62 protein-coding genes, 2 tRNA genes, 1 riboswitch and 1 other annotated feature (1 of these 66 running past the window's edge) are annotated in these 57,671 nt (G+C 37.2%); of the genes, 1 reads left to right on the top strand and 63 read right to left on the bottom strand.

Going from position 1 to position 57,671, the window contains the following annotated elements; all coding sequences use genetic code 11:
• From QKW49_RS00320 to hemA, 43 genes are all read right to left on the bottom strand, one after another.
• On the bottom strand, positions 1–156 hold the 5' portion of the coding sequence (locus QKW49_RS00320) for an ABC transporter permease (RefSeq protein WP_282868021.1). It extends 648 nt beyond the left edge of the window; the window shows 156 of its 804 coding nt (coding positions 1–156); the start codon lies at positions 154–156; its stop codon lies off the left edge, out of view.
• 46 nt (positions 157–202) lie between these two features.
• Positions 203–1,192, bottom strand: a complete 990-nt coding sequence (locus tag QKW49_RS00315) for an ABC transporter permease (protein WP_282865603.1) — start codon at positions 1,190–1,192, stop codon at positions 203–205.
• Between the two features lie 44 nt (positions 1,193–1,236).
• Positions 1,237–2,856, bottom strand: a complete 1,620-nt coding sequence (locus tag QKW49_RS00310) for an ABC transporter substrate-binding protein (RefSeq protein WP_282865602.1) — start codon at positions 2,854–2,856, stop codon at positions 1,237–1,239.
• A gap of 266 nt (positions 2,857–3,122) precedes the next feature.
• Positions 3,123–3,512 (bottom strand): [Fe-Fe] hydrogenase large subunit C-terminal domain-containing protein, encoded by a 390-nt coding sequence (locus QKW49_RS00305; protein ID WP_282865601.1) that lies wholly within the window; start codon positions 3,510–3,512, stop codon positions 3,123–3,125.
• Positions 3,513–3,736: 224 nt separating this feature from the next.
• Complete coding sequence (locus QKW49_RS00300; RefSeq protein WP_282865600.1) at positions 3,737–4,099, bottom strand: hypothetical protein; 363 nt, start codon at positions 4,097–4,099, stop codon at positions 3,737–3,739.
• Positions 4,092–4,601, bottom strand: a complete 510-nt coding sequence (locus QKW49_RS00295; protein ID WP_282865598.1) for a DUF6036 family nucleotidyltransferase — start codon at positions 4,599–4,601, stop codon at positions 4,092–4,094. Before QKW49_RS00295 ends, QKW49_RS00300 begins: the two co-directional genes overlap by 8 nt.
• Before the next feature lie 204 nt (positions 4,602–4,805).
• A tRNA-Arg gene (locus tag QKW49_RS00290) sits at positions 4,806–4,880 on the bottom strand.
• Positions 4,881–4,955: 75 nt separating this feature from the next.
• Entirely contained in the window at positions 4,956–5,162 is a 207-nt protein-coding gene (locus QKW49_RS00285) for a hypothetical protein (protein WP_282865596.1), read from the bottom strand.
• Between the two features lie 13 nt (positions 5,163–5,175).
• Positions 5,176–5,358 carry a hypothetical protein gene (locus QKW49_RS00280; RefSeq protein ID WP_282865595.1) on the bottom strand — a complete coding sequence of 61 codons (183 nt, stop codon included), beginning with the start codon at positions 5,356–5,358 and terminating at the stop codon, positions 5,176–5,178.
• A 67-nt stretch (positions 5,359–5,425) separates the two neighbouring features.
• On the bottom strand, positions 5,426–6,019 hold the full coding sequence (locus QKW49_RS00275; protein ID WP_282865594.1) for a thymidine kinase: 594 nt from the start codon (positions 6,017–6,019) through the stop codon (positions 5,426–5,428).
• 66 nt (positions 6,020–6,085) lie between these two features.
• Positions 6,086–6,973: a YegS/Rv2252/BmrU family lipid kinase gene (locus tag QKW49_RS00270; RefSeq protein ID WP_282865593.1), complete on the bottom strand. Its 888-nt coding sequence runs from the start codon at positions 6,971–6,973 to the stop codon at positions 6,086–6,088.
• 194 nt (positions 6,974–7,167) lie between these two features.
• On the bottom strand, positions 7,168–7,857 hold the full coding sequence (locus QKW49_RS00265) for a GGDEF domain-containing protein (protein ID WP_282865592.1): 690 nt from the start codon (positions 7,855–7,857) through the stop codon (positions 7,168–7,170).
• A gap of 88 nt (positions 7,858–7,945) precedes the next feature.
• A riboswitch (cyclic di-GMP riboswitch) is annotated at positions 7,946–8,034 on the bottom strand.
• Between the two features lie 395 nt (positions 8,035–8,429).
• The gene (locus QKW49_RS00260; RefSeq protein ID WP_282865591.1) at positions 8,430–8,618 is read right to left on the bottom strand and encodes a hypothetical protein; all 189 of its coding nucleotides are present in this window, start codon (positions 8,616–8,618) and stop codon (positions 8,430–8,432) included.
• A gap of 288 nt (positions 8,619–8,906) precedes the next feature.
• On the bottom strand, positions 8,907–9,647 hold the full coding sequence (locus QKW49_RS00255) for a YebC/PmpR family DNA-binding transcriptional regulator (protein ID WP_282865590.1): 741 nt from the start codon (positions 9,645–9,647) through the stop codon (positions 8,907–8,909).
• A gap of 134 nt (positions 9,648–9,781) precedes the next feature.
• Positions 9,782–10,807: a S8 family peptidase gene (locus QKW49_RS00250; protein ID WP_282865588.1), complete on the bottom strand. Its 1,026-nt coding sequence runs from the start codon at positions 10,805–10,807 to the stop codon at positions 9,782–9,784.
• A gap of 248 nt (positions 10,808–11,055) precedes the next feature.
• Positions 11,056–12,423, bottom strand: a complete 1,368-nt coding sequence (locus QKW49_RS00245) for an RsmF rRNA methyltransferase first C-terminal domain-containing protein (protein ID WP_282865586.1) — start codon at positions 12,421–12,423, stop codon at positions 11,056–11,058.
• A 44-nt stretch (positions 12,424–12,467) separates the two neighbouring features.
• A complete protein-coding gene (locus QKW49_RS00240; RefSeq protein WP_282865585.1) occupies positions 12,468–12,764 on the bottom strand; it encodes a hypothetical protein in 297 nt (98 codons plus the stop codon).
• Between the two features lie 87 nt (positions 12,765–12,851).
• Positions 12,852–12,927 (bottom strand) — tRNA-Lys (locus QKW49_RS00235).
• Between the two features lie 200 nt (positions 12,928–13,127).
• On the bottom strand, positions 13,128–13,892 hold the full coding sequence (locus QKW49_RS00230) for an aldolase/citrate lyase family protein (RefSeq protein WP_282865584.1): 765 nt from the start codon (positions 13,890–13,892) through the stop codon (positions 13,128–13,130).
• 31 nt (positions 13,893–13,923) lie between these two features.
• Entirely contained in the window at positions 13,924–14,877 is a 954-nt protein-coding gene (locus QKW49_RS00225; protein ID WP_282865583.1) for a sugar kinase, read from the bottom strand.
• Between the two features lie 24 nt (positions 14,878–14,901).
• Complete coding sequence (locus tag QKW49_RS00220) at positions 14,902–15,180, bottom strand: cupin domain-containing protein (RefSeq protein WP_282865582.1); 279 nt, start codon at positions 15,178–15,180, stop codon at positions 14,902–14,904.
• Between the two features lie 84 nt (positions 15,181–15,264).
• Positions 15,265–16,554, bottom strand: a complete 1,290-nt coding sequence (locus QKW49_RS00215; protein ID WP_282865581.1) for a TRAP transporter large permease — start codon at positions 16,552–16,554, stop codon at positions 15,265–15,267.
• Between the two features lie 3 nt (positions 16,555–16,557).
• Positions 16,558–17,031, bottom strand: a complete 474-nt coding sequence (locus QKW49_RS00210) for a TRAP transporter small permease (protein ID WP_282865580.1) — start codon at positions 17,029–17,031, stop codon at positions 16,558–16,560.
• A gap of 77 nt (positions 17,032–17,108) precedes the next feature.
• The gene (locus QKW49_RS00205; RefSeq protein WP_282865579.1) at positions 17,109–18,146 is read right to left on the bottom strand and encodes a TRAP transporter substrate-binding protein; all 1,038 of its coding nucleotides are present in this window, start codon (positions 18,144–18,146) and stop codon (positions 17,109–17,111) included.
• A 188-nt stretch (positions 18,147–18,334) separates the two neighbouring features.
• Positions 18,335–19,351 carry a substrate-binding domain-containing protein gene (locus tag QKW49_RS00200; RefSeq protein WP_282865578.1) on the bottom strand — a complete coding sequence of 339 codons (1,017 nt, stop codon included), beginning with the start codon at positions 19,349–19,351 and terminating at the stop codon, positions 18,335–18,337.
• 535 nt (positions 19,352–19,886) lie between these two features.
• Positions 19,887–20,561, bottom strand: a complete 675-nt coding sequence (gene sleB / locus QKW49_RS00195) for a spore cortex-lytic enzyme (protein WP_282865577.1) — start codon at positions 20,559–20,561, stop codon at positions 19,887–19,889.
• Between the two features lie 132 nt (positions 20,562–20,693).
• Positions 20,694–22,604: a threonine--tRNA ligase gene (thrS, locus tag QKW49_RS00190; RefSeq protein WP_282865576.1), complete on the bottom strand. Its 1,911-nt coding sequence runs from the start codon at positions 22,602–22,604 to the stop codon at positions 20,694–20,696.
• A 1,250-nt stretch (positions 22,605–23,854) separates the two neighbouring features.
• A complete protein-coding gene (locus tag QKW49_RS00185; RefSeq protein ID WP_282865575.1) occupies positions 23,855–25,594 on the bottom strand; it encodes an NADH-dependent [FeFe] hydrogenase, group A6 in 1,740 nt (579 codons plus the stop codon).
• 19 nt (positions 25,595–25,613) lie between these two features.
• The gene (nuoF, locus tag QKW49_RS00180) at positions 25,614–27,413 is read right to left on the bottom strand and encodes an NADH-quinone oxidoreductase subunit NuoF (protein WP_282865574.1); all 1,800 of its coding nucleotides are present in this window, start codon (positions 27,411–27,413) and stop codon (positions 25,614–25,616) included.
• 22 nt (positions 27,414–27,435) lie between these two features.
• Positions 27,436–27,807, bottom strand: a complete 372-nt coding sequence (locus QKW49_RS00175) for a (2Fe-2S) ferredoxin domain-containing protein (protein WP_282865573.1) — start codon at positions 27,805–27,807, stop codon at positions 27,436–27,438.
• The gene (locus QKW49_RS00170; protein ID WP_282865572.1) at positions 27,807–28,358 is read right to left on the bottom strand and encodes an ATP-binding protein; all 552 of its coding nucleotides are present in this window, start codon (positions 28,356–28,358) and stop codon (positions 27,807–27,809) included. The genes QKW49_RS00175 and QKW49_RS00170 overlap by 1 nt, the downstream gene beginning before the upstream one ends.
• Positions 28,359–28,373: 15 nt before the next feature.
• Positions 28,374–28,868, bottom strand: a complete 495-nt coding sequence (locus QKW49_RS00165) for an NAD(P)H-dependent oxidoreductase subunit E (RefSeq protein WP_282865571.1) — start codon at positions 28,866–28,868, stop codon at positions 28,374–28,376.
• Between the two features lie 132 nt (positions 28,869–29,000).
• Positions 29,001–29,729 carry a PHP domain-containing protein gene (locus tag QKW49_RS00160; RefSeq protein ID WP_282865570.1) on the bottom strand — a complete coding sequence of 243 codons (729 nt, stop codon included), beginning with the start codon at positions 29,727–29,729 and terminating at the stop codon, positions 29,001–29,003.
• 36 nt (positions 29,730–29,765) lie between these two features.
• Positions 29,766–30,110 carry a DRTGG domain-containing protein gene (locus tag QKW49_RS00155; RefSeq protein ID WP_282865569.1) on the bottom strand — a complete coding sequence of 115 codons (345 nt, stop codon included), beginning with the start codon at positions 30,108–30,110 and terminating at the stop codon, positions 29,766–29,768.
• Between the two features lie 103 nt (positions 30,111–30,213).
• Positions 30,214–31,527, bottom strand: coding sequence for a [Fe-Fe] hydrogenase large subunit C-terminal domain-containing protein (locus QKW49_RS00150; protein ID WP_282865568.1), 1,314 nt, complete (start codon positions 31,525–31,527; stop codon positions 30,214–30,216).
• A gap of 235 nt (positions 31,528–31,762) precedes the next feature.
• Positions 31,763–32,197: an ATP-binding protein gene (locus QKW49_RS00145; RefSeq protein ID WP_282865567.1), complete on the bottom strand. Its 435-nt coding sequence runs from the start codon at positions 32,195–32,197 to the stop codon at positions 31,763–31,765.
• A gap of 9 nt (positions 32,198–32,206) precedes the next feature.
• Positions 32,207–32,545 carry a hypothetical protein gene (locus tag QKW49_RS00140; protein WP_282865566.1) on the bottom strand — a complete coding sequence of 113 codons (339 nt, stop codon included), beginning with the start codon at positions 32,543–32,545 and terminating at the stop codon, positions 32,207–32,209.
• Positions 32,546–32,822: 277 nt separating this feature from the next.
• Positions 32,823–34,109 (bottom strand): glutamate-1-semialdehyde 2,1-aminomutase, encoded by a 1,287-nt coding sequence (hemL, locus tag QKW49_RS00135; protein WP_282865565.1) that lies wholly within the window; start codon positions 34,107–34,109, stop codon positions 32,823–32,825.
• On the bottom strand, positions 34,099–35,082 hold the full coding sequence (gene hemB / locus QKW49_RS00130) for a porphobilinogen synthase (protein ID WP_282868020.1): 984 nt from the start codon (positions 35,080–35,082) through the stop codon (positions 34,099–34,101). The genes hemL and hemB overlap by 11 nt, the downstream gene beginning before the upstream one ends.
• A gap of 2 nt (positions 35,083–35,084) precedes the next feature.
• On the bottom strand, positions 35,085–36,590 hold the full coding sequence (gene cobA, locus QKW49_RS00125; protein ID WP_282865564.1) for a uroporphyrinogen-III C-methyltransferase: 1,506 nt from the start codon (positions 36,588–36,590) through the stop codon (positions 35,085–35,087).
• Between the two features lie 20 nt (positions 36,591–36,610).
• Positions 36,611–37,498: a hydroxymethylbilane synthase gene (gene hemC / locus QKW49_RS00120; protein WP_282865563.1), complete on the bottom strand. Its 888-nt coding sequence runs from the start codon at positions 37,496–37,498 to the stop codon at positions 36,611–36,613.
• Positions 37,461–38,138 (bottom strand): bifunctional precorrin-2 dehydrogenase/sirohydrochlorin ferrochelatase, encoded by a 678-nt coding sequence (locus QKW49_RS00115; protein WP_282865562.1) that lies wholly within the window; start codon positions 38,136–38,138, stop codon positions 37,461–37,463. The genes hemC and QKW49_RS00115 overlap by 38 nt, the downstream gene beginning before the upstream one ends.
• 8 nt (positions 38,139–38,146) lie before the next feature.
• Entirely contained in the window at positions 38,147–39,394 is a 1,248-nt protein-coding gene (hemA, locus tag QKW49_RS00110; RefSeq protein WP_282865561.1) for a glutamyl-tRNA reductase, read from the bottom strand.
• 233 nt (positions 39,395–39,627) lie between these two features.
• On the opposite strand from hemA, the gene QKW49_RS00105 reads away from it, so the two are divergent.
• Positions 39,628–40,242, top strand: coding sequence for a hypothetical protein (locus QKW49_RS00105; protein ID WP_282865560.1), 615 nt, complete (start codon positions 39,628–39,630; stop codon positions 40,240–40,242).
• Positions 40,243–40,271: 29 nt separating this feature from the next.
• Here QKW49_RS00105 and QKW49_RS00100 read toward each other — a convergent pair whose 3' ends face one another.
• The 20 genes from QKW49_RS00100 to QKW49_RS00005 all read right to left on the bottom strand — a co-directional run bounded on the left by QKW49_RS00100 (position 40,272) and on the right by QKW49_RS00005 (position 57,671).
• A complete protein-coding gene (locus QKW49_RS00100) occupies positions 40,272–41,030 on the bottom strand; it encodes a hypothetical protein (RefSeq protein ID WP_282865559.1) in 759 nt (252 codons plus the stop codon).
• Between the two features lies 1 nt (position 41,031).
• On the bottom strand, positions 41,032–41,919 hold the full coding sequence (locus QKW49_RS00095; protein WP_282865558.1) for a 4Fe-4S binding protein: 888 nt from the start codon (positions 41,917–41,919) through the stop codon (positions 41,032–41,034).
• Between the two features lie 202 nt (positions 41,920–42,121).
• Positions 42,122–43,348 carry a tyrosine--tRNA ligase gene (gene tyrS / locus QKW49_RS00090; RefSeq protein ID WP_282865557.1) on the bottom strand — a complete coding sequence of 409 codons (1,227 nt, stop codon included), beginning with the start codon at positions 43,346–43,348 and terminating at the stop codon, positions 42,122–42,124.
• A gap of 64 nt (positions 43,349–43,412) precedes the next feature.
• Positions 43,413–43,645: a binding site (T-box leader), on the bottom strand.
• 109 nt (positions 43,646–43,754) lie between these two features.
• Positions 43,755–44,966: an MFS transporter gene (locus QKW49_RS00085; protein WP_282865556.1), complete on the bottom strand. Its 1,212-nt coding sequence runs from the start codon at positions 44,964–44,966 to the stop codon at positions 43,755–43,757.
• Positions 44,967–44,994: 28 nt separating this feature from the next.
• Positions 44,995–46,068, bottom strand: a complete 1,074-nt coding sequence (locus QKW49_RS00080; protein WP_282865555.1) for a sialidase family protein — start codon at positions 46,066–46,068, stop codon at positions 44,995–44,997.
• Between the two features lie 467 nt (positions 46,069–46,535).
• Positions 46,536–47,111: a flavodoxin family protein gene (locus QKW49_RS00075; RefSeq protein WP_282865554.1), complete on the bottom strand. Its 576-nt coding sequence runs from the start codon at positions 47,109–47,111 to the stop codon at positions 46,536–46,538.
• A gap of 250 nt (positions 47,112–47,361) precedes the next feature.
• Complete coding sequence (locus QKW49_RS00070) at positions 47,362–48,300, bottom strand: transketolase family protein (RefSeq protein ID WP_282865553.1); 939 nt, start codon at positions 48,298–48,300, stop codon at positions 47,362–47,364.
• Between the two features lie 14 nt (positions 48,301–48,314).
• Entirely contained in the window at positions 48,315–49,130 is an 816-nt protein-coding gene (locus QKW49_RS00065; protein WP_282865552.1) for a transketolase, read from the bottom strand.
• 349 nt (positions 49,131–49,479) lie between these two features.
• Positions 49,480–50,439 carry an ATPase gene (locus QKW49_RS00060; protein ID WP_282865551.1) on the bottom strand — a complete coding sequence of 320 codons (960 nt, stop codon included), beginning with the start codon at positions 50,437–50,439 and terminating at the stop codon, positions 49,480–49,482.
• Between the two features lie 152 nt (positions 50,440–50,591).
• Positions 50,592–50,759, bottom strand: coding sequence for a hypothetical protein (locus tag QKW49_RS00055; RefSeq protein ID WP_282865550.1), 168 nt, complete (start codon positions 50,757–50,759; stop codon positions 50,592–50,594).
• 315 nt (positions 50,760–51,074) lie between these two features.
• Positions 51,075–51,317, bottom strand: a complete 243-nt coding sequence (locus QKW49_RS00050; RefSeq protein ID WP_282865549.1) for a hypothetical protein — start codon at positions 51,315–51,317, stop codon at positions 51,075–51,077.
• A complete protein-coding gene (locus tag QKW49_RS00045) occupies positions 51,310–51,954 on the bottom strand; it encodes an accessory gene regulator B family protein (RefSeq protein WP_282865548.1) in 645 nt (214 codons plus the stop codon). The genes QKW49_RS00050 and QKW49_RS00045 overlap by 8 nt, the downstream gene beginning before the upstream one ends.
• Positions 51,955–51,970: 16 nt before the next feature.
• Entirely contained in the window at positions 51,971–52,279 is a 309-nt protein-coding gene (locus QKW49_RS00040) for a hypothetical protein (protein WP_282865547.1), read from the bottom strand.
• A gap of 57 nt (positions 52,280–52,336) precedes the next feature.
• Complete coding sequence (locus QKW49_RS00035; RefSeq protein ID WP_282865546.1) at positions 52,337–52,465, bottom strand: cyclic lactone autoinducer peptide; 129 nt, start codon at positions 52,463–52,465, stop codon at positions 52,337–52,339.
• A gap of 38 nt (positions 52,466–52,503) precedes the next feature.
• The gene (locus QKW49_RS00030) at positions 52,504–53,340 is read right to left on the bottom strand and encodes a hypothetical protein (protein ID WP_282865545.1); all 837 of its coding nucleotides are present in this window, start codon (positions 53,338–53,340) and stop codon (positions 52,504–52,506) included.
• Positions 53,341–53,474: 134 nt separating this feature from the next.
• Positions 53,475–54,218, bottom strand: coding sequence for a sporulation transcription factor Spo0A (spo0A, locus tag QKW49_RS00025; RefSeq protein WP_282865544.1), 744 nt, complete (start codon positions 54,216–54,218; stop codon positions 53,475–53,477).
• Positions 54,219–54,348: 130 nt separating this feature from the next.
• Entirely contained in the window at positions 54,349–55,242 is an 894-nt protein-coding gene (locus QKW49_RS00020; protein WP_282865543.1) for a tyrosine-type recombinase/integrase, read from the bottom strand.
• Positions 55,243–55,513: 271 nt separating this feature from the next.
• Positions 55,514–56,680, bottom strand: coding sequence for an XRE family transcriptional regulator (locus QKW49_RS00015; RefSeq protein WP_282865541.1), 1,167 nt, complete (start codon positions 56,678–56,680; stop codon positions 55,514–55,516).
• A complete protein-coding gene (locus QKW49_RS00010) occupies positions 56,667–57,332 on the bottom strand; it encodes a hypothetical protein (protein ID WP_282865540.1) in 666 nt (221 codons plus the stop codon). Before QKW49_RS00010 ends, QKW49_RS00015 begins: the two co-directional genes overlap by 14 nt.
• Before the next feature lie 132 nt (positions 57,333–57,464).
• Positions 57,465–57,671, bottom strand: coding sequence for a hypothetical protein (locus QKW49_RS00005; protein WP_282865539.1), 207 nt, complete (start codon positions 57,669–57,671; stop codon positions 57,465–57,467).

Genomic DNA, 57,671 nt, shown 5'->3' with positions numbered 1-57,671 from the left:
TCCCAGATAATCGGTACCAAACAGATGTATAAAAGAAGGGTCAAGCTTTTTTGCCGAATAATCAGGTGCATATGCCTGTGGATCCATCGCCATCCCTGCAATAGTAATTGCGGTTAGAACCAGCAGCGCCAAACTAAGGATTATCACCATTTGCATTCTCTTATTAATGATTGGAATTTTTTTTAAAACCACTGCAGTTACGTTATCCATGATATCTCCCTTCCCTCGTCTGCGGATCCACTATGCCATAGATTACATTGGCAAGAAAATTACCTGTAAAAACAAATACTGCGCTAAAAAGCGCAATCCCAAGCAGCAATGGAACATCACCTTTAAGCCCCGCTGTCGTTGCAGCATTCCCCAAACCCGGATAAGAAAATACCTGCTCCGCCAGTACCGATCCGCCGAATAATTCGCTGAACGAAGCAAACTGAAGGGTAATGGCCGGCAGCATAATATTGCGTATGCCATGACGCCAAACTATCATCCATATCTTTTCTCCACGAGCCCGCGCAAACAGTACATAGTCACTCTGCAGCACGTCAATCATCTTTTGGCGGGTATGCAAAGCGATACTTGCGACACCGGTAATACTGAGTGTGAAAGCCGGCAGGATCAAATGATATATGCGTTCGCCCAGCGTCACCTCGCTTGCGAGCTTTCCAATAGGCGCTGCCAAAGCCATAGGAAACCACTGCAGCTGAACAGCAAACACCATTAATAATAAAAGCCCGAACCAAAAAGTCGGTGTGGACGAAAGAATCAGACAAAATGTTTTAATGATCTTATCCGCAATACTTCCCTTGTAAATCCCCGCAAAAACTCCCATCGCAAAGCCAAGTATCCCGGACATCGCCCATGCTGCTCCCATTAAAGCGATAGAGGTTCTAAATCGTTCTTCGATAACCTGCGTAACCGGAAGACGATAAGTGATGGATGTTCCCATGTCACCATGAATCATATTTTTTGCCCATATGAAATAACGCTCCACCGGCGGCTTATTCAGCCCCCAATACTCCGCAACATTTTCGCGCTGCTCCTGCGAAACACCCGACTCTGAACCAACATAGGCATCCACAGGATCGATAGGAGATGCCATCATCAGTGCAAATGCAACGATACTAATGGCGATCAGAAGGCCCATCATTCTCAATAATGTTGAACCAATATGCAAAAGCATGTTTCTATACATATTTCCCCTCCCGGACAGGAATATCCAATCATCTTTTCTAAAAACTATTCCATTCTCCATTCATTCATGTTGGCAATCACAGGCTGTCCGTGACCATGAGGATGTATCATCTGATTTCCAAGATTCAGACCATCCCGGACAAAATAAGTATGATCAATATTAACAATCCAGAGGAACGGATAATCCGCATTGATGCCGGTTTGCCCATCCCATTGCGCCAGCTTCCAATATTCAATGGCTTCTTCCATATTTGTTGCAGCAAGAGCTTGGTCCATATAAGCATCTACTTTGGGATTGGAATACAATGACGTATTGTTTATTCCTGCTCCAATCATTTTTGAATAGTATCCGTTATACAAATCAATAGGACTGTAGTTTCCGCTGCCCCAGCAGGTAGGAATATTTAATGCCTGCGCTTTGCAGTCCGCCCATGCAACAGCCCGGGCCTTCAGGTTAATACCCAGCTTTTTTGCATCTTCACTCAGGGCAACAGCAAGATTATAGCGCTGCAAGTCATCGGTACGCCCTGTGATGGTGAACTCGGCTTTCACACCATTCTTTTCACGGATCCCGTCACCGTCACTATCCTTCCAGCCTGCCTCTTCCAGTATTTTGCATGCTCCTTCTACCTGGTTATCTTTGAAAGGAGTTTCAGGGTGAAACCATGGAAGTGCATCTACCCGGCCATAAGCCGGAACACCGACACCGTTTAATGCATTTTGAATAATCTTAACACGATCAATGCCGATATTTAAAGCCTTTCTAATGGCAAAATCACTTGTAACATTATTGCCTATCGTCTTTCCATCGACACTAACCGTCTCCGGTATGCACGGCAGGTTAAACCCTCTATTATCAACGGTAGCCAAAGATACAAGGTGCATTCCCTTAACCGCTTCTTCCGAATATTCCGGGTTAACCATTACGACATCCAAACTGCCGGATTTTGCACTGGCCAGTGCCGCCTCTTCGTCAAGATTAAGAATAGTAACCTTTTTAAAAGAAGGTTTTGTTCCATAATAATACTCGTTGGGAATAACAATCAACTGCTGCTCCTTATCAAGCTGTGCCAATTTCCATGGCCCGCTGCCGACAGGATTGTCTCCAAAATCTTTACCATAAACATGCTCAGGCACAATACCCAGCAGCGCGGTGGTTGAAGCAAACGCAGACCACGGCTTATGAAGGGTAAAAACTACTGTTCTGTCATCGCTGGCTTTTGCATCGGCAAGCATTGTCAAATCCACACTAGAGCCGCTATTTTTCGCTGTTAGATATGTAAAAACAACATCGTTAGCCGTAAGAACAACACCATCGGAAAATTTAACATCTTCCCTCAAATGATAGGTATAGGTCAATCCGTCCTCACTGACGGTATAATCGGTAGCTAAATCCGGCTCAACTTCAATTTTATCATTGAATTTTAACAGTGAGCTGAAAAAAAGTCCATATCCGTAGATCCCATAACCGGTACAAGGATTATATCCTCCACCGGCCGTTCCTTTCCCAACAGAGATAATTAGTTCATCTTTGGTTTCAACCGCGGCATTGGAAACATTTTCGGAATTTTCCCGGTTTACATCATTTGAACATCCTCCAAACACAAAGGAAAGTGCCATTATTCCTGCAAGAATTAGTGAAATGTATTTTATTTTTGCATTCATCTTATTCCTCCCGATATCATCTTATTGATTTGTTTTAGAAATAGCACCGCGGTCTTTCTACATACAAAAAGAAGACTAATCAAAGATTAGCCTTCTTGGCATATAATACGGCTTCACACCATATACAATTCGTAACAAATAAAATTCAATCAACCTTAATCAAGCTTCTGCCTGATATCACGCACTTCAAATGCTTAAAAAGAATTATACCAAAATAACATAATACTGTCAATAAATTCGACAAACATATCGCAGAAAATACAATATTATGATTCCTTGGTTAATAAGTTAAAGACTTCTTCATTCTTAATAATCTGTTCAATAGAGTCAATGCCTAATTGTTTTAGAATTTTCATAACATTGAAATTATCAAAGGGAGTCATGATTAAAGAATCTTCACCAAACTCGTTAACGAGTTTGGTGGCTTTACCTACCTCAATATTGGTTCTCGGTCCGCCGACACAGCCGCCATTACACCCCATACCCTCAATAAAGTTATAATCTATACTCTTTTTGGTCGATATTTCATCCAATATCATATAAGATAATTGGTTCAAATCCTCAATGTCGTTTAGTTCCCCGTTCCAGTACCGCTTTACAAGCTCGCCAAATATATGCATACGCTTTTCTTGAAAATTTGTAAATTTACTGTCCATAATGCAACTTCCTCTCGTGCTGACTTGTTTGATGATCGTATATTCGAATCATTTATTATGATACTTTTCATTATTTATATTACTCACCTGATGCTTTAAAATCCTGTTTTTCACATTAAGTAATTTCATATTTTCAACTTTATTCTCACGAAGGCAAGAATAACCTTCTATAGTCTGTCCTCAGCAGGGATATCTCTATTCAGAGCCTTACTGAACATATGCCTTTAATGACAATTATGGTTATCCCAATACAATAAGCTCAAAAACATATTTACAAGTTTTACTTGCTCCATTAAGTCTTTCTCATATACAACTCCAAAATAATGCCCTTTTATATCTCTAGATTCCAAGGTCCACAAAAATGCTTTTAATTTAGGAAATCTTTCAATCTGCTGCTCCATAAAAAAAAGCAGATCGCTTATTTGCTTATATTCCAAAGTATTATCCTTTCTAGCTATTTCATATTCATCTAAATCTTTTAATAATTTAAGGGGTTGAGCAATTTTAAATCGATATTCATTTTGAAATGCTACATCTTTATACTGTGAAATGTAATTATCATAACTCTCACAAAAAATCCTAAACATTGTATCTCTCCTTAAAGACAGATAGCTTTTCAATGAAAGTATTCCGCTTAGATTCATAAAGATCTTTGCGTTGCAACACCTCATCAATAATTTGCAAAATTAATTTTGTATCACTTTTTTTAATGAGCAAATTTATATCTTCAAGATCTTTTTGCTCCATTCTTATAATTTTGCTGACTATTATATCTTCCTTAGATAAAATAAATATTTGTAAGTATTCGAATTGCTCCAACCTAATTGCCCTATCTCTAAAAAAAGGTGAAAGAATAGTACTTTCATATTCCAGTATATCAAAATCTCCTAAATATCTAAACACTTTTCCTAGTTTTGCTGAATAATCAAGATCAATAAAATCAAAATCCCTAGTTGCTCTCTCTGTATATTTTCCGAGAATACATGCAGAACCACCTAAAAAATACATTGGGAAAGGTTCTGTTCCTAACACAATCGCTATCTTCTCCATATTTTTCAGTTCTTCTATCATCAGGTCATAGCTATGCATCTTCATCAGCCTCATCATTAGTAATATTTAAAACATCAATTACTCATTTTCTATACTTATAAGGTGATTATAGCATAAAGAATAATACTTAAAAAGGTTAGTACACAAAAATCGGAAATGACAATCTGTTATATATCATTAAAATATGGCACTAATAAAAAAAGCCACTCCCATTTTATTTCGTGGAGGAGCCGCTTATTTTACTGGCGTCCCTAGCAGGAATCGAACCCGCACCAACAGAACCGGAATCTGCCGCACTATCCATTATGCTATAGAGACATCTGTATTCATACCTATAACATTATACACACTTTTATCTAAAAAGTAAACAGCCTATCCAAAATAATTTATGTACTAGGCTTCTAAAATATCCAAAAACTCTTTAAGCTCTTCTTCCGTCAGATATTCAAGATATAACATCTCACCGCAGGATTCTGCACAATTTTCTTCACAATTCCACCCCATGACGATATTTCCGTTTTGGACTTTATAGGAGTAAGAATGCGCAACAAACACTTCACCTTCATGCTTCCTGATTCTATTAATTAGTTCTTCCTTCACAGACTCATCTCCTTTATTTCTTTAACAAACGCCTAAATAACAGTATAAGTATCGCATATATTATTATAACCACCGCAAGAGTCAACATTCTTTCTGCATTGCTGCCATCAGCTAAAAATACCGGACCTAATCCAAAAAAAGTGACAAGTACAAAGCTTGTAATCAGTACTATATATAAAACAGTTTTCAACATCATCTCACCTTACAATCTTTATGATAACAGCTTTTTAATATATACCGCTATCAGTATAAGCATACTATGATTACTCTTTGTAAATATCCCCTTCTTTATTCTTAATAGGGCTATAATAATGCTTCCGACACACCGGCCTATATCTGTCATTCCCTCCAATTTCTATCTGCTTCCCTTCATAAACCCCGTTACCATTTTCATCTATCCTCAAATTCATAATCGCTTTTCTATTGCAGTACCAGCATACTGTTTTTATTTCTTCAATTTTATCAGCATAAATCAGCAAATATTGGCTGCCTTCAAACAAATTGTTTCTAAAATCATTCTTAAGCCCATAAACAATCACGGGAATATCATATTCATCCACTAGCACGGTCAGACACATCACTTCATCTTTGGTTAAAAACTGCCCTTCATCGATCAAAATGCAGTATGGTCTTTCTTTCATCAATAATTCATTAATGTTAAACAACTTCTCCGTCGGCATTGCCTCTCTTTGCAGCCCTAACCTTGTAGTGATCTTCCCAACACCATATCTATCATCAATGCTTGGAGTAAATAACCACACTCTCTTACCTTGTTCTTCATAGTTATGCGCCACTTTCAGCAATTCCAGAGACTTTCCCGAATTCATCGCTGAATACCTAAAGAATAATTGTGCCATATTTCACCTCCAAAATACTTTATGCTATATATAATATATCACTTTTTCTTCTATTTAAAAACTTTCTTATTCATTAGGCACAAAAACTTTTAAAGCCTTATTTATAAACCTGATTTTGCTTGGCATAGCGTTCGCTTTTTCCCCATCAATACTTACGTTAATATCCGTATTACACTCAAATATGCATTCTGCTGCCCTCAGCTTCTCAACATGCGGATCATTTAACGACTTATTGCTTAATACATTAAAAAACAAACTTGCAAGATCCACATGGGAACAATGCTTAATTAATATCATATCCATCATGCCATCGGTAATATCAGCTTCTTGTAGAAGATTTGAAAATCCCGCCGCATGCTTGCCGTTTAAAATAAGAAATAGTAAAATATCTTTCTGCAGTACGCAATCTTCGGTTCTAATCTTTATTGAAAAAGGCTTTAAGTTTGCAGCTTCGCTAATCGCTTTTAAGTAATAGGCAATTCGTCCGAAATTCTTCTTTAGCTCACTATCCGTATTGAACGATACATCAACAAATAATCCTCCTGCACATGTACTTAAAAAGTAGGTTTCTTCATTGATTAGTCCAACATCAACAGCCGTTACTTTTTGAGATAAGATAACGTCAATACATTCCGCTGTGCTGTCAGGCAGATTTAAACACCTCGCAAAATCATTACATGTTCCTGATGGAATAATACCAACCGGAACATCCGCAGCTGCTTTAAATAAAATATTCACAACAGAATTTACGGTGCCATCACCACCCGATATGATTATTAAATCATAATTACCTTGTTTTAGAACATCATTGAGCTTGTCTGCTGAACTATACTCAAATCGAAATGGCTGAACCAATATATCTTTTTGCTGGAAGCGCCCAATAACCAAGTCTAACTCTTCAGCCATACTGGAACTTCCCGACAATGGATTGTATATTAACAATGCGTGTTTCACATTTATCACCTCAAAAAAAAATTTGACTCATAAATTTATTATCCCTATAAGTACCCTATATTTTCATTATTCCACATATATTAATAAATTCCTGCAAATCTTTCAGATTTGTTTTAAACGTGCTAAATCATCAATTAAGAATGTATGTCAACAATTAGTATAAACCTAACCCATCAATATTTTGAGATAACCGCTTACAAAGCTGCTTGTCCAAGTCTTTCAACAAAATTTTTCTTTTCTTTAGCTTTATATAGTGCACTATCCGCAACTTTGATGAACTGGCCTATATCCATGACTTCGTTTATAGAAGCTACACCAATACTAATAGTAAGTTTTATAGTAATATCTTCATATTTAAATCTATGTTCCCATATATTGCTTCTAATTTTATCAGCAAATTTCATCGCATCCTCAACATTTGTGTCCGGCAGCAGGATTGTAAATTCTTCTCCTCCCCATCTGGAAAGTGTCTCTGTATTCTTAACATTCTCTTTTAATACTGCCGCTATTTGTTTAAGTACTTCATCTCCTGCATCATGACCATATGTGTCGTTTATCGGTTTAAAGTTATCTATATCAATCATAAGAAGAGAGAGCGGAGTGTTTCTTGTTCTGACCTTTTCCATTTCATCAATTATTCTCATATAGAAACACCGTCTATTTTGTATTCCGGTAAGCGCATCTTTATATGAGTTATTATATAGTTCCTGGATAATACTACCGTATTTTGAAGCAAAAGCTGCATCAATCAATGCCATACTGAGCCATATAGGTATTACATACTGGTCTTTAACCCATAGGGTTATGATGCACCCAAAAGCATGTAGACTAAAAACCTTAAATGGCAAAATGAGCGGAGAAAATCTAATAAAAAAATTATCCATAAACAGAACCTCCTTTTTATGCATATATATAAACAAAAAAGGCATATGTGATTACATACACCTCCAAATAGCTAGATATTGATTACATTTCGGCAACCTGGCAATCGTAGAAATAGATATTCCCTTAGACCCATAGCTTTGCGGCCTTATCTTTCGATAAGTGTGCTATTATCGATGTACACGAACATCCTATATTCACTTATATCCAAAGCCCGCATCAGGACTATGGCCTTGATATAATCAGAACCGTGGCACTATTATATCTATCTTTTTATAAAAATAAAAACTTCATATTATACCATATTTATCCAAATTTTCGGAATATCAATGTGTATTGTAATATTTATCCATATTTCTTTTATTTATATTATAATGATCCAATTAAATACCAAAATATAGGTACTGCTTAATATTCTCGTTATTATACTAAATAATCTCATAAATACTATAGAGACAATCCTTATGTCCTTAATGACTAATACAAAAATATAAAGGTATACGCGTAATAAAAAAGACAGGAGAAATTACTGATCCTGTCCATCGGTTATTTATCAATATTCGTTTATATAGAACTAACATGATATTCTATTACTCTGTACATCAATTGGAATAGTAATTTTAATGATGTCTTCTTGACGTTCTATATTAATATACCCATCCTTTGGAGTAGAAACTCCCATATCATTTATAGCATTTAATAAATCTTTTATAAGGTTTTCCCTTTGATTTTCATTTGTAATAATATTACTTAGCTTATTCATCAATGCTCCCCCTTACGATGTTATCGACATCACTCCAGTACTTTAGTCTTATAATCAATAGTTCCGCAGACCTATTCAAATATTATTATATATCTACCAACAAATATTGTCAATAAAACGGATATCTTGTCGAATTTTGGTGTTTTTGTTATAATAGCTGATTTTTATTAAAAAAGGTTCAACACTAAATTTTGCGAATCAATAAAAATTCCACAAATTTTAATGTTGAACCTTTTTAATTATGCAATTGGTCTTTATTTCTACTGGAACGACTGGGTTTACACTCTACTATTCCCTATCTTCAGGCATATCCCAGTTATGGTAGACGTTTTGCACGTCATCAAAATCCTCAAGCAATTCGATAAGTTTATTCATCTTCTTGATGTCATCTTCAATTTCCAAAACTGTCGTCGTTTGCGGTACCATCTCCACACCGGCAGATGCGAAGGTATATCCTTTTTCTTCAAGCACGCTGTAAACTTTATGAAAATCATCGGGAGCCGTATTAATCTCATAAAAATCTTCTTCGACAGCCATATCTTCCGCTCCGGCCTCAAGCGCTTCCATCATTAATTCGTCTTCATCAATATCATCGGCTTTTTCAACAATGATAACACCTTTTTTATCAAACATAAAGGATACACACCCGGATGTACCCAGATTTCCACCGTACTTATCAAAAAAGTGTCTCATTTCTCCGGCAGTTCTGTTTTTATTATCTGTCGCTGTCTCAACAATCACGGCGACACCGGAAGGGCCATATCCTTCATAAACAATCTCTTCATAATTTGCTCCGCCCAATTCTCCCGAAGCTTTTTTTATACTTCTTTCAATGGTATCATTAGGCATATTGTTGGCTTTAGCCTTGGCAATAACATCTTTAAGTTTTGAATTTACCGCTGGGTCCGGGCCACCTTGTCTTACGGTAATAGCAATTTCTCTCCCCATTTTTGTAAATATTTTGCCTTTTTGTGCGTCTGATTTTTCTTTTCTATGTTTTATATTAGACCATTTCGAATGTCCTGACATGGCACATCCTCCTCCTTCACAATTCGGATATATTTTAACACATCTACCGATCAATGCGCAAGAAAAAAGCGCTGAATATTTACGTTCAACGCTTTGTATTCTTTACCAATGCCAACACATGGTAAATTAATGCGTCACAATAATAATATTGCTGCAATCACTGCATTTAGTGCCATATTATTATTCATGCCTCTCATATTTCTGATACCTCTGGTTCTTATTGCTGCATTATTATATACATAGTCGGTTTTATTGATTCTTCCGAAAGAAAATAAGCCAAATCCATATTGTGAGTCTCTTCCGACATCTCCCAGGTCCTCAGAATATATATGAAGAAGTAATCGAATCTCTTCCGGGGTCAGCCTTCTTTTATATCTTCTGTATCCTTTGGATTGAAGTAATGTAACCGCACCGGTAATCATCGGCGTAGCCATGGATGTTCCGCTCAATGTAGCATAACTGTTATCCATATAGCATGAATAAATGTCCTTACCGGCAGCTGCTATCTCTGCTTCGGAACCAACAGAACTGAAATCGGTTCTCTTTTTATTGGTATCTACTGCTGTAACAGCCACTGTCTCATCGAACCGGGCAGGATACCCGATGGTATCTCGATCTCCTTCTTCACTGATCCCTTCATTGCCTGCAGCACATATTAAGCTGATGCCGCTGCGGCTGACCTCTGAAATGAGCTGCTGATATTCTTTGGTGAAAGACTGTGATGAAAAAGACATATTTATGACGTCCACATTTCTTTCTGCCATCCATTGGATACTGTCACGAATCGCGTTGAATTCAGCGGAACCATCCTTATCAAAAGCTTTTGCGATATAAAGATCTGCTTCCGGCGCCACGCCTACAATACCTATATTATTGCGTTCTGCTGCAATAATACCGGCTACATGCGTACCGTGCCCATTATCATCCGTCGCATTCTTTCTATCGGATGTTGTAAAGTTTACATATTCTTTTATTCTTCCCTGCAGGTCTTCATGATTTAAATCAATACCCGTATCTATGATCCCTACTTTAATGTCTTTCCCTCTGGTTTCTCCCCATTCAAGCGGAGCCCCCAGCATTTCTACCCCGTAGTCGATGACTTCCTTTTTTTGAGAATCACGTATATCCAATACTTTGTAATCACTTATTTTAAAATTCACGATCAACCCTCCTTTTACTAACTGCATACTATGTTTACAAAAATATTTGTGCTTCTTGACTACTCAACTATATTAAAAATAGTTGAAGCACTACCGAAAATTAATGCTGACGTCTTATCATATAAGTAATGGCACATGATGAAAGCAGCAACATATTTCAACAAAACAAAAGAACCTGCTATATAATATGCATCTTATGTCAAGATTGACAATGCATATTACATAACAGGTTAAAATAACAGGGTTGATCAATAATTAATTCTCAATCCTTTAGGATAATGATTTTTTAGTGTACCACCGACTACTTTCCCCCATCCAAGAGGATAGCCATCTACCAGGACTGCTGTCCATCCGTTTTCTATATCTGCTTCCAATGTTTCTCCCCTCAAATATTTTAGAATCTCCTTACTATCGGATGTATATGAGACACTCCGTATAAAGTCTTTCTTACGAAGTGCCATCGCTAATGAATGGGACGGCTCAAAGCGGTTCTTTTTAAAAATACCGAGATGTAAACCGGGCCTGATGAGCTTGACTCCTTTTAAATGAGATACTTTATTTGAAACCAAATAGAGGTGATCACCAAACAGAGACAAATTCCCATCGAGACTGCAAAGAAGATTTTCTTGTTGAAAACCAAGATATAATTCAAGGTTCTTTTTATCCACAACAGACATGCTTTTATAATTACTATTTTCTAATGCAGTACCGCTTTTCTTCAATAACGCTGCAAAGTGCCCTTCACCTCTATATTTATGAGGCCAAATCCGGCGGCATTTCATTAGATTCTCGGTACCGTTGACCCATTCAGGTCTTCCCCTTTCAAGGTTAAGCAACCCTGATATATCACATAGGTCAAATTCCGTGTACCTTTGCAGAAATTGCTTAATCACTCCTTCATTTTCTTCAGGTGAAAAGGTACACGTAGAGTAAACCAGTTTTCCTCCAGATTTCAGCATCTTTTGCGCATCATCCAAAATATTTAGTTGCCTCTTGGCACAAGAAACAGGTGTATCCGTATTCCATTCACTGCATGCATATGGCTCTTTTCTAAACATTCCTTCTCCGGAACAAGGCGCATCTACCAGTACTTTATCAAAAAAATCATTAAAGTGTTTTGATAGCCTGTCCGGCGACTCATTTGTAATGATAGCATTTTTGACGCCAAAACGTTCCATATTTTCAGCAAGAATAGATGCCCTCGAAGAAATGATTTCATTGGATACCAATAAACCTTCCCCTTTTAACGCACATGCGATTTGCGTGGATTTACCGCCCGGAGCCGCACACAAATCAAGCACGATTTCTCCCGGCTGGACATCCAGCGCTTTTACAGGCATCATGGCCGACGGCTCTTGGATATAATACAAACCCGCACTATGATACGGGTGCTTTCCGGGTTGTTCCTCAGTACTATAATAGTATCCTTCTTTTATTTCCTCTATCGGTTCAATTTCAAATGGCGATATTCTGGCAAAACCCTCACTAGAAATTTTCAAAGTATTGATTCTAAATGCAGAATTCTTTGGAGCTTTATACGCCTCCACAAATTCTTTATATTCATCTTTTAACAAACTTCTCATTTTCAGAAGAAACTCTTCCGGTAATCCGTTCATTTTATCACCCATCACTTATTTTGCTGATAAACCTATGTTTAAATTCAATTTTCTTTAACTTCTCTTGCGAACCAATGTATGTATCCACACTTTTTACAAGTGAGTGTTACTGCCGAATCATTTAGCCAATCCATATCAAAAAAAGTTGCTCCTCTTGTATTTAACAAAGCGCTTCCTTTATGAAAACGATCATGCTTGCAATAAATACATATAATTTGTTCACCGTCTTCAAAAGAAAATTTAAAACCTTTTTCTTGTTTTTCTTTCTCTTTTTTCATTTTTTCAGCTTGTTCCTCAGCACGCTTTGCTAATTCTTCAATCTGCTGCTTGGTATAATACATTTGTTTCACTCCTTTTTTATCTGGTTGAATTTCTACACAATGAGCAAGGCTTTCAGAAAATAAACTCTGAAAGCCTTGTTTGAATATTGGTGCACCATCAGGGATTCGAACCCGGGACACCCTGATTAAGAGTCAGGTGCTCTACCAACTGAGCTAATGGTGCTTATCTTTTTTACACCTAGTATTATAAATGACTTGCTTAAATATGTCAATGATTTTTAAGATAATAAAACCACAAAACGCATCACCCGGTGCATTACTATAATATATGCGGGCGGACAGAGTCGCCCGCCCCTACAAAAGCCTCATTGACAGCGTAATATATAGCTTTGGAAACTATAAAAGATCATTTTTATCTTGTTTTTAGATACTATTCAACTTACTTAACCCTTCTTTTGCCAATGTCATTAATAAATTTACGTCACTTGACCATAAGTTAAGGGTCATTCCTTTTTTAATATATACTTCCAACTCATCAGTAGACATTAAATGTATCCCTGAAAACTTATTATTCTTTTTTGCACTGGCAATGATTTTATCTACAGCTTCAATGAATCTCGGATGATCTTTTTGACCCATGATTCCCATGTCCTGAGTTAAATCATTTGGCCCTACAAATGCAGCATCTATCCCTTCAACTGCCATTAACTGCTCGATATTTTCCACCCCTGCAACTGATTCAATTTGAAGCATTAGGATGGTTTCCTCATTTGATTTCTTCATATAATCTACAGGAGTCACTTTCTCATATCCCGTATGCATTCTTGTTAAAGATACGCCTCTATTCCCTAATGGCGCATACTTCGCATATTCCACCAATGCCTTCGCTTGCTCTACAGTTTCGGTACTTGGAAGAAGGATTCCTGCTGCTCCTGCATCCATATATTTTAGTACTGCTTCCCTTTTCACTTCATTAATTCTTACTAATCCAGGAATTCCTGCCATTCTGGCAAGGCCAAATAATTTTGCTACTGCAGCGAAATCAAATGAACCATGTTCGCAATCTACGATAAAGAAATCATATCCGCACACTTTCAAAATTTGTGCTAAGTCCGGATTATCAAATAATGTAACCATTGCTCCTGTTACCTTTTTGCCCTGTCTCAGTCTTTCCTTTAAATTGCTCATGATAACACCATCCTCTTTTTTATTATATATATTATCTTTCGATATATTCCATTTCACCCATATACATTAAAACATCTTCATAATACGGCAATCCTTCATTATCCCCGGTTACACTCACTACCATAGCACCTATGGTATTGGCGAATTTCAATGTTCTCTCAAGGCTCCAACCATTCATTACACCATAAATAAAGCCTGCATCGTAACCGTCTCCTGCGCCAACCGTATCTACAACTTTACGCTCTTTTACCGGGGGCGATTCTATATACTCGCTGCCATAGGCACCGACTGAACCGTCTTTCCCTTTTTTAATTGAAACATAGCCGGCACCATATTGATAAAATCGCTCAACAATCTTCTTCGGTTCATTCGTGCCTAACAATAATTCTGCCTCATCAATACCTGTTAATACAATATCAACATATGGTAGAAAAGAAGTCAGCACTTCCCTCGCTGCTTCCTTACTTTTCCATAGCCGCAGCCTGATATTTGGGTCGAAGGAAACAAGTAGATTATGTTCTTTCGCCAGTTCCAGCGCGCGCTGCATAATAGGAATATAGTGTTCGGCTATCGCAGGAAAAACCCCTGTAATATGCAACAGCTTTGCTTGTTTGAAATAGTCAGGATTAAGATCATCCGGTGTCATTGTCGTAGTGGCCGTTCCCTGACGATAATAGAATATCCGTGCGCTGCCATCTTCCAAAATCTCTTTAAAATTTAACGCTGTAGGATAATCATTAACAAATTTCACCTGAGACATGTCCACACCTTCACTTGCCATGAATTTCTTGACAACCCGCCCAAATTCGTCTTTGCCTAATCTGCTTATCCAACCTACATCCAATCCTAATCTCGCGCATCCGACGGCAAAGTTTAACTCAGCTCCACCTACTTTACGGACAAACGAGTTGACAAATCGCATAGGTCCCTTAGTAGCAGGGTCCATTGTAACCATACCATCTCCAATTGTAATAATATCAGCCATCTTTTCACCCCCTTGAATTATGGCTTATTGTAATAAATCCTTACGAACCGGCGTAAAAATATCAATAATCACACATTCCTCAATGACCTTCACCCTATGAATTTCATTAGAGGGAATATAAAGGGTCTCACCCTGCCCTATAATTCTTTTTTCACCGCTTAACTCAAATTCTACAATTCCTTTTTCCAAATAACTAAGCTGTTCTTCAGGATGCCGGTCTATATCACCCTGGAAGTCTTTTGGCAGTTCAACTTTAACCATCATTAAAGATCCACTGCTGCTTAATACTGTTCTTTTAACCATGATCTGATCCCATATGCCTTTCATTTTACTTAAATTCAACTCTATCCAAAAATATATTAACGTTACTGTCCAGGCTACAAACTATTACAGCAAATCCGGATTGATTAATTTTGGAATATATAAAGCCACATCCGGAAAATACGCAATAAAAATCAGAACTACCAGTACGACGAGAAAATAAGGGATTACTGCTTTAAACGATCTCTCAATGGATAAATTTCCAATAGATGATGCAATTAAGAGACACAAGCCATATGGTGGAGTAATAAGTCCGATAGCTAAAGTGATAACCGTTACAATCCCTAAGACAACAGAACTAATTCCGAGTTTTAAAGCAACCGGCAGCAACACCGGAATAAATAAGATCATCGCAGGAATCGCATCCATAAAAGTACCCACAAATAAAAAGAATGCGATCACAATGGACATAAATAACCATCTATTCGTAATATACGCAGTGAAAAACTGTTCTGCTGCTGTTGCCACTTTGTAGTATCCTAACAATTCGCCCAATGCACTTGCCGCAGCTAATGCAAAGAGTGACAGAGAACTCAACTTGAGGGTCTCTACCAGAATGCCCGGTATATCCCTAAACTTAAGCGTTTTATAAAAGAACATACTAACTATAAATGCATAAAGCGATGCAAAGGCCGCCGCTTCTGTTGGCGTATACCATCCTGTAATAATTCCTCCAATGATGATAACAGGAGTTAACAATGCGGGAAAAGATTCATAAAAAAGCTTTAAGAATTTCTTCACTGAGGCTCTTTCGTATCTAGGAAACCCTTTCTTTAAAGAAATAATATAAACAACCGCCATCATGCTCAAACCAACAAGAACACCCGGAACAATCCCGGCAAGAAATAAAGAGGCTATAGAAGCATTGGTTAATCCTGCATATACGATCATGGGTATACTTGGCGGGATAATAACCCCTATGGTTGAAGAAGCCGCCGTAACCCCAACAGCAGTTTCTTTATCATATCCTGTTTCAATCATATTCGGAATCAAAATTTTTCCGACACCTGCGGTATCAGCAGTGGACGAGCCCGATACCCCGGCAAAGATCATTGACACCAGTATATTGGCATGGGCTAATCCACCCCGGATATGTCCCACAATAGAAATTGAAAATTCAATGAGCTTTTGTGAAATTTTTCCGCTATTCATGATATTTGCCGCTAAAATAAATAACGGCACAGCCAATAACACAAAAGAATTTAGTCCATTTACCATTTTCATAGGTACTGTAATTTCAGGTATATATGGAACCGCTAGAATTCCCATTAACGCAACGATTGCAATCACAAATGCAATAGGAACGCCAATGACAATCAGCAACATAAATAAGCCCACTAAAAGTATTCCACTCATTGATTAATTCGCCTCCTCCCGGTTTAATGTTCTAATATTATTCATTAAATGATCTATCGCATAAATGGACATAGACAATCCCATCACAGGCACACAAAGCCAAACATAGCCCATCTTTAGCATAGGAAGTGAAACCCATTGATAGTTCCAAAAGTTTTGTACCGTAAGAATGCCGTAAAATAGAATCGCTAAATTAAAAATTAGTAGAATAACATTAACAACGATGTCTTGATAAACTTTTGATTTCCCTTCTAATTTTTCAGATAATAACGTAAAGCGAAAGTGTTCTTTGTGATGCATCATAATAGATGCTCCCATGAATACCGACCATATAAACGAGAAATTCGCAACTTCTTCAGTCCAAATGACCGAAATCCCTAAATATCTGGAAAATACCTGAATCATAATTGCCACTACAAAAATAGAAAAACATATAATTCCAATTGCTAACTGCACTTTTTCAATAAACTTGATCATCTATCTTTCTACCCTCCTATTCAATATAATAAAGATACGACAGGGATCCTCCCCCTGCCGCACCCTGCTTATAACAATTATTTCAAATCTCTTATTTGTTTGAGCAAATCTTCTGCTCCCATGTCTTTTGCTGCCTCATCTTGAATAGGTACGGCCAGCTCAATAAATGGTGTTCTATCAATCTCATTAATGACTGCGCCTTCAGCAACAGCTTTTTCTTTATATTCTTTTTCTTGAGCTAGTAACGATTCTCTTTCAGCATCAACAGAAGCTTTGGCTGCATCTAAAAGAACTTGTTTTTGTTCGTCTGTTAAAGAATCAAACTTTTTACCATTCATCAACAAAAATCTGGTTGTATAGTCATGTCCGGTTTCTGTTGTATACTTTCCGTTTTCTGTTTTATGATGGTTTTGTTGAACAAAATACGGATAAGCATTTTCCGAAGCATCTACTGTCTTTTGCTGCAATGCCTGATACAGTTCTCCCCATGCTACGGAAGTGGGAATTGCACCGGTTTTTAACCAATAGTCGGCAACTACACCCGATGTTTGGGTTCGAATTTTAACTCCCTTTAAATCAGCCATTGATTGTATAGGTTTCTTACCATAATAATGTCTAACACCCGCAGACCAATATCCTACGATTTTAAAATCATTATTTGATTTTTCACTGATGATCTCTGTCATTTTTTGTCCGACTTCACCATCAACAACCTTCTCCCAATGTTCATAACTATCAAATAAATACGGTAACGCGAACAAGTCTACTTCTTTTATACCGGTCTGAGTCATAAAGCCCGGAGAAACAACGACAACATCTGCTGCTCCCAGTTTTAACTTTTCTACTAACTCATTTTCACTTGTTCCTAACGTACCTGCGTGAACTTCTACAGTGATATTGCCATTTGAATTACTTTCTGCCACCTCTTTGAATTTCAACAAACCGACTTGATAAGGATTGTCGGGAGATGTTTGGTTATGCGCAGCAACAATCTTTAACGCACCCTCTTGTTTGCCGCCTTCCGGCGTTTCGGCATTCTGAGCACCACAACCGGCTAACATGGCTGATACCCCCAGCAGTACCGCTACAGATAATGATAGAACTGCTTTTTTCATTGTTCTTCCCTCCGTTATTGTTATTAGTTTCATATTTATAAAAATTCTTTTTAATGTAATTGAAAAAGCGTATCCTAATTGGTACTTTTTAGATGTATTATAGCCTTTTCAATCATAAGAATTTTTATACTGATGGATTAATACAATTATGCCCTTATTATTTAGTAAATATAATAATTATAAGAGTCTTATGCTTTTTTTCTGAATCCGCAAGAGTCTCGAATAATCAATTGGCATGGAAAAATTTGCTGTACGTATTTTTGTGATTTGCTGTTTTCAATATGTTGTATCAGCAGTTCCGCAGATCTAACACCGATTTCATAAGTAGGCTGTGCAACAACTGTTAGGGGAGGTTCCACTAAGTGTGCTGTTGGAAAATCATCAAAGCCGATCAATGCTACATCTTCAGGAATCTTGATCTTTTTCTTTTTGATATAAGTTAATACTTCCATGGTCATTAAATCGTTTATAGTAAGTATTGCTGTAGGCGGATTTTCATTATTCCATAAGCTATCCAATTGTAAGTCCGCTTCGGAATGTGATAAGAATTTTACTAACTCTTCGTCTATAGGTATATCATGTGCTTTAAGCGCTTCATAATATCCTTGTATTCTTTCAGTTCTTGCGCTGATTAAAGACCCTTCCGGCACTATCAGAGCAATTCTATTGTGTCCAAGCTGAATTAAATGTTCTATTGCCATGAACGCACCTTTACGGTTATCGGAATAGACCGCGTCGGTTTCCAAGTCATTAAATACGCGATCAAATAAAACAATCGGAAATCCACTATCAATTTCTTGTTTTAGCACATCATTATTAGCCCCCGTAGATGCAATAATAATTCCATCCACCTGCTTCATTTGCAGCATATGAATATATGCTCTCTCTTTAGTGGGTTTATCATCAGCATTACATAATATTACATTGTATCCATGCTTTTGACAGTAATCCTCCACGCCTCTGCTTACAGCAGTAGAAAATGGATGAAGAACATTCGCCATGATAATACCTACTGTATTTGTTTTTTTCATTTTCAAGCTTCTTGCTAAAGCATTCGGCTGAAAACCTAATTCTTTTATTGCTTGTGCAATGCGTTGGCGTGTGTCCTCAGACATAAACTCATAACGTTTGCTTAAAAATTGCGAAACCGTACTTTTCGAAACACCTGCTTTTTGTGCAACATCTATCATTCTAACCTTTGCCATAAACATCCCCTTCTCCATCTATAAGAATTATAATTAACTGAATGGTATACCAACCTACAGATATGTCAATACCTGAATATTATAACATTTACATTTATAAAGTATAATTCTTATTTATATCTTTTGTACGTATCGCAATTTTTGGTATAATATATGTTTGAACATTAATAAACCGGTTTATTATCTGATTAAATAAAAATTTAGCAATTAATACTATTATTTTTTAAATCATATGTAACAAGCAATTTAATAAACCGGTTTATTAATTGATATTATATATGAATTTCTTATTGTTTTCAAGACTTTTTTATATTTTTTTAACTTTATCTTTAATAAATCGTTTTATGTGACTATATTCACATGCATATATCATATAATCAATCATTATATTCGAAAAATCTATCTGTTTAGTTAGTAAATCGGTTTATTTATTACTTTACTAGCAATGAAAAATACAAACAATATATAATAAAGCCCTGGATTGAATCCAGAGCCAATAAATATAAGTGGAAATGAATTTTCATTGATATCTTAATTATTTTGCAAACACATGCTTTCCGATTCTTTTTATAACGGGCCTGCTATATATCCAATTACTAGTCGTCTTCGCGGGATTATAATAATAAATCGCTCCACCGGATGGATCCCACCCATTTAACGCATCTTGGGCTGCTCTAATAGAATCGGACTGCATATTTGCATGGACCTGTCCATCAGTAATCGCTGTGAATGCTCTGGGCTGGTATACAACCCCTGCCATGGTATTCGGAAAAGATGGATGCTGCACTCTATTTAGTATCACCGCTCCAACTGCTACCTGTCCTATGTACGGCTCCCCTCTGGCCTCACCATTGATGACTCTTGCCAGTAGATTCACATCTCCGGATCTGGAAGTAGTGGTTTGTGTAGTGCCCCTACCCGTTGGCAGCCCGAGTGCTGCTAGAGTCTGAGGGCCTGCAATCCCGTCTACCGTAAGATCATTTTTTTTTTGGAAGCTTCTAACTGCCTGTGAGGTCCTCCATCCATAAACGCCATCAACTTTCCCTTTGTAATAGCCCCATATCGCTAACTTATATTGTATATCTTTTACTTCCTGCCCCCGTGAACCGTATTTAGACAATACAGATTCTGTCGTCCATGTTTTATAGTAATAATAGCACGAACCACATGTGACAGCTAAAATGAGTATTGATACAACAAATTTTTTCATAAGCAATAATCCCCCTCAATTTCGCATACTTGTTAAAAATATTTTTTGCTAAATGAGAGAAAATATACATAAAAATAGTTCACAGTTAACAGATTTTTATTTCTCTGTGAACCGTGAACTGTGAACTGTAAACTAATTATTCACTTTCTTTTTCACTTCTTCTTTGATCTTATTAATAAATTCTTCAACCGACATCACACCTTGATCTCCCTCTTTACGGGATCTTACAGCTACAGCCCCGGATTCCATTTCCTTATCACCTATTACAAGCATATAAGGTACTTTTTCCAGCTGGGCCTCACGGATCTTATAACCGATTTTTTCATTTCTTAAATCGGTTTCCACACGGATACCTGCCTGTTCAAACTGTTTTTGCAGACCTACTACATATTCATGATGTTTATCGGCAATCGCAAGAATTTTAACCTGTACCGGTGCCAGCCAAGTTGGGAAAGCACCTGCATAATGTTCAGTTAGTATTGCAATAAATCTTTCAATGCTGCCAAAAACAACTCTGTGAATCATAACCGGTCTATGCTTTTCTCCATCACTGCCGGTATAATTAAGATCAAATTTTTCCGGCATCTGGAAATCAAGCTGAATGGTACCGCACTGCCAGGTACGTCCTATAGAATCTTCAAGGTGGAAATCAATCTTAGGTCCATAAAATGCACCATCACCTTCATTTACTTTATATTTCATTCCTTTTTCCTCTAAAGCTTCTCTTAGGCCCCCAGTAGCGACTTCCCATTGTTCTTCCGAACCCATTGAATTCTCCGGTCTTGTTGAAAGCTCAACATGATAGTTAAAGCCAAATACACCGTAGAAATAGTCAATCAAATTAATTACATTGATAATTTCCTGCTTTATTTGTGAAGGAAGCATAAATATGTGTGCATCATCTTGGGTAAAACACCTTACTCTCATCAAGCCATGCAGCGCGCCTGACAGTTCATGTCTATGAACTAATCCCATTTCCGCCATTCTCTGCGGCAAATCTCTGTAAGAATGCATTTTGCGTTTATATACCAGCATACCACCAGGACAATTCATGGGCTTAATAGCGAAATCACCTTCATCAATTTTAGTAAAATACATGTTTTCTTTATAGTGGTCCCAGTGTCCGGAACGATGCCACAAATCTTCATTAAGGATAATAGGTGTCTTGATCTCCTGATATCCCCACTTTCTGTGCTCTTCTCTCCAGAAATCCTCCAATATATTTCTTAAAGTCATGCCTTTAGGCATAAAGAATGGAAATCCGGGTCCTTCTTCTAATATGTTGAACAAGTCTAATTCTCTTCCAAGCTTTCTGTGATCTCTCTTTTTCGCTTCTTCTAATCTATTCAAGTACTCATCCAGGTCGCTTTTTTTAGTAAAGCAAGTACCGTAAATTCTCTGAAGCATTTTATTTTTCTCGCTGCCTCTCCAGTAAGCACCTGCGACATTTAATAATTTTATTGCTTTCACTTTACCCGTCGAAGGAATATGAGGTCCTGCGCACAAATCTATAAAATCTCCCTGCTTGTAGAAAGATATCACCGCATCTTCCGGAAGGTCGCGAATCAACTCAACTTTATAGATTTCTCCCTTTTCTTCCATTAGCTTAATTGCCTCTTCCCGCGGAAGCTCCATTCGCTCTAGCGCAAGATTTTCTTTTACAATCTTTTTCATTTCCCCTTCTATCTTTTCAACAATTTCCGGAGTGAAAGTCTTATCTACATCAAAATCGTAATAAAAGCCATTGTCAATGGAAGGCCCTATCGCTAGTTTCGCTTCAGGAAACAGCCTCTTTACAGCTTGAGCCAATATATGTGATGTCGTATGTCTGAAAGCATGCTTTCCGCCATCATCTTCAAAGGTCAGCAAGCTAACACTACAGTCCTCATTTAATGCATAGGCTAAATCTTTTACCTGTCCGTCAACCAGACCGGCCATCACCACTCTAGCAAGACCTGCACTGATGCTTTCCGCAACCTGCATTACTGTAGTACCCTTTTCATATTCCTTTACCGAACCATCTTTTAAAGTTACATTAATCATTTGGTTGTCATCCTTTCATTTATTATAAAATTATTAATCTTTATTACCATTCTTCATGGTTTTAAAAATACAAAAGACTCTGTCCTTAAACTATTTAAGGACGAGAGTCTTATATCCCGCGGTTCCACCCTAATTGAAAATCCACTTTACTACCAGGTATATTGAGCATACCGGTATGATTATAACGTAATCAACATAAAGATGCTCCAAGGCGGTTTTCAGTTATGCATACCTAGCATCACTCTCAGCCATGATGATACCTCTCTTAGGGCTGTATATAACTTACTCTTCTCTTCATTGCATTGTTTATTATTCATTTTAATGATATTATAGTTTTCTTTAGTTTTATTGTCAAGGTATCAATGTAATAAATTTATATATTGAATCATCAAATCATCAAACACAAATAAAGAACTGACAGTTTTCCGATCACTGACAGTTCTTTATACTTAAAAGGAGGAAAAATGAAAAAATTAAGTTTGTTTAGCATTGTTTGCTGGCTGTGGTATGTATATATAGTATCACATTTCCATCTATATTATAATGCCATTTATAAACAAAAATCATACATTCTAAAAAATAATTTTTATACAATATCACGGACCAAGCTACACCAATGCTTTTACAATAGTAACTAGTATATTGTATACACATTTATATGGTACAAATAAAAATATCCGGTCAATATAATATGAACCGGATAAAAATAAATAAGGCCGATCATTCCGCTCTATCGGCCTTCAAATTTTTAATATATTAATATATATTAAAAGGAGGAAAAATGAAAAAATTAAGTTTGTTTAGCATTGTTTGCTGGCTGTGGTATGTATATATAGTACCACATTCACACCAATATTATAATGCCATTTATAAACAAAAATCATACATTCTAAAAAATAATTTTTATACAATATCACGAACCCAGTAATATTAAGGCTTACATAAATCTATTATGAATATTGTATACAAGCCTCCAAGCATATATGCACTATTCATAACACAACAGTCATTGAACAACAAAGCAAAGGGACAGTCGGAAAATACTGTAAAATTGCTTCATCGGTCAGTCGCAAAGCACGGGGACGGAGCTTCAGCTTCACCAAAACCAGGTGCAGCAGTAGCTCCGTCCCCATCCTTCATTCCTTCTATATGCTAAAACGGACTTTATCAGTGGTTTCGGATGGTTCTTCTATTTCACTTGCAGCAAGCAAAAACAGTCGAACCATCCCTACATTAATATTTTTTATCTATTAATAGTTCTCTCTCTTATGGTAATGAGTATGAAGTAACTTATGAGATTTGTGTCCGCATGGCTCACCTAAGTATTCTTCATATAATTTCTTGATGAATGGATTTTCATGAGACTTTCTAATTGCCAAGCTTTGGTCTTCATCATAGATTGCCTTGGCTCTTGCAGCTCTCAAGTCAATATCCATTCTAACCTTCGCAGACTGTATTGGCTGTCCGCCTCCGGTTACGCAGCCGCCTGGGCACCCCATTACTTCAATAAACTCATATTGGGCTTCTCCAGCTTTTATCTTATCCAAAAGCTTTCTTGCATTTCCAAGACCGTGAGCAACAGCAGCTCTAACGGTAACACCGCTCAATTCCACCGTTGCCTCTTTAACACCTTCAATACCTCTAACAACATTATACTCAATATTATCTATTGATTTTCCGGCAAGAATTTCTGCAACAGTTCTTAAAGCGGCTTCCATAACACCACCGGTCGCACCAAATATTACTGCCGCTCCTGTAGCTTCGCCAAATGGATTATCAAAACTTTCATCAGGCAGACTTACAAAGTCAAGTCCTGATTCTTTAATCATTCTTGCAAGTTCTCTTGTGGTGATAACTACATCTACATCGGGAGTTCCTGTTGCAGCCAACTCTTCTCTACTGCTTTCAAACTTCTTTGCAGTACATGGCATCACAGAAACTACATATATATTCGAAGGGTCGATCCCTTCTTTTTCAGCATAATAGGATTTAATAACTGCACCAAACATTTCATGTGGTGATTTGCATGAAGACAGATTATCCAGGAAATCCGGGTAATTATGTTCACAGAATTTAATCCATCCCGGGCTGCATGAAGTAATGAGCGGTAAATTTTTACCTTCTTTCAATCTGCCTAATAATTCTGTTCCTTCTTCCATGATAGTTAAGTCTGCAGCAGTATCGGTATCAAACACTTTTGCGAAACCAAGTCTTCTTAATGCCGCTGCCATCTTACCGGTGACTCTGGTTCCGATTGGCATACCAAACTCTTCACCAAGCGCAACTCTTACAGCCGGCGCTGTTTGAACCACTACATGTTTAGTTTCGTCTGCCAAAGCGGCCCACACTCTATCGGTATCATCTTTTTCTCTTAATGCACCTACAGGACATGCAACAATACACTGTCCGCACATTGCGCACGGTACTTCATTCAACGTTTTATTGAAAGCAGAAGCAACAATGGTTTTAAATCCTCTTTCCTGCGCATCGATTACCGATACGGTCTGTACGTTTTTACAGACGCTCACACATCTTCTGCATAAAATACATTTATTGGGATCTCTCACTATTGAAGGAGAAAGATCATCTAATGGAAGTTGAGGGTTCTCTCCTTCAAATCTTATATCCTGCACATTTAAGTCTTCTGCCATCTTCTGCAGTTCACAATTTCTATTTCTGATACAAGTCAAGCATTTTCTATCATGATTGGAAAGAATCAATTCCAAAGTTACCTTTCTTGATTCCCTAACCGCCGGTGTATTGGTTTTAATTTCCAAACCTTCTGAAACCGGGTATACACATGCAGCCTGCAAACTTCTTGCACCCTTCACCTCAACAACACACATTCTGCAAGCACCAATCTCATTAACATCTTTTAAATAGCAAAGTGTCGGAATATCTATATTAGCACTTCTGGCAGCCTGAAGAATGGTATATTCCTTTGGCACCTGAAGCTTTTGACCGTTAATTGTTATATTTACCATTTCCATCTTCCACATCCCCCTTCTATTAGTGATTCTTGAATATTGCCTTAAATGGACATTTTTCCATACAAACGCCGCACTTAATACATTTATCCGCATCTATGGTATAAGGTTTCTTTCTTTCTCCACTGATTGCACTTACCGGACATTGTTTTGCGCAGATACCGCAGCCTTTACATAATTCTGCATCTATTGTATATGCCAACAACGATTTACATACGCCGGCCGGACATTTCTTATCCTTTACATGGGCTTCATATTCATGTCTAAAATATCTTAATGTACTAAGGATTGGATTTGGAGATGTTTGTCCAAGTCCGCATAATGCTGAAGTCTTAATATTTTTACAAAGCACTTCAAGATTATCGATATCTTCCATAGTACCATTACCATTGGTAATCTTCTCAAGGATTTCATACATTCTCTTGGTTCCGATTCTACATGGTGAACATTTACCACAGGATTCATCAACAGTAAATTCCAGGAAGAATTTCGCGATATCCACCATACAAGTGTCCTCATCCATAACGATCAATCCGCCGGAACCCATCATCGAACCTATGCTGATCAATGAATCATAATCAATAGGAATATCAATCAATTCTGCCGGGATACATCCGCCTGAAGGTCCGCCGGTCTGTGCGGCTTTGAATTTCTTGCCGTTCGGAACGCCGCCCCCGATTTCTTCAATGATTTCTCTAAGGGTTGTACCCATGGGAATTTCAACAAGTCCTGTGTTATTGATCTTACCACCTAAAGCAAATACCTTAGTACCTTTGCTCTTTTCAGTACCAATGCTGCTGAACCATTCAGCGCCTTTTAGAATAATCATCGGGATATTCGCATATGTTTCAACATTATTCAATAATGTTGGCTTGCCCCACAGTCCTTTTATAGCCGGGAATGGAGGTCTTGGTCTCGGTTCTCCTCTGTGTCCTTCAATAGAAGTCATCAGCGCTGTTTCTTCTCCGCAAACAAATGCACCGGCACCTAATCTTATTTCAAGATCGAAACTGAAATCTGTACCGAAGATGTTATTTCCTAATAAACCGTACTCTTTTGCTTGCCTGATTGCAATTTCCAATCTCTTAACTGCAATAGGATATTCCGCTCTAATGTAGATATATCCTTGATTTGCCCCTACAGCATATCCGGCAATAGACATCGCTTCAATAATGCTGTGCGGATCACCTTCCAAAACACTTCTATCCATAAACGCACCAGGGTCACCTTCGTCCGCATTACATGCGACATATTTCTGGTCTCCCTGCGCCTTTGCTGTAAAGTCCCATTTCAAACCGGATGGGAAACCACCGCCCCCTCTACCTCTGAGGCCGGATTTTTTAATCGTGTCGATAACATCTTCAGGCTTCATTTCGGTTAACACTTTTCCAAGTGCTTTATATCCGTCAAAAGCAATATATTCATCGATCACTTCAGGATTGATGACACCACAATTTCTTAATGCGACTCTCAACTGTTTCTTGTAAAAATCAACCTCATTCAGTGATTTTACAGTATCATCTTCAGTAATTGTTTCTTTATATAATAATCTTTTTACAATACGGCCCTTCAACAAGTGCTCCTCTACGATTTCTTTCACATCTTCAGGTTTTACCATACTGTAGAAAGAACCTTCAGGATATACGATCACAATCGGTCCTAACGCACACAATCCGAAACATCCGGTCTTAATTACTTTTACTTCTTTTTCTATATCATTTTTAGCAAGCTGCGCTTCCATTTCCTTAATGATTTTTTCACAACCTGAGGAAGTACATCCTGTACCGCCGCAGACTAGAACATGAGATCTTACTAATTCCATTGAAAACCCTCCTTCTCACAAATTATTTATCTGCTGCCCCTATAGTATATTGTATACACGCATTGCCGTTAACAATGTGCTCATTTACGATTTGCACTGCTTTTTCAGGTGTCATCTTAACATAGGTTACCTTTTCCTGACCCGGAACATAAACTTCAACAACCGGTTCCAAACGACATACTCCGATACATCCGGTTTGAGTAACAATTACATTTTGAAGGTTTCTTTTAGCTACTTCTTCCATAAATGAGTTTAATACCGGTCTTGCACCTGCTGCAATACCACAAGTAGCCATCCCAACAACAATCCTAATTCCTTCTTCACGTTCTTTTCTTAAGTTTACTTTATCTAATGTTTTCTTTCTGATTGCTTCCAACTCCGCTAAACTTTTCATTATAATACACCCCCATATAAACTTTTTATCTGTTCATTCAAATATTGCCTCATCCAAGAAACCACTTCGGTATTATTGATCTCAACACCTTCAATCATCTGCTTGATTTCACGGGTATCAAACCAGAACTCACTTTTATTGACAGCATGCCGATATATAAAATCTATGTGCGGGTTACACATCACCAGCGTCAATAAAGTTTCACTCATATCTCCTAAAGGAACTCTGTCAATATGACTATAAATAAAAGTCACTTTTACCTCTGTCCCTTTTCCAAGTGTAGAAGATATGTTCATTTGTCCTCCACATAATTCGGCAGCAGATTTTAGTAAAGATAATCCTAACCCAACTTTGCGAGTTGTCCGCGTAGTAACAAAAGGGTCAGATACGGTTTTTAGTGTTTCGGATGACATACCTCTACCATTATCTTTTATATCAATTCCTAACAAATCCGACGCCACATCCTCTTGAATATCTATCTCTATTAGTGTTGCGCCAGCAGATATGGAATTCTGAACAATATCCAATATATGCAGTGACAGTTCCCTCATTCTTAATTTTCCTTATTACTTCATGTATTTTTCCAAAATTCCTTCGATATCCTCAACGACAAGTCGTCCATATACATCATCATTAACTGTCATTACCGGAGCCAATCCACACGCTCCAATACAACGTGTCGCATCCAATGAGAACATGCCATCTTCAGAACACTCACCCACATCGATGCCAATCTTCTCTTTCACCTTGTCAATAATCGGTCCGGCTCCTTTAACATAACAAGCGGTTCCCAGACATACACCGATTTTGTATTTTCCTTTTGGATTAAGAGAGAATTGGGTGTAGAAAGTAACTACGCCATAGATTTCTGTTAAAGGCACTTCCAGTCCTTGGGAAATCATTTTTTGAACTTCCATCGGTAGATAGCCGTATATTTCTTGTGCCTCATGAAGAACAGGAATCAGCGCGCCTTTTTGGCCTTTGTGCTTTTGGATAACCTCATATAACTTTTGTTCTTGTTCTTTTGTGCCTACACAAGTACAGCATTTTTGCTCACTCATTGTAAACCCTCCTTATACTTTTAAAATGAATTGTTATTATATTAACATATATTGTTATAAAATTAACGCACACCCTATATAATATTATATCAACTTATTGTTAATAAATCTACATTTTGAACAAAATTTTTTTTATTTTACAATATTATTTTTTACCTTAAGGTAAGATATCATTGATTCTGCTGATTTATCCACTAAATCGACCCACTCATCCGCTTCAGAAATTTCAAATAAATGATGTGCATCTGAATTAGTAATACTCTTATATCTGATAAGATCAGGATTTTTTCTGAGGAACTCATCCTTATCGCAATGTTTTGATATTTCTATGGTTGCAAATCCCATTTCCTCAGATATAAAACCAAGATTAGATATGATACTAAAAGACTGCCTGTCGACATGTGAAGGAACAACAACTCCACCCAGCTTTTCAACTTCCGCTTTAATGCGATTGATTGGCAAAGACGTTGCCGTCAGCAGGAGCCTGTTCTGATAGCCAATGATTTCATCCTTGCTATCATACAGTTCTTGGCTTCCAAATATATCAGGCCTGTTTTCAATATTCGGCATATGCCGATTTATTAGTTTTTCCATTTCCTTCACTGCATAGATATCACAAAAGTAACATAACACATGAACCTCTTCTGAAGATTCTATCTCCATTCCGGGAATCACCGTCAAATCCTTGCCCTTTGCGCATTCCATGATAGACTGTATATTTCCTGCCGCATTATGGTCCGTAATTGAAATAAAATCAAGACCCTTCAGTATCGCCATATTTACTATATTATTGGGAGTCATATCACGATCTGCACAAGGAGACAATGCAGTATGAATATGGAGATCTACAGAATATCTCATTTTAACCTCCGTAAAAAAAATAATAATGCAGTATAATCAGTTCATCTTAAACTCACTGCACTGAAGCAACTGCTGTACGATATCAAATGAACTTAAAGATGCAGACAGCAGCGGTATGTCCTCCATATTTGCCTTTTCTATTGTTAAACTATCAACTTCAATATCCTCCGGTATAACAATACATGCAACTTCAGTGAGAACTGCCACAGCCACAATATTAACATTTGTCTGTACAGTAATCCACATATTGTCTTTCTGAGCATGCGACATCACCCAACTTAATAAGTCGCAAACGTAGCATCCCTTAACCTCTTTTCCTACTCCTCCTTCTCCAGCTATCATTTTAAGACCTAATTGCTCAACCAATTCCTTTACTTTCAATTTTTTCCCTCCCCCTAAAAAAGCATTTTATGATTCTTTCTATATAAATGATACAAAGTACCTTACATGAAAGGCTTTACTTAGTATTCTTTATTGATAAATTCTATTCTTCATTTCTTCTGAAAGGCGGCGGCATTTTACCCTCCAACTCAATCATTTCTTTAGCCAACATACTTACTTGATCCCTAAGTGTAAATATACAGTCGGTTTCGGTTGCAAATCCCCGCACAATATCTTCTGCCAATGAACGGCAGCTAGGAGCACCGCATGAACCGCAATCCAACCCCGGCAATTTCTCATAGATGCTTTCAATGGTTTCCATCTTCTTCATTGCTTCAGCCATATTGTCATCAAGTTTCATAATCGGCTGATAAGTTATGGGGTTGTTCCAAGAAATGTCTATTGAGTAGAGCTTATCAACATTTTTTACTAAACATTGATTTGCTGTCTTTTTCGCGATTTTTGCCACTCTATTTTTTGCCACAAAGCTGTTTTCCACTGTTAGTGGTCCACCTACACATCCACCTGTACATGAAAGGAGTTCCACAAAGTCTACTTCCGATAACTTTTCGTCCTCTAATTCTTCGAGTACTTTAATCACATTGTGTATCCCATCGACCGCTATATCTTCTTCTCCTTCAAGTGCCGCACTTTCTCCGCCGCTATTGGCCCAGCATATCCCACTCATACCCGCGCATGAAAGCTCTTCTACATCATCTATTTTCCCCAGAATAGCAGCCAGCTTTAAATAAATATCTTTCATAGAAATAACGCCATCAATACATGAAGAATCCAGCGCAACCGGATTTTTTGAATCCGTAACCTTTGCCGCACAAGGAGATATGAAGAACACGCCTATATCATTCTTACTATATCCTGTTGTTTTTTCCGCAATCTGCTTGGCCATATGTGCGGCAACTTCCATAGGTGATTTCACAGGCATCACATTTTCGATAAGATTCGGAAATCTTACTCTTATTAGTCTAACAACTGCCGGGCAAGCAGAAGAAATGACAGGTTTTTTTACCCTCTCCGATTTTATAAATTGCTTTGATGCATCGGATACAACCTCAGCAGCCAACGCAACTTCAAAAACATCATCAAAGCCTATCCGTTTTAGTCCTGTAAGAATGAGATTAATATCCCATACATTTTTAAACTGTCCATAGAGGGTTGGCGCCGGCAATGCGATTTTATATTTATAATTAAATATGTCTTCAAACGGATCGGTAATCGCTTTTTTGGCATGATATGGGCATACCCTTATACACTCTCCGCAATCAATGCATCGCTCTTTAATAATCTTGGCTTTCCCATTTCTTACTCTGATAGCTTCTGTTGGGCACCGTTTAATACAATTGGTACATCCTTTACATTTTTCTTTATCCAATGTAACAGAATGAAAATACTCAGGCATATCAATCACGCTCTCTGTTTTTAATAATTGTTTACAGTTTTTCTAGTTCACGGTTCACGGTTTACGGTTTACGGTTTACAATAATAGAAGTTAATCAAGTTATGATAGTGTTTATGGGCCGATCTGGAATCCGCCCTATATTTAGGGCTGTTAAAAGATTGAATGCAGAATCATTGCAGCTTTGAAGTTTGGTTATCTATCTAACTATATAAAAGCCTAACCAAAACTATTGATACTATGTTATTTTGACTATCATTTCGACCTTTGTTCCTTTACCTATTTCCGAAGTAATATCCATATGATCGGTATATTTTTTCATATTTGGCAGCCCCATACCTGCTCCAAATCCAAGCTCCCGGATTGTATCAGGAGCAGTTGAATATCCTTCCTTCATAGCTAATGTGATATCAGGAATACCCGGCCCTTCATCTTGAAGTACGATTTTAACTTGCTCAGGAGAAATATCCACATCGGCAATTCCTCCATATGCATGAATCACCATATTGATTTCCCCTTCATACATTGCAATAGATACTTTACGTATTGTTTCCGGACTTACTCCTAATTGCTTTAATATCTTTTTTACGTTACTGGATGCTTCTCCTGCTAAAGAAAAGTCCTCGCCGTTAATTTCATAATGCAACGAAATAACATTTTTACTATTTTTCATGTTGGTATTTCAACCCCTTAGACCAGCACTGTATAATAATCCGCAGGCAGTATATAATGGATAAGCCGTAGTAAACAATACCATCTCTTTATCTTTAGCGAGTTTTAACATTTCACCTTCAGGTGCCTTGCCTCTTACAAAAATGATAACTCTGATATCCATCATTTCTGCTGTTCTTACAACCTGTGGATTAACAAGGCCGGTTAACAAAAGTCCTTGATCTTTAACAAATGCCAAAACGTCACTCATCAGGTCACATCCGCAGGCCGATTTGACTTCCATATCGAGATACTCATCACCGGTTAATACCTGTGCATTTAAAATCTCTCTAACTTGACTTAACCTCATAAAAACATCCCTTTCAGAAAAATTGAAATATCTATTTAAAATAAGGGGAAATAAAAATTCTTGCTATTAAATAACCTAACAAAATAGAAACCAATGGAATGAATATAAAAAAATAAAAGATTATCCGCATTTTTAATTCTTTTTGTAATTTATATTTTTTTAGCCTGTTTAATCTCAAGTATTTTGCCCTCTCTCTTTTGTTTAGTAAAAATGTGAGTATATTGAGATTATACCATATTCTTATAGAATTCAAAACAAAAAGCGGAAAATATAAAAATCAAATATTTTTTAAAGCTCCATAGGATGCTTCTATGGTTTTTTCAATATCTTCATCGGTATGGGCGATAGATACAAACATTGCTTCATATTGTGACGGTGCAATATAAATCCCCGTTTGCAGCATATTTCTAAAATACCTTGCGAACTTTTGAGTATCTGATGTAACGGCGCTTTTGTAATCCTTTACTTTTTCTCCGGTAAAGAACATACACAACATTGAACCGACTCTGTTAAAGCTCATTGGCAACGCAAGCTGCCCGATATGTTCTTTCAGACCTTCTTCCAGTTGTTTCGATTTACGCTCCAATTCCTCGTATATAGACGGATTTTCTTTTAACATTGTCAGAGTTTCCAATCCTGCAGCCATAGCGATAGGATTTCCTGATAGAGTTCCTGCCTGATACACCGGTCCGACAGGAGAAACTTTTTCCATAATCTCTCTTTTCCCACCGTAAGCCCCTACCGGAAGTCCTCCACCGATAATCTTCCCAAATGTAGTCAAGTCCGGCGTAATATTGTATAATCCTTGGGCACACTGCAGCGAGACTCTGAATCCGGTCATGACTTCATCAAATATAAGAAGTGCGCCATACTGTGTGGTAATATCACGCAATCCTTTTAAAAATCCTCCTTCCGGTACAACCACGCCCATATTACCTGCTACCGGCTCGATGATCACCGCCGCGATCTCTTCACCAAACTTTTCAAAAAGTTGTTTAACTTCTTCCAAATTATTATAAGAAGCGGACAGCGTATGCTTTGCAAAATCAGCCGGAACACCGGGACTATCGGGAACACCGAAAGTCAGCGCGCCTGACCCTGCCTTAATCAGCAAGCTATCCGAGTGACCGTGATAACAACCTTCGAATTTAATAATTTTATTTCGTCCGGTATACCCTCTGGCCAGCCGTATGGCACTCATAGTGGCTTCAGTACCTGAGTTTACCATCCTTACCAACTCTATCGATGGAATCAACTCGCAAATCAACCGTGCTAACTTTATTTCCGCTTCAATGGGCGCACCAAAACTCGTTCCTTTTTCAGCCACAGCGGTAATGGCATTGATTACACGTTCATGGGCGTGACCTAAAATCATCGGTCCCCATGAGCCTACATAGTCAATATACTCATTTCCATCTTCATCATATATTTTAGATCCTTTTGCGCTCTTAATAAAAGGCGGAACCAGTCCAACAGATTTAAATGCTCTTACCGGGCTATTTACCCCCCCCGGAATAAATCTCTTAGCTTCATCAAACAACATTTCTGAACGATTATATTGCATACATCCCGTCCTCCTTCATCCATCTTGCAACATCTTTGGCATAATAGGTTATAATCATGTCAGCGCCTGCTCTCTTAATGGAAGTAAGCATTTCCAGCGCAGCTTTTTTCTCATCCAGCCATCCCATCTTAGCAGCCGCTTTTAACATAGCGTATTCACCGCTAACATTGTAAGCAGCCACCGGTATTTTACATCCCCGTTTTACTTCATTGATGATATCCAGATAGGACAAGGCAGGCTTAACCATGACGATGTCTGCTCCTTCTTCTATATCCAACTCCACTTCTTTTAATGCCTCCAGCTTATTGGCAGGGTCCATCTGATAGGTTTTCCGGTCTCCAAACTGCGGAGTGGAAGAAGCTGCCTCTCTAAAAGGTCCGTAAAAGGCAGACGCATATTTTGCACTATACGCCATAATGGCGGTATTCGTAAATTTATTCTTATCAAGTATTTTTCTTATAGCCGCCACCCTTCCGTCCATCATATCCGATGGTGCTACCATATCGGCGCCTGCTTGCACATGCGATAACGCTGTTTGCGCAATTAAATCCAGTGTGGAATCATTATCCACATCACCATTTTTGATGCGCCCGCAGTGACCGTGGCTGGTATACTCGCATAGACAAACATCGGTTACTACTAAAATATCTTTGTTCATCTTCTTTATGCATCTTACTGCCTTTTGTACAATACCATCTTCCGCAAACGCACCCGAGCCTATCTTATCCTTTTGATCGGGTATACCAAACAAAAGCACTGCTCTTATTCCCAAGCTGCACAACTCTTCAATCTCATCATGAAGCATATCGAGAGATAAATGATAGCAGCCCGGCAAAGAGGATATCTCTTTTTTTACCCCCTCTCCTTCAACGACAAACAGCGGATATATAAAATCATCTCCGGTTAAAACGGTTTCTTTTACCAGACTCCTGATATTCTGATTAGCTCTCAGCCTTCTTGGTCTTTTAGGAATATTCATATTTTCACCCCACAAACTTCTAGAATTTTGTCCATTAAATCTTCCATCGTTGCATTGGACGCAGTCGCTGTCACCTTTAGTCCAAAGGATACCGCAGTTTCGGTTGTCATGGGCCCTATGGAACATATTTGCGCATTCCCAATATCGGCTCCCGCTATTCTTACGAAATTTTCAACTGCAGAAGAACTGGCGAATGTAATGATATCAATTTTACCGCTTTTTATATCTTCTATGATATCCGGATCTACTTCATAATTCGGTTCTGTTCTATACGCATCTACCTTATGAATTGTCCCGCCTTTCCCTTCAACACAGTTAATGATGGTATCCTTCGCCAAATTAGATGTAGGGAACAGTACCTTATCTCCCCTTGTAATGTATTCACTCAGAACTTTAACTGCTTCACTGCTGTTAAATACATTAGGCACAGCATCAATATTCAATCCCATACGCTCAACCTTTGCTTTTGTTTTAGCCCCGATTGCAAAAATCTTTATATTTCCCAGTGCTCTAATATCTATTTTATGATATCTCATTCTATTAAAGAAGCCATCTACACCATTGACACTGGTAAATATCAGCCAGTTGTATATATTAAGCCTCTGTAAGGCGTCATCAAGTTCCGTATGACTAAGCGGCTCTTCAATAGTGATTGTAGGAAATTCCACCGCATCACCACCTAACGCTTCAATTTTATCTGTTAGCTGCGAAGCTTGAGAAACCGTTCTTGTTACAAGTATTCTTTTCCCGAACAATGGCTTTAAGGACAACCACTCCAATTCCTTTTGAAGCGTCACTACTTCTCCGATCACAAGAACCGAAGGAGAGGTGATATTTTTTTCCTTGACGATATCCTCAATGCTTTCAATGGTTCCTGCGGCAGTCCTCTGTCTTGATGTAGTCCCCCAGTGAATAACCGCAGCGGGAGTAGCAGGTGCTTTACCGTTTTTAATCAAATTTCGGGTAATTGTCCCTATGTTTTTCATCCCCATCAAAAATACCAGCGTACCCTTAAGTTTAGCCAAAGCAGCATAATCAACATCCTGCTTTCCATCTTCTTCATGTCCGGTAATCACATGTACGGAGGTGCTAAAATCACGATGTGTTACCGGAATGCCCGCATAGGCAGGACAAGCATAGAAAGAGGATATTCCCGGAACGATTTCAAAGTCTGCTCCGTGCTGCCGGATATATTCCGCTTCTTCTCCGCCACGTCCGAAAATAAAAGGGTCTCCGCCTTTCAATCGAACGACTATCTTCCCTTCATTGGCTTTTTGTATCAAAACATCATTAATTTGATCTTGTGTCAATGTGTGATGATTTGGTTTTTTCCCGACATATACCAATTCACAACCTGTGGGTCTGTATTTTAAAATCTTCTTATTTACCAGTCTGTCATAGACTAAGACCTCCGCTTTTTGTATTAATTCAAGCGCCTTAAGTGTAATTAATTTGTAGTCACCGGGTCCTGCGCCTACCAAGTATACTTTTCCTTTTTTCATTTGATATACCTCCAACATCATTACCCATTAAACTTAGCTAATATTTTTTCAGCCAGTGCTATGCCCAGTTCTTCGGGATGGTCAATATCACCTTCGGTATATTCTTTCACCATGTGATCCCTATACAACATACCGTGCATTTTCAAAGTGTTCTCTTCTAAACATGCATAGGCACCGATAGGAACATGACATCCTCCATTTAATCTTGCTAAAAAAGCTCTTTCTGCTTGTAAACATATAAAAGCATGATCATCATGTACAGTTTTTAACATTTCCTGGGAAATATTATCATCATCTCTCGTTTCTATTCCTAAAATCCCCTGTCCCACGGCAGGAATAAATTGGTCAGATTCAAAATACTCCGTCACTTGGTACTCAAGACCTGCGCGCTTTAATCCTGCGGCAGCAAGCACGATCGCATCGAAGTCTGATTTTACTTTATTCAGTCTGGTGAGAATATTCCCGCGCAAGGGCACAATATGAATATCCGGCCTCATTTGCAGGATCTGTACCTGTCTTCTAAGACTGCTTGTGCCAACCACAGCACCTGCCGGCATCTCCATGATTTTCTTACCTGTTCTGGACACCAACACATCCCTGGCGTCTTCCCTGCATGATACCGCAGCGATTCTTAACCCGTCAGGCATTTCTACAGGTACATCCTTCATACTATGTACCGCCATATCAATGGTTCCCTGTAGAAGCTCATGCTCAATTTCTTTGACAAACAAGCCTTTTCCTCCGATTTTATCCAACGTTACATCCAGAATCTTATCCCCTTTGGTTTTAATGATCTTGATTTTACATTCAATCTCAGGAAAAACCTCTTTCAATTTAGCTATGACCCATTCGGTTTGTTTTAACGCCAAGTCACTTCCCCTGGAACCCAGTACTACTGTCTTGTTCATTGTAATACTCCTCAAATGTCTCATTTATTTTTTGTTCATAAATTTCTATCCCTTTACTCAATGCAATTTGAATCATATCATCCTCGATAACCTTATCAAATAATTCTTTCCTGACTTGATCATTCTTTATGCTGCAAAGCGCTTTTTGTCTCAGTTGCCCCAAACAGTTCAATATGGCGCTATATCTTCCGTCATATTGTTTTTCTAATTGTTTTTTGATCCTTTGCGTAAGCTTCGGAAAAGCTCCCCCGGTTGAAATTGCGATAGACAGGTCTCCATCTTGATAAACGGCAGGAGATATAAATGAAGAGTTTGGAACATCATCTCCACAATTTAAAAGTATATTCATCTTGTGTGCATCCTTTGCCACCGCTGCATTTATCTCTTTACTGTCTGTTTCCGCAAAGACAATAAAAGCATTACCAAGGTCATCCGATGTGTATGACTTTCTTTTTAAAGTAACCATTCCTTTTAAAGACAGTTGTTCGATTTCATCGGTAAACCAAGGGCTGACTACTTCAATGTCAGCGCCATATTGGCAGAGTGCCTTTATTTTCCTGCAAGCAACCTTCCCGCCGCCTACCACAACGCATTTTCGACCTTGAATATTTATAAATATCGGGTAGAAGCTCATAATCATATACACCTCTACTTGTTAAATACTTCTTTTAAAAATTCGTTTACACTTTTATTTTGACATTCTACTTTTGTATTTTCCATAATAGGATTCACAATACTATCGATAGAGTTCTTCAGTATTTTATACATGACTGCTTTCTGTCTTTCATCTGAAATTTTCATTTTCTTAACAGCATATTGATACTGCCTTTCCAATATGCTTCTGCCATAGATATGCACGTTTTTTATGTCTTGTATACTTTCATATCTTGCCAGCCACTCCATGAATCCGTTATAGTAGCAATCAATAATACGCTGTGCACCTATTGAATCATCTAAGCGTTTTTTCAGGTTTCTTTTCACAACCTTATCAAGATCATCTATGGTGAACAAGTGAATACCCTTCATGCAGCCAATTTCTTTTTCTATATCTCTTGGGACAGCCAAGTCAAGTAAGCAGAGTTCTTTATCTTCATTCTTTGCAATACGCAGCATTTCATAAGTAATCGTATAATGGGGACTACTGGTACAAGAGATGACCACATCAATATCATTAATATATTCATAGCGCCTTTCGTAAGAGATAGTCACCGCACCGGATACTTCTTTCTGAAATTGTACTGCGTGATGGTGTGTTCTATTTGTCATCATAATATTATTTACACCCGAACATATAAGCTTTTTTACCGCCAATCTACCCATTTTTCCCGTGCCGATTACCAATACCTTTTTATCTTGTATCTTTCTTTCAAAATAATCTTCAATAAATTTTACGCCTATCGAACTGATAGAAAGTGAACTTTTTGATATTCCCGTCTTGCTTTTTACTTCTTTAGATGCTGTGACAGCAGTAAAAAACAGGCGATTCAATACTGCTGACGTATGTTTCGCATGCATGGCCTCTCTATGAGCGGTCTTAATTTGCCCTAATATTTGGTCCTCACCAATCACTAAAGACTTAAGACCACAAGCAACATCAAATAGGTGTAGTATAGCCTGCTCGCCATATTTATAATAGCTATACTTTCTAATATCCGTTTCATCTATTCCATGAAAATTCGCATAAAAATCAAATAGTATTTTCTGACCAATATCAATTTCTGAAACCTGACAGTATATTTCACTTCTATTACACGTAGACAATATTATAAATCCATCAACACCAAGCTGCGTATTAAGATAATCACACGCCTGCGAATATTTTCCGGACGTATATGAGGCTTTTTCGCGAATTTCAATCGGTGTTAAATGGTCAATTCCCATCACAACTATATTCATTTCATTCCCACTTTTCTATATCACTGTTATTCATCTTCTATTTAGAAATTATAACACTTATTTTATATGTAAACAATGTACATTCCCTGATTGGTATAAATAATCCTATTATTTCATAAATCGTCCAATGTTAGCTGCATGGAAAAATGCATCATAATAATAAATACTTATTTTTTTTTTTGAGATATTTTGTGATATAATGATATGCAATGATTGTATTATGGGAGGTAACTATGAGCTTACGAAACTTATGGAATAAGGACATTAGAATTAAAGCTTCTAACAACAAAGAAACGAGAGAATTCACCATATTTTATCCTGCACAAAAAGGTAAGATTGTTCCTATAGGCCAAAAGCTGCTTTTAAATATATTAAGTTATTCGGATATCATTGTACACATTGATACCGGCTTAAGCTTTAATAAAGAAGCAACTACATGGGATTATTCGGCAGCTGTCAGAAATACCTTGAGCGCCTTAGCCGTTCATTTTGAATATCGTACTTATAAAGCAGCTTCCAGCCGCGGTGTTCTAGGAGGTATCGTGAATCTTAATAACAAGAAAACCACCCACGAAGTCATGACCTTTCAATTATGCAAAGGCTTTAATTATACCGACTTACTGCATGCAATTGCTCAGATAGGCGGCTTTATATATGTTCTTCCGGAACACTCCGAGAAGCAGAAATATATCCTAAAAGTATTTAATGAAAAAATCGAAGAAGACCACGAAAAGTTAGCCCTATTCGAGTATATCCTGTTTATAAATGACTTTATGGGTCAAACGGTAATACGTACGAAACACCTTGATTTGAAAACAGTGAAGGAAATTTTTAATATAAACGATTAGACTATCCACCATGGATAGTCTAATATAACCTATTTTAGTGCATCTACTTTTTCCTGCAGTGCAGACTTGATATCTGAGAAAGCCTTCCCTTGCTGACTGCAATAATCTTTAATGAGCATGGTTGAATTCGGAAGCTTATCTTCTATCACCGTCTCAATCTCTTCTTTGGACACTCCCCAGTCGAGCAGTTCTTTAAATGTAGTCTGTCCTTTTACCATCTTTTCTGTCGAATTATAATCGCCTTTCGTTTCCTGTTTATCAACAGCCACTGCCTCTGCATCTACTGTTGCTGAAAGCTTATTCAAATCCGCAGTATGGTCATCAAGATATTTTGTCTGTTCTTGCGATAAATCAACCTTATTCTTTAATAACTCCACCGCTGCTTTAGGCAGGTAGGTATCTTCTGATAATTCATAAGGCAGTCCTTTATACATGGCTACAAATAGTCTTACCGATCCGGTCCCTATTTCCATTCCCGCTTGCTGTGCATCTGCATAGATGGTCTCAAGCTCTTTGCATTGAAAGCTTGAAGCGGAAGCATCATCCCGAATCCCGAAAGCCTTCGCCAAATCTTCTACCGGCATATGGAATACTTCGCTAATATCGCCGAAACTATAAGATCCTCTAATATCCGCAGGATTATATTGCCCTGCAAAGGGACCGCTTTGATACTTCGCGGGAACCTTGGAAGATGTGGTTTTCCATAAGCCAAAGGCTTGGCTAATAGCTACTCCACCGAATATCGTAACAATCACAATAACACCTAAGGTAAATGATTTTATCTTCATATTATTTATCCCCCTTCAAAGACATCTGCACCGTATCGGATATAGGACAAGCTGTTTCAGATGTACATTGCATGCAGCTGATACATTGATGATTCCTAACCGCCTTCACGCTTGAGACGCGTATATTCATCGGACATGCACGGTCACACGCACTACACGATATACAGGTGGAAGCATTTCTTTTTATTTTAAATATTCTGAATAAATTGGCAATTCCTAATACAGCCCCATAAGGACACAAGTATTTGCACCATGGCCTCTCAACGAACAGTGATGCTATGATGATCACCATTAACATGATGAATGCCTGTATTGCAACTTCTCCACTCCAAAAGTTGAAAAGCGCATAGTATGGGTCTACATCTGAAAATAATAGTTTTCCTGATGTAGCGGTAATATATATCACCCAAAACAATACCACATAGCGAAGATATCTCAGATAGGTATCAAATTTATAGGAAATAAAGTGGTTATATTTCTTTTTAAAAACCTTTCTCCCTATCCCGCCAATCCATTCCTGGAAGGAACCGAAGGGACAAACCCAACCACAGAATAAAGGTCCGAACCCGATTGCTGCTATAAACATGATTGTCATTAGGACAAATGAAGATTCATGGATTTTTTGGACAAACGTTCCGGTAGTTACCAGCTTATACATGCTGACTACACCGCCAAAGGGGCATATTGCATGAAGAGATGCCGATGATAAAAACGGGATTGTTATTCCTTTTTCAGATAACGTATGATTGATAGATATTAATGCAATCAATATAAAAAAGAAGATCTGTATGCCCACTCGGAACTTATTGCTCTTTCTTTTGATGCTTTTTTTAGCGTCCGAAGAAACTATTGAACTCTTTTGTTGTATATCCAATACTTGCTGACTCATAATCACTGCCTCCGATTAAAATAATTGTTTAGCTTGTTTTTATTATAACGGCAGTTTGTGGCAAATTAATGTCAGCTTGATGTTTTTTTGTATAAAAATAAAGGATCGGTACGCAAAACTTCAAGCACCCGCAAATTATGTTTACACCAACATGCACTGCCGCTTTCCGATCTGCATACCGACCCTTACCATCTTTCCAAACTTATATTAACTTTACTTTATGGTATACTTTTTTCCCTTTTCGGATCATCAGTTCGTTTTCCTCAAAATTCTCCCTGATGATCATCAGTTCCACCGATTCAACACGTTCATTATTAATATATACTCCACCCTGATTGACCAAACGCTTTCCTTCTCCCTTGGATGGAATAAGCTTCGCTTTCAACATCAAATCCAATACATTGATACCTTCTCCTACTTCATCAGCCGTTATTTCAGAGCTTGGCATATCCGCTGCCGCCGCACCTTTTCCGAATAGCGCTTCCGCTGCCTGCTGTGCTTTTCGGGCTTCTTCTTCACCATGAACCAATTTGGTTACTTCGTAAGCCAAGACCTTCTTCGCCTCATTGATTTGCTGTCCTTCCAGCTGTGCCAGCTTATTGATTTCTTCTAACGGAACAAAAGTAATCAATTTTAAGCATTTGATGACATCGGCATCTTGCACATTTCTCCAGTATTGGTAGAACTCATACGGGGAAGTCTTTTGAGGATCTAACCACAATGCGCCTTTTTCGGTCTTACCCATCTTTTTGCCTTCACTGGTAGTGAGTAGCGTGAAGGTCATGCCATAGGCCTCTTTCCCCTCAACTTTTCTGATTAAGTCTATGCCTCCGAGGATATTTGCCCACTGGTCGTCACCACCTAGTTGGAATGTACAATTGTATTCTTGGAAAAGTTTAAGGAAGTCAAAACTCTGCATAAGCATATAGTTAAATTCTATAAATGTGAGTCCTTTTTCCAGTCTTGATTTAAAACATTCGAAAGTCAACATGCGGTTTACAGAAAAATGCACACCGATTTCTCTTAAGAACTCAATATAATTCAAATTCAGCAGCCATTCCGCATTATCAATCATTAGCGCTTTTCCATCACTGAAATCGATAAATCTTGATAACTGTTTTTTGAAATTATTTGCGTTTTTCTGTATTTCTTCCTGCGTCATCATTTTTCTCATATCGGTTTTGCCGGTGGGATCTCCAACCATGGTGGTACCGCCCCCAATAATAGCAATAGGTCTATGCCCGGCTTTTTGCATATGGGACATGACCACCATCTGTAAAAAATGTCCTACGTGCAGGCTATCGGCTGTCGGATCAAAACCGATATAGAATGTAACTTTTTCGTTATTTAATAATTCTTTTATTTGTTCTTCATGCGTGACCTGCGCTAATAATCCTCTTTCCTTCAGCGTATCAAATACGTTGTTCATCTTTCATACCTCCATCATGTAATTTTAGCTCTTTATACAAATAAAAAAAGCCTTCTCAACCCTATATAAGGACGAGAAAGCCCGTGATACCACCTTACTTCATATATTCGGCGAACCCAAATATATCTCATTTCATCACACCGCTGTAACGGGCGGCAGCCGTCAACACCTAATATACCTTTCAGTGTGCAACTCCGGAGGGTATTTCATAACGCCATGTACTGAACCCCTCTCACCTTCCGGGATTCTCTCTGAATTGTAACCATGGATTACTACTAACTCTTTCATAGCCTTTTACCTTTTGTGTATTCTATCATATAATCCTATCTCTACACAAGGGGGTAGTTAGAATTATTTCATTTTTTCCAGAAGGTATAAAAATTATACAATACAATTTTTATAGTCATTAACCGATATCGGCAATTGCACCCCTGGCGCATATATAGAACAATGCAGTATTAATCGTTGTAACGATCATACTTGACATAATCACTGAACCGGTTCCAAAAATATCGCATAGCCATCCCCCCACTAAATTGGCAATTACCGTTCCACAAACGTTGGTAAGTGATAGTCCAATGGTAATAGAAAAGGCTCGGATGCGCTCATCGGCAAGTTTGTGCAACGCTTCAATACTTGATACATAATACAGTGCAAAACTGACTGATTGCATTATCTGAGCTACAATCATAAGAACAACATTGGTAGTAAGCAACAAAATAAACGGTCTGATGCAGGCCGTTAAAAAAGTTAATATCAGCATTCGTTCGAGTGAAATGAGATTCCGTCGAGTCGCCAGGATTATCATAGCAATAGCCTCTGTCACTGCTCCCACACCAACGATTAGACCAAAGAGTCCCGCATCTCCGTTCCTGCTTTGAACGATTAGAACAAGATAGCTTCCAACAAGGCGATGCGACGTCCAGTAGAGTAAAAAAAAAGCGACAACAATCCGATATTGACGATTTTTGACCAATGTATTAAGCGATTCCAAAAAAGTCAGTGCTTGATCTTCTTTTGTATTTGCTAAAACTTTTGAAGATTTCCGTCGGTTTTTGGGAATAATATTAGTCAAACGCCATAAAAACAAAAATATAAAAGCGAATAAAATCGCCTGCACAGGGAAGTAAATGCTATGTCCAAAATACACCCAACAGTATCCAAATACAAAAGATGTAATTCCAAAACCAATGGACCCGCCTGCTCGGATTGTTCCATAAGTAAGACGAGGATCCAGTTCTCGTGCACTATCAATCCAAGCATCAAGCAGGTAACTGAATGGCATTATGAAAACAGCCATCGCTCCGATCATTATACAAAGCCATGGAGTAGCAACAGTCCATATGGCAAAAAGTGAAAGCAATACCATCATGCCTATTGAAAAAGCCATATAGTATTTAATCGAAATAAATGTATCAACTAGATAACTTGCCATTGGCTGGATCATTATGTTTATTAGAAAAGTGAGACTAGTCACAAATCCACAGAAAAACGCGCTGTATCCTTGCTCAGTCAGGTATAGTACCATATAACTTGTATAGATGCAATATCCCCCATAGAAAAAGAATGTCATACAAAAAAAATACTGTATATTATGGGATTCTGTTTTATACATCATTGCATAGTCTCCTCAGCCTCTTCCCCCATCACTCAATATCCTCTGTTTTTATACGCAAGAATGTTAGATAATTATTGTAAATACAATTGCCATCTACCCATCCACGCTCATAAAAGCAGTAAACCCATCTTCCATCAGCCGAAGAAGCCAAATCCGAATAGCCGCCTTCATACTCAATCTGTGTTCCTTTGGACCAAGTTTGTCCATCATCGCAACTGAAACGAAGAGATAAACGCTGACGGGCATCTTCACTCCATCGTATATTTTCTCCTGCATGGATTCGTTCCAACGCCGGTTTATCTTCCCATGCACAATTGGAAAATACTATTTTATGTTGGTTAACTCTTAATAAACTGCCTGCGCAAATAGGATCCGGAAGTTGTTGATGAAGATATGTATTTCCCCACTGTTGTATACTTCCAGAAACAAAAGCTCTTTTCCGATTAAAAGGACTGCTGTGACGTAATGTAGCCAGCAGACTTCCATCTGAGCGTTCAGCAATTGCACCTTCTGTAGGGTCACATACTAGCGTATTACTATTGACAATACTGCTGCGTTGCCATGTTAAACCGTTATCGCAACTGTAAATACTTGAAAAACACGCTGGTTGATGTCCATAAGTTCCTTCACTTAACCAAATAGGAACAACCAGTGTTCCATTCAGCATTCTGATACCATGACCCGGTGCCACAGCAAAAACTGTCCATAGGTATTGTGAACGATATCCTTCAAATATATGTGTTATATCACGGGGAGAAGTCCAACTCATCCCATCATCAATACTTTTCTGATAAAAGCATTTGGAATATGATTCATTCCAAAGCATATGCACTTCACCATCCAGTCCCGCAATCATAAGCGGGTTGTGGACCATGGCTTTACCATGGCTTTCATGCAATATTTTTGTGTCAGAAAATGTCTTTCCTCCATCAATACTATATCGCAATAATAGAGCACGGTTATCCTTTTGAGAGTTGCTTCGCCCCTCGAAATATACCAAAATAGTTCCTGAACCGGTTGTAATGATACCTGGCACACGGTACGAATCATATTCTCCTGCACCACTGGTTGCAAGATCATGCTTTTGAGAAATTATTTCCACCAATACCCCTCCTTATATATATCTAATTCCAAGAAAACTTTTGCAATTAAGGAATTATTCCTATAATTTTCTTAGCCTTTACAATCTTACCGACTGCTTATCAAATAGAAGTTTAGGATAACACGTTTCTTAACAAGAATAGTTTCAGTAGGGATACTTCAGATTGATAAATACCTTATAGTTTTATTATACAGTATTAGTCTCATCTCTTAATAAGTATTAATATAAACTATTATATGTTTATATATCATTATATAACATTATATTTTTAGCGTCAATGAACTACCGATAAAAATTATTGTTGTAGGGATGGAATTTGCCTTTTCAAAGAAATGGATTTTTTCGGCCTCCGCTATCTTCCACCCAAAATTAGGTAAAAAATAATACATATCAACAAAGTTGATATGTATTATTTTTGCCATTGTATACTATAGTGGAATCTAACTTTACAAAGTGAATTTTACTTTTTAAATTGACATCTTTTCCAGAAGCCAAGCCATATTTTCTCCCAGTTTCTCCATGATGCCCATGCCTTCAGCATCCGATTCCACATCTCCAGGAGCTCCACCCATTCCCATGTTCCAATAAGTAGAACCGGGCACGATCATTTCATTAATCAAGTAGAACGCGTTAATGCTGTTGAATACATTAAGAGATCCCGCTCTTCGCACAGATACAACCGCTGCACCCACTTTTCTTTTTAACAGGTTTCCATTTCCCCTGACCACATATCCGGCTCTATCAATCAATGCTTTGAGTTCCGGCGTAATACTTGCGAAATATGTAGGGCCGCCAAGGATAATCCCATCAGCTTCCAGCATTTTTGCGATACACTCGTTTACAATATCATCGTCAAAAGCGCATTTTTTATTTAGATTTTTTCTGCATGCTCCACAAGCCGTACAGCCATGATTAATTTTTCCTGACAGCTGCACCAGCTCACACTCAATATGATTCTCCCTTAATTTACCAAATGCCCTTTCAATCAACCTTGAAGTATTCCCATCAATTCTAGGACTTCCGTTAAATGCTACAACCTTCATTAACAATACCTCCATCATATTTATTATAATAATATAATATCTAATTCGCAAGAATATGACTGCCCTTATATATTTCATTCTACTTTTAATAGGCAAAATCCTTCTTCAGAATCACACTTTTTAATAAAGAACAAATTTTGCGCGAGCTATTTCCTTATAAATAAAAATAAAAGATAATCAGAATATTTGCTATTCCGACTATCTTTTATTATTTTAACAACTTATACTCCGATGTTCAAGTAATGAATAATTACTTTCTTTTGAGCACTTTTCTAATAGCATTGATTACATCATTACTAGTTACACCGTATTTCACCGCTAACTCTTTAGGTTCTCCCGACTCACCAAAAGTATCATTGATCCCAACCATTTCAATTGGTACAGGATAGTTTTTAACAATGCATTCAGCAACAGCACTTCCCATTCCCGCATAGATTTGATGCTCTTCGGCAGTGACGATAGCACCGGTTTCTTTTGCCGCTTTAATGATGATTTCCTCATCCAATGGCTTTACCGTATGAAGATTAATAACTCGAACGGATATACCTTCATCAGCCAATATTTCGGCAGCTGCAAGCGCTTCGTATACCATTGGCCCGTTTGCGATGACTGTAATATCATCTCCATCTCTAAACATTGCGCCTTTCCCAAGTTGAAAAGGTGTAGATTCATCCGTTACAATCGGAACCGCTTCTCTTCCAAATCTCAAATAAGCAGGACCTTCCATTGCCGCGACAGCAAGGGTTGCTTTTCTTGTTTCAATAGCATCACAAGGTACAACAACTGTCATGTGCGGAAGCACTCTCATGATGGCTACTTCCTCAAGCGCTTGATGGGTTGCACCATCAGGTCCAACAGAAATCCCCCCGTGCGCACCGCCGAATTTAACATTTAAATTAGTATAACATACTGTTGTTCTAATTTGATCCCAACCTCTTCCCGAAAGAAACACGCCGTAAGTTGTAACAAAAGGAATCATTCCTGCCAAAGCCATCCCTGCTGCAGTTCCTATCATATCCTGCTCTGAAATACCCATATCAAGGAATTTTTCCGGATTCTTCTCCTGAACCCAGTTTGTTCTTGTAGATTTCGCAACATCTGCATCCATTACGATGACTCTATCATTCTTTTCTATTAATTCTAACAATGCTTCTCCATATCCATCACGTGTCGGTTTTTTTTCAATCATATTCTTATCCTCCTTTACTTTATTTCAGCTAATGCCGCTTCCAATTGTTGTTCACTAGGCGCTTGACCGTGCCATTCCGCTTTGCCTTCCATAAAAGATACGCCTTTGCCTTTAATTGTATTTGCGATAATTACAGTAGGCATCCCTTTTGTTTCTGCGGCTTTTTCATAAGCATTCAAAACTTCTTCCATGTTATGCCCATCAATCTCAATGACATTCCAATTAAAAGCTTTCCACTTGTCAGCCAATGGGTCTAATCCTTTAATCGCGTCAACCGTTCCATCCAACTGGACCCTGTTATAATCAACCATCGCACAAATATTATCAAGCTTATGATGTGCAGCTGTCATAACAGCTTCCCATACCTGACCTTCCTGCAATTCTCCGTCTCCAAGCAAACAATACACCCTGTAGTTTATATTCCTCATCTTAGCCGCCATCGCCAATCCATTTGCTATAGATAAACCTTGACCGAGAGATCCGCTGGACGAATCCATCCCCGGTACTTTATGCATATTAGGATGCCCTTGAAGCTTGCTTCCGAATTTACGTAATGTGTTCAAGTGCTCCGTTGAAAAATATCCGGATCTAGCGAGCACGCTGTATACAACCGGTGCTACATGTCCTTTTGATAGGATAAAACGATCCCTATCTTCCCATTCCGGCTGCTGCGGATTGTGGTTCATGATCCCAAAATACAAACCCACCATTAATTCTACAGAAGATAAAGAACCTCCGGGATGACCGGATTTTGCATGATATATCATAGTCAATATATCTTTTCTAATTGTCTTACACATTTCAATATGTTTTGAGATATTAGTACTCATATAAATTCCCCCTCTAATTAAGTATTTTTTAACTGGATATTTGTTATATCATATTTATACCACATAAAACAACATTTGTCCAGTAAAAACCAAAAATATATCACATAATCTAACATTTAACAATCTTTGTTAAAATACTAATTTTCAAAGGGTTTTGGCAAAGATATAACAATACAAAAATAAACACCTGCATCTAAGAGTCAAACATTTAACAACTTAACATATTTTTTCTCACTATATACAACATATAAACTTATATATTTGTGGTTTTTTGTATTATTCCCGCAATCAAAACAAAAAAAAGATATCCAAGAGGTAACCTCTTGATTATCTTTTTACGCAACTAATATTATTCAAATTCTTCAGCGTACTTCAAAATTCTCTCCATTGTTTTTTCCCAGCAAATCTGTACATCATCAAATCTCATATTGGGTATATAGTAAGTTTCCATAAGATCGTGCGCTTGTTTTGCTTCCTTAATAGTATCTATCGCCTTTGTAAGCAGCATATCAAATGTTTCCACATCATATGCCAGTGTGTCTTCATACTTACTTAAGATATTATTATTTACATAGCCGTCCAAATCCACCACTGTTCCTACATCTTCAGCCATTTCATGATACTTGTTTGAAGTAGTAAATGCTAAACTCAATGCAGGAATTACCACATGTTCGACCTTTGTGTCAGGTTCCATAGGACAGTAGTACGCTTCCACATCAAATCCTCTCTGTATTGCAGCATCTGCTACTTTTGAGAGCAATGCACCGGTGCCTGTTCCATGCGCTCCCTTGATAACGTAAATATTGTCATTTATGCCCACTACCGATTCAAGGTAATTATAGAATCCGTTTGGGGTGATTGCACTCCCAAATAATTTTCGAATATTCCCTACCCTATCACTAACGGGTATATCACCAAATTCATCAGTGATGATTTTATCTGCTTCCAGATTAACACCTGCCGCATTTACCGCTTCTTTATTAATAACGACGATATCATCATATATGCTTTTAGCTGCCGCAATATACTTATACGCTCTTGCAAATAGCTTGCCCACATTGGCATTAAGCTCTAATATCTTTTCTTTGTTTTCCCGGATTCCGTTTTCATTCCAATAATCCCCTAAGTGTAAAATTTCATCGACCGCACCAGGATTTTTGGGATCTACCACATGTGGTGCAGTGCCGTCTAAAAGAGCAACCTTGATATCTTTAATAACTATTCCATCTAATGAGTTATTATCAGAAGAACAATGCATAAATTCCACATCATATCCTCTATCCACCATCTGTGTACCGATGTTCTTCATAAACGTGCTTTTTCCGACAGGGAACATAGTCTTAATGCGAGAAAATATTTAATTATTATTTAATTGTGCATGTAAAAAACTTTGTTCTTGTAGACCTAAAATATGGGTAGGCGCTTGCCTACCCATCATGTTATTATTTATATCGCAATAAATTATTCTTTATTTTTTTGCAATGCTTTTATTGCGGATTTTTTTTCATCATTAGATAATATTTGGTTTATCACTATGTATTCCTGCCCTTCAATGATACACAGTAACCCTCTTATACCATCTGGTAAATCTATATGAAGTATATTGTCTTTTTGGTTGTTATTCAACATTAGATTACCCCCATTAATAAACTTTCATTTTAAATAATAAAAAGCCGACATGCAAGCATACACGAATAGTATATAAGTATACTATTCGGTTAGCTTGCATGTCGGCTCTCAGGCTCTTTGACATATTTATCAGCTTTTACTTCTATTTCATTTTTACAAAATTTACACTTTATATAAACCCCTTGTGCATTTGGCGCAACCCTACATAGCCGCCTAAATCCACATATGGGGCATATATACCATTTGATTCTCACTGCCCCACCTCTATTTTATATGCAAAATTAATTAATAACTATATTGCTTACTGCAGATAGGTTATGCTACAATTATATTGTCATTAGCTTCTAGTCTTTTGACAATACTCAGTGTTGTTTTTAGCACGAACCACACATAACTCTGAGTGGTTTTGCCGGATACTCTAATATCGTTTAGAGTATCCGCTACAGCGCTTTCCCATTGGCAGTGGGAAATTGCTACAGGGCGCCCTAGTTCAGCGGCTAGGGCTTCTTCTATTTTGGTCTTTGCTTCTTCTTCGTCCATTTGCAATGACCTATACACTATCCTGGCGTCCAACAAAATTCTCCTCTCTAATCGCTAGTATTTTACCAATAACTAAATTTATCTCCTGGATAATTGCGCTGATCATAAAACAAATACTTACAGTAGCGTTTATCTTCCAGGCCGAAACCGCCCACAAAAAAGATATAATTGAAAGTGCGTATTTTTTCAGTAATGATTTTTGTGATTGGTCTAGCCTGTTGCTTTTATGATCTATATAGCCAATAATTGTAACAACAATTATCAAAATAAAGAACGAGATGTTTATTGCTACTATATTCAAAGGCAAAAACTTAGCAATATATCCACTAATACTTATTATTGATGTAGTTACAATTAAGCACATATATTCATTGTTCAAATGCGGCCCTCCGGTAGTTTTCCTTAATGCCAAGAAAGATAAATATATAAGGGCCGCCTCTATCGTTGTATTGATAACGCAAGAAATCAGGAAAACTAGTATTACTGATATACAAAAACTAATATTTGTGTGTAATTTATATATAAAAATACTAATTGCTTGCTCCTGTGTAATATCCCTCCCTTTTATCGTCTTGTAATTTAGTATTATTTTATCAAATACTGAATCATCAACATTTTTACTTACATGTACAGCAAATTTTTCAATTATGCTCAAATGGAATTCGTCCTTCCTATAATTTCTTTAATTTATCCAGCAAAAACATAATTAAATCTTTTCTGCCTAATGGCCGTTTTTTGAATCCTATTTTATTCAGATTATCCAAATCAATAGAATCGTTAATCTTTTTCAACTTGCGGCAAGTACTTCCCACTGGATGCCCGAGGCCATTTTCTATTTCTTTGTAAACATTGCCAATTTCATCTTTGTCCCTCAGAAATTTCAATATCCTGCGTAAATATTGGCTATCATTAAATTTTAAATCGAGTTGATTTATTAATTCTGATATTTCTACATCGTTCTTTGGTTCTTGATCGCTCATCTCATGTAAAACAATACCCCCTTATCTATATGAATGGGGGGATACCCCCCCTCATCCTTATAGACAATCTGGTTTTTGAGGTTGATGCCACCCGCCAGTGCAAGCATTGGATACAACCGTTGCAAATAACATAACTGTTACAGTTAATGTTGTTGAAAGCCCTAAAATTTTATAAAATAATTTCATAGTATTACACCCCCTTTCTTAGTAGTAATAATGATTTATTATATTCCATCATTATCATTCTGAAGAACTTGAATGCTTTCAATCCTCTCTTTGCGAGACATCTTTTTAGACAATGCCTTAACAAAGCTTACTTTACTATTTTGCTTAAGAATATTTGAAAACTCTTCATAGTTTATTGTCCTATGGAAAGAGTTTAAAACTGCTGACAAGACAACCACTGTTTGGATAAAAAACATTGTTATATTAAAACTTAGGAAAGAAACATCTTTCTGTTTTTCTAATATTTTAATATACATATCGACAAAATTAATGCTAAAAGTGTTAACCATAAAAATCATGGATAGTGAATAAATGCAACTTACTTTACTGCGCTCATCAAGCTCAGACCATTTTTCGTTAAATAACCTATATTCAGAAAGCTCAATCTTGAATTTATAAATTATAAAAGCAATGAATATTTGAAATACTCTCATTGGAGAAGTTAATATTGCCCTGTAATCAAAAACATTTTCATATTTTATATTCGAAGCGATGTAATTCACAACACCACTCATGATCGTTTCGGAGGAATAGATGATAAACATAGCGATAAGTGCACTTGCAGCGCTTTTTCTTTTATTTAACTTAATTATAATTTTTGTAACAAAGAAATATCCAAGAGTAGAACAGAAACCTGTAATAACACGATTTGATATAAACTTATTGCTGATATATACAATAGTGATCATGATTAATGCTGAAAATAATACTGTGAAAATTGATTTAATTTTGTTTTTATTAACGCTTTCTTTAAACAATAACAGTATAATAACAAATGAAAGTATGTTTTCCGGGAAAGCCACAAATAATAGGTCTCTAATTGTTAAATTGTCCATAAAATCATCCTCCTTTGCTAGAATTATAACACGAAAGATTTTATGTTTCCATTAACAACCATCATTAATATTCTACAAAACGCCTCATTATTCGACAAACAATAGTAAAATTCTGTCGAATAAGGCGCACTTTTTTATTTCTTATATAGTATATATCGTAATTCATCTGCGACTTTTGCAACAAATTCACTATTAGAAGGTTTATATTTGAATAAGTTAATCATTTTTGCATTCCCGTTCTCCCAGGCTTCAGATATAGCTTTTCGTATGCTGCGCTCTACACTACTGGGCATAGTTTTATACCTTTTTGCCAGTTCTGGGTATACATTTTTTGTAATAGAGTCAATAATGTTCATATCTCTTATTGTCATATCAATAGCGTCTCTGACGTATAAATATCCTTTTGGGTACAAAGTTATGCCTAGATCATGAATGTATTCTGATATGATAACTTCGTTATCATGATTATTACCCGTGTTATCACTTTTAGAATATTTGCTAATAGAATTAAATAATAGCTTTATTCTTTTTGCCACAATACTTACATCTATAGGTTTAGCCATATAATAATCGGCGCCCAATATAAACGACTTTTGAGTTGTGGAATCATGGCCTATACTTGATAACATAATGTAAATTGGCTTTGGATGAATATTAGTAAACATTAGTTTTTCCAATACTCCCAACCCATCAATGTGAGGCATTACGACATCAATTATAGCAACATCCGGTATTAATTCTTTGATTAAGTCATAAGCCTCATTTCCATCATTAGCTATACCTATTACTTCAAATTCGGGCTGGCTGTTAAGATACTCCGCTAGCATATCGGCAAAATCTATATTATCATCTGCAACTACAATTCTAATTTTGTTCATATTATCATCCTCTCACGGATATTTTACATAATATTCATTATTAATTCAATTAAAATTTGAAAATTTTGTCGAATTATGACGAGTACAAACTAAGCATTACCTATAAAATATAAAAAGGGTAGGCAATAGCCTACCCTACTTTCTTATCTATCTCGTCAATCTGTCCTTGGAGATCTTCTAAACTGGAATGAGCATATACCTGTGTTGTTGCTATGCTGGAATGTCCTAATAGCCGCTGAATGGTTTCTAATGGTACCCCTTGTTTTAGTAGATGCATTGCCCGGGTATGCCGGAAAATATGCGGATGCACGTTCTTATTTATTCCAGCACTTTTCCCGGCCTTTTTAACTGCATCCTGGATAGCCTTTTTACTCAATCGGTTACCAAGTGATGATATAAACAATGCCGTATTATCATCCTTTCGAGTATCTAAGTATCTTTTGATTCTTTCTACAGCATCATGATTAAATATACAAAGTCTTTCTTTTTGCCCTTTTCCAACTACTACAAACTGTCGTTTTTCAAAATTTAGGCTATTCCGGTTTTGCTGGATCACTTCCGACAGCCGGCAGGCTGAACTATAAAAGAACGATATGAGCGCCGCATCCCGGATATTCTCTGTTTCATCTAAATATAGCAATAATTGATTATATTCTGATATATCTAAATGCTTTCTAAGCTTTCTATGATCCTTGATTTTATCAACCTTGTCAAATGGGTTTTTGCAGTCTATGTATTCCTTTTTGATCATTGTATTATAAAAAGTATTTATTGCTGCAAATTTCCGGTTTAGTGCTGCGGCTCCGTTGGTTTTTCCGGTAAGTTCTCCGGTAGCGCAGCATTGGAGAAAGTCCTCAACATCGATGTGCGTGACTTCTGAAATATGCTTACTATCGGTCTTCTCCAGGTACCGTAAAAACAATCCCAATTCACCGCGGATTGCCTTTATACTTTCTGATGTAAGGCCATTAGTGGTCCGTAGCATAATGTACCTGTCGATCAGTTTTTGGTTCTCTGTATTCATATGTGACCTCCTAGTTTTTCACACTTGAAGGAAGCCACATAGTATTATATAATAGAAATACTAATAGGCTTGCTTGCAAGTGTTTTAGTGTGGAGGAAGTCGAGTCTCTTGGCGGGGAAGCGACTTCCTCTTGCTATATATATTATACCATATTTATCCGCTAAAACAAACATTAGTTCGTACTTGTAGCAAAAGAAAAAGACAGGATTTCTCCTATCTTTGCATGCGTTAAATGAAATAAAATCAAGGATTATAAAATAGTCTAGATACGCTATCCCATTTTATTAATTTTCTTAAGACTTATTATATTGTCTGGGGTTTTCATCTTAAGTGTCCCATTATCTAAAAAACAATACTGTTCAATTTCTTCAGGATAACATGCTATTTTCTGTACGATATCATTTACTGTTAAAATTAGATTATCTAATAGTAAGTTTATTGCTTGTTTGTGAGCAAAAGGCTTCTCGGCTTTTAATGTATCGTCTAAAGGTTCTTTTCTCCAATACTGATATTTAGTCATTTGGTTCTTTAAATAAGTAATCTGGTTTTCAGATAACAAATTTAAATCACTACATCTATTTATCATACAACTCATGGCTACTTTCCATTTTTTCTTTAACATTATAAGATGATTAATAGAAGAAGAATAAACTTCTCGGCTAAATGATTCTGCCGGTAGTAAAAAGGCTGCAGCAAATTTATTCGCCTCTTCTTCAAGTCTATCATACTTTTCTTTATTGTTAAAATCTTTCTCAGAAACATGCATATGCATTAATAAATGCCCAAGCTCATGAGCTATATCAAATCTTGATCTAACTGCTGATTCCTTATCTGAACCTAAGAAAATATAAGGTATATTATTAAACCATTTAGAGAAAGCGTCAATTTTTTTATTCCCTAAATATGCTTTAGAAACCACAACTCCTTTTTCTTGGACTAAAGATGTTAAATCCTCTATTGGATAAAGACCCAAATCCCAATGTTTCCTAAGCTTTAAAGCAATTTCCTCGATATCCGATAACGATAATTCGTCATTGTATTTCTCATATTCAATACTAGGAAAATCAACATCTGGGAAATTTATAAATTGCCTTAAAAAATCATCTATTTCACTAAATATTTTTAATTTTTCCTCTGCTGCTTCTTTTGATTTAATTCTGGTTGTTTTTTTGCTTCTAAAATACGTAACTGTACTTGAATAATTATTATACCTTGAATCGATTGGTTTCTGAAAAAAAACAATTGGATAATTCAGAATATCCATTATTTTAAACATAATCGCTTCACTTGGTTCAGACGACCCTAATTCGTACTGAGAGATAGCTTGTTTTGTTACTCCAACCAAATCTGCTAGATCACTTAGCGAAAGTCCTCTTGAAATCCTAGCTTGCCTAATTCTTGCTGGGATGACTTTATTTTCAGTTTTATTGTTTTTCATGATCAACATCCTTAATAAATTTTTTTATCAACTCTTCTTTTATTGATGCCACTTTTTTCTCTTTATTTTTCTCTTTTTCTGTATTTATTACAACAATCTCGTTTTTGATATCAATTATATGATAATATTTCTTCATGTCTTCATCCGGCATCATTAAACTTAGATGAGTCAATTCATCCTCATTGACCCCATATGTAATTATCAAATAATATGGTTCTTGCCCAAAGTGTTGACCATTACTAGTATTAAATATTGTTATTTGTTGGTTGAAATCTTGATTATTATTTGCATATTTTACTCTATATGCAGATGCGTCAGGAATTTTATTGTATTTTGAAGTTTTTGAAATATTCATTAATACATTATTTGCAAATATATGTACAACTTTATATTTAAAATTATTAACTGAACGCATTTCTGAAACAAAAGGATATTTAGGGGCACTATTTAATTTTATAAAAGATCTATCAATGGCATATCTTAATATCCTACTATTAACATTAGTTTGCCCATCTGTGTCAAAAAACTTTAAATTGTTCGCCATAAACTGTCTATATGCTTCAAATGCATTTTCAAAAGCACTAAATATGTATCGACGAGATCTTAAAGGTAAAGCTTCATTCATTATGGTTTCAGCTGTTTTTGGGTCCAAAATTAACACACCTCCACTTGACGTTTTTACTATAAATAATTTTACATCATAAAATATTTAAAGTCAATATGTTTTAAATTATTTTGGTAAAATGTCAAGTGGAGTTTTTCTATCTCTACGTTAAACAAAGGTTTATTCTATGTACTGCTGTAATGCCTGATAAAACTGAATCAGTAACTCCGGCCGCAGCTGATCAACTCTCTTAATGCATTCCTTTTTCTCTTCCTCGGTCATGCTATCAAACTGTATTAGAAACTCTGTTAGCCGCTGAGATGCAAGGTATGTTTCTCTCCGGACCGTCCGGCCGTATACATGGTATTCCGGTGTCTGCTCTGACAT

Source organism: Petroclostridium sp. X23 (assembly GCF_030013905.1).
GTDB lineage: Bacteria > Bacillota > Clostridia > SK-Y3 > SK-Y3 > X23.
This window is presented reverse-complemented; position numbering and strand designations above follow the sequence as displayed.

What these genes read in the sequence shown, in the direction of transcription:
- QKW49_RS00315 (WP_282865603.1), bottom strand. Translation starts at nt 1,192, where the DNA reads ATGTATAGAAACATGCTTTTGCATATTGGTTCAACATTATTGAGAATG.
- QKW49_RS00150 (WP_282865568.1), bottom strand. Translation starts at nt 31,527, where the DNA reads ATGCCTGAGTATTTTCATTCTGTTACATTGGATAAAGAAAAATGTAAA.
- QKW49_RS00245 (WP_282865586.1), bottom strand. Translation starts at nt 12,423, where the DNA reads ATGAACGGATTACCGGAAGAGTTTCTTCTGAAAATGAGAAGTTTGTTA.
- QKW49_RS00055 (WP_282865550.1), bottom strand. Translation starts at nt 50,759, where the DNA reads ATGTTGAATAACAACCAAAAAGACAATATACTTCATATAGATTTACCA.
- QKW49_RS00085 (WP_282865556.1), bottom strand. Translation starts at nt 44,966, where the DNA reads ATGATGTATAAAACAGAATCCCATAATATACAGTATTTTTTTTGTATG.
- QKW49_RS00020 (WP_282865543.1), bottom strand. Translation starts at nt 55,242, where the DNA reads ATGAATACAGAGAACCAAAAACTGATCGACAGGTACATTATGCTACGG.
- QKW49_RS00165 (WP_282865571.1), bottom strand. Translation starts at nt 28,868, where the DNA reads ATGAGTGAGCAAAAATGCTGTACTTGTGTAGGCACAAAAGAACAAGAA.
- QKW49_RS00200 (WP_282865578.1), bottom strand. Translation starts at nt 19,351, where the DNA reads ATGGCAAAGGTTAGAATGATAGATGTTGCACAAAAAGCAGGTGTTTCG.
- QKW49_RS00075 (WP_282865554.1), bottom strand. Translation starts at nt 47,111, where the DNA reads ATGAAGGTTGTAGCATTTAACGGAAGTCCTAGAATTGATGGGAATACT.
- QKW49_RS00220 (WP_282865582.1), bottom strand. Translation starts at nt 15,180, where the DNA reads ATGGTTAAAAGAACAGTATTAAGCAGCAGTGGATCTTTAATGATGGTT.
- cobA (WP_282865564.1), bottom strand. Translation starts at nt 36,590, where the DNA reads ATGAAAAAAGGAAAAGTATACTTGGTAGGCGCAGGACCCGGTGACTAC.
- QKW49_RS00255 (WP_282865590.1), bottom strand. Translation starts at nt 9,647, where the DNA reads ATGTCAGGACATTCGAAATGGTCTAATATAAAACATAGAAAAGAAAAA.
- QKW49_RS00310 (WP_282865602.1), bottom strand. Translation starts at nt 2,856, where the DNA reads ATGAATGCAAAAATAAAATACATTTCACTAATTCTTGCAGGAATAATG.
- QKW49_RS00145 (WP_282865567.1), bottom strand. Translation starts at nt 32,197, where the DNA reads ATGAAAAATAGTAAAAATGTTATTTCGTTGCATTATGAAATTAACGGC.
- QKW49_RS00065 (WP_282865552.1), bottom strand. Translation starts at nt 49,130, where the DNA reads ATGAGTACTAATATCTCAAAACATATTGAAATGTGTAAGACAATTAGA.
- QKW49_RS00215 (WP_282865581.1), bottom strand. Translation starts at nt 16,554, where the DNA reads ATGAGTGGAATACTTTTAGTGGGCTTATTTATGTTGCTGATTGTCATT.
- QKW49_RS00095 (WP_282865558.1), bottom strand. Translation starts at nt 41,919, where the DNA reads ATGAGTCAGCAAGTATTGGATATACAACAAAAGAGTTCAATAGTTTCT.
- QKW49_RS00260 (WP_282865591.1), bottom strand. Translation starts at nt 8,618, where the DNA reads ATGAATAAGCTAAGTAATATTATTACAAATGAAAATCAAAGGGAAAAC.
- spo0A (WP_282865544.1), bottom strand. Translation starts at nt 54,218, where the DNA reads ATGAACAAAATTAGAATTGTAGTTGCAGATGATAATATAGATTTTGCC.
- QKW49_RS00280 (WP_282865595.1), bottom strand. Translation starts at nt 5,358, where the DNA reads ATGATGTTGAAAACTGTTTTATATATAGTACTGATTACAAGCTTTGTA.
- hemC (WP_282865563.1), bottom strand. Translation starts at nt 37,498, where the DNA reads ATGAACAAGACAGTAGTACTGGGTTCCAGGGGAAGTGACTTGGCGTTA.
- QKW49_RS00115 (WP_282865562.1), bottom strand. Translation starts at nt 38,138, where the DNA reads ATGATTATGAGCTTCTACCCGATATTTATAAATATTCAAGGTCGAAAA.
- QKW49_RS00170 (WP_282865572.1), bottom strand. Translation starts at nt 28,358, where the DNA reads ATGAGGGAACTGTCACTGCATATATTGGATATTGTTCAGAATTCCATA.
- QKW49_RS00295 (WP_282865598.1), bottom strand. Translation starts at nt 4,601, where the DNA reads ATGCATAGCTATGACCTGATGATAGAAGAACTGAAAAATATGGAGAAG.
- QKW49_RS00175 (WP_282865573.1), bottom strand. Translation starts at nt 27,807, where the DNA reads ATGAAAAGTTTAGCGGAGTTGGAAGCAATCAGAAAGAAAACATTAGAT.
- QKW49_RS00100 (WP_282865559.1), bottom strand. Translation starts at nt 41,030, where the DNA reads ATGAAGATAAAATCATTTACCTTAGGTGTTATTGTGATTGTTACGATA.
- QKW49_RS00015 (WP_282865541.1), bottom strand. Translation starts at nt 56,680, where the DNA reads ATGAAAAACAATAAAACTGAAAATAAAGTCATCCCAGCAAGAATTAGG.
- nuoF (WP_282865574.1), bottom strand. Translation starts at nt 27,413, where the DNA reads ATGGAATTAGTAAGATCTCATGTTCTAGTCTGCGGCGGTACAGGATGT.
- QKW49_RS00070 (WP_282865553.1), bottom strand. Translation starts at nt 48,300, where the DNA reads ATGATTGAAAAAAAACCGACACGTGATGGATATGGAGAAGCATTGTTA.
- QKW49_RS00060 (WP_282865551.1), bottom strand. Translation starts at nt 50,439, where the DNA reads ATGAAGAACATCGGTACACAGATGGTGGATAGAGGATATGATGTGGAA.
- QKW49_RS00105 (WP_282865560.1), top strand. Translation starts at nt 39,628, where the DNA reads ATGAGCTTACGAAACTTATGGAATAAGGACATTAGAATTAAAGCTTCT.
- QKW49_RS00035 (WP_282865546.1), bottom strand. Translation starts at nt 52,465, where the DNA reads ATGAAATTATTTTATAAAATTTTAGGGCTTTCAACAACATTAACTGTA.
- QKW49_RS00230 (WP_282865584.1), bottom strand. Translation starts at nt 13,892, where the DNA reads ATGAGCAATTTAAAGGAAAGACTGAGACAGGGCAAAAAGGTAACAGGA.
- QKW49_RS00265 (WP_282865592.1), bottom strand. Translation starts at nt 7,857, where the DNA reads ATGGATAATTTTTTTATTAGATTTTCTCCGCTCATTTTGCCATTTAAG.
- hemA (WP_282865561.1), bottom strand. Translation starts at nt 39,394, where the DNA reads ATGAATATAGTTGTGATGGGAATTGACCATTTAACACCGATTGAAATT.
- sleB (WP_282865577.1), bottom strand. Translation starts at nt 20,561, where the DNA reads ATGAAAAAATTTGTTGTATCAATACTCATTTTAGCTGTCACATGTGGT.
- thrS (WP_282865576.1), bottom strand. Translation starts at nt 22,604, where the DNA reads ATGATTAATGTAACTTTAAAAGATGGTTCGGTAAAGGAATATGAAAAG.
- QKW49_RS00185 (WP_282865575.1), bottom strand. Translation starts at nt 25,594, where the DNA reads ATGGAAATGGTAAATATAACAATTAACGGTCAAAAGCTTCAGGTGCCA.
- QKW49_RS00300 (WP_282865600.1), bottom strand. Translation starts at nt 4,099, where the DNA reads ATGTTTAGGATTTTTTGTGAGAGTTATGATAATTACATTTCACAGTAT.
- QKW49_RS00210 (WP_282865580.1), bottom strand. Translation starts at nt 17,031, where the DNA reads ATGATCAAGTTTATTGAAAAAGTGCAGTTAGCAATTGGAATTATATGT.
- QKW49_RS00205 (WP_282865579.1), bottom strand. Translation starts at nt 18,146, where the DNA reads ATGAAAAAAGCAGTTCTATCATTATCTGTAGCGGTACTGCTGGGGGTA.
- QKW49_RS00275 (WP_282865594.1), bottom strand. Translation starts at nt 6,019, where the DNA reads ATGGCACAATTATTCTTTAGGTATTCAGCGATGAATTCGGGAAAGTCT.
- QKW49_RS00140 (WP_282865566.1), bottom strand. Translation starts at nt 32,545, where the DNA reads ATGAGGTTAAGTCAAGTTAGAGAGATTTTAAATGCACAGGTATTAACC.
- QKW49_RS00305 (WP_282865601.1), bottom strand. Translation starts at nt 3,512, where the DNA reads ATGGACAGTAAATTTACAAATTTTCAAGAAAAGCGTATGCATATATTT.
- QKW49_RS00040 (WP_282865547.1), bottom strand. Translation starts at nt 52,279, where the DNA reads ATGAGCGATCAAGAACCAAAGAACGATGTAGAAATATCAGAATTAATA.
- QKW49_RS00030 (WP_282865545.1), bottom strand. Translation starts at nt 53,340, where the DNA reads ATGGACAATTTAACAATTAGAGACCTATTATTTGTGGCTTTCCCGGAA.
- QKW49_RS00240 (WP_282865585.1), bottom strand. Translation starts at nt 12,764, where the DNA reads ATGTATTATACCAAGCAGCAGATTGAAGAATTAGCAAAGCGTGCTGAG.
- QKW49_RS00005 (WP_282865539.1), bottom strand. Translation starts at nt 57,671, where the DNA reads ATGTCAGAGCAGACACCGGAATACCATGTATACGGCCGGACGGTCCGG.
- hemL (WP_282865565.1), bottom strand. Translation starts at nt 34,109, where the DNA reads ATGCAATATAATCGTTCAGAAATGTTGTTTGATGAAGCTAAGAGATTT.
- QKW49_RS00225 (WP_282865583.1), bottom strand. Translation starts at nt 14,877, where the DNA reads ATGGCTGATATTATTACAATTGGAGATGGTATGGTTACAATGGACCCT.
- tyrS (WP_282865557.1), bottom strand. Translation starts at nt 43,348, where the DNA reads ATGAACAACGTATTTGATACGCTGAAGGAAAGAGGATTATTAGCGCAG.
- QKW49_RS00160 (WP_282865570.1), bottom strand. Translation starts at nt 29,729, where the DNA reads ATGAGATATTCTGTAGATCTCCATATTCATACTGCATTGTCTCCTTGT.